Below are 57,671 nucleotides of genomic sequence, written 5' to 3'. Positions count from 1 at the left end.
GTCGAGCAGGTCGGAGAAGTCCAGGCGCAGGCGCCGGCCAATCGAGTTGAAGTTGAGCAGGCCGAACACCCGCAGGGCCTGGGCACCGCCTTCGACTTCGACGAACTGGCCTTTGCGCAAGGCGGCATCGAGGCTGCCGGAGAATCGCTTGAGGCCGACCCAGGCCGGCGAGCCGGGCCAGCGGCCATCGACATCCAGGCGAAAATCACGGCTGGTGACGGTCGGCGCGAAGTTGAAGGCCTTGAGGATGTCCGCCAGGTTCTTGCCTTCCAGGCGGCCCTTGTACCAACTGCTGCTCGCCCCTGGTGCCCCTTCCCAACCGCCGTTACCGTCGATCTGCAGGCCTTTGACATTGACATCGAGGTCATTGAGGGCGATGCCCTTGGCGGTCGGGCGGGCTTTTACCGCCCAACTGCCGAGCAGATCGTCACCGCGAAACAGCTTGTCGATCGACAGATCAACGGCCGGAATCTTGCGCGGATCGATACTGGCCATTGGGTCCGGGCCGTCATCGGAAGACGCTTCGGCGGGGTCGGCGGCCGGCAGGTGAATGGTCTGCAGATTGATCACCATCGGCGCGCCCTTGGCATCCGGGATCCGCGCGTTGCCGATGACTTCCTTGCTGTCCAGGCGCACGGCCCACAGGTTGCCGCCGCGGTCCACACGCACCACCGCCTGGGCCAGGTTCAGGCCAAAGCCCTTGAGCTGGCCGATACTCAGGTCGACGCCGCGCAGCATTTGCTTGGCATTGCCGCCCGGGTCATTGCCGGCAACCCGATCGAGCTGCTTCTGCCAGGGTTCCAGGTCGAGCTCGGCCAGGCGACCGCGCACACGCAGGCCCTGGCCAGGCGGCAACTGTGCGGTGCCGGCGCCGAACAGCAGTTCGCCACGGCCCTGGTCGAGCTTGTCCATAGGCGCGGCGTAGATGGCCTTGGCGATGTCAGCGTAAGTGACATTGAAGCGCCGCTCCGGCCCCTGCAGGCCCATGCTGAACTGGCTGTTGCGGGTCTCGTTTGCGGCCTTGCCGAACGGCGCGGGCAAATCCACCGCCAGGCCCTTGAGGCTGGAATCGACGGTCAAGGTGTTATCGCGGCTGCCCAGGCTGACCTGCAACTGGTAAGGCAGCTCTCCGGAAAGCGGCAGGGCCTGCTTGACCTGCAGCCAGTCGGTCAGCGATTTGAGCGGCATCTGCCCCTTGGCGTTGATGCGGGTCTGCATCTGGCCAGGTTTGCCTTCGGCAAAGATCTGCGCGGTGATCGGCTTGTCGAAAGCCCGCGCACTGATGTTCTCGCCGCTCAAGCCTTTGTCGAAGTCAAAGCGCAAATCACCCTTGAGCTGATGGAGCTCCAGGGCAGGTGAAGCGATCTTCAGCCGTGCATCGCGAACATTGAAGTCGACGACCACCTTGGGTTGCTGGCCTTTGGCCAGGGGAATATCCAGCTTGAGCTTGCCCTTAAGGTCGCCCTCGCCCTCCCAGCCGGCAAACATCGGCCCGGTGCCGATAGGCGCGTCCTGGAGGATCTTCAGGCCATCGACGAGCCCGCCGTCAAATTCGCCGTCCAGATACAGGTGATTGTGTTCACCGGCGGCAACATGGGGAATGTTGACCTCGACGTTACGCACCTGAGTATTGAGTAACTGTCCGCTTTGCGCCTTGATGCGCACACCATCGTCGTCGATAAACACGTCACCGGCGACTTTCTGCACCTGAGGCCAGCCGGGCTGAAAATCCAGGGCGGCGTCATGGACTTTGAAGAACAGGCTGATGCTGCGCGCTTGCTCCGGGGCGCCATGATTGAGCGAACCCTGGTACTGGAAATAACCTTCATCGACCGCGCCCTTGAGGATCGCCGTGCGCAGCCATTCATCCAGCGCCGGGCTTAGTACTTCGGGCAGGTACTTGGCGGTGTAGCGGCCATCGCCGTCGACCAGGCCGACGCGCAGGTCCATGTAGTCTTCGCGGGTTTCATCGAACAGCAGGCGAATGAGGAAGTCGCCGGCAATCTTGCCCTCCTCGCCCAGCACCTTCAGGTACGGCGCGATCAGGGTGAAGCCTTCCTGGTCCAGGCGCCAAGTCAGGCGTGCGTTGGCTTTCTGGTAATGCCAGGGTTTCTCGAAGATCGGGTACAGGTGCAGCATGAAGGCATCGGTATCCAGGCGCAGTTCGCCCTGGCCGAGGTCACCGCTGATACTGCCGCTGACATTACCGGCAGCCGGTGCACCGTGATAGGCGTCAAAGCCAACCCGCTCAAGGTTGGCAGCAAAACTCAGGCGCTGGTCGCCGGTGGCTTTAGGCCGCACATCCAGGCGCACGTTACGCAAGGCCCCGGTGACCTTGAGGCCATCGACCACGGCCATGAGTTTTTCCGGCAGCGGCGCCAGGGCGTCAATCAGCGGCGTAACCGGGGTCAGGTCGAGACGGTCGGCCTGAATTGCCCAGGTTTCCTCGCCGGATTCGGTCGCGGCGGTCTGCTTGAGCTGCACATGGGATTCCCAGCGGGTCTTGCCCAGGCTCATGGCCAACGAGTCAATCAGCACATCCAGGCCCTTGTCGCTGCGCTGGAACCAGGCATTGAGGGCCAGGTTGTCGACCTGCACAGGCTTGCGTTCGGCATAGTTGCCGCGCAGCTGCGGCGCATTGAGGCGCACCACAGCGCTTTGCACCTGGCCCTTGCCCCAGCTCAGCCACAACTCGCCACCAGCGCGCAGCTCGGCGGCCTGCCATTGGCCCAGCAGCCGCGGGGGCAGCCAACGCGCCCAGTCGCTTTGCGGCAGGCTCAGGTAGGCATCGACTTCACCGTCGCGCCACTGACTGGGGCGGATGCGGCTGCGCAGGCTCAATGCCAGCGGCTGGCCGTCGGGCAGGGTCACGCGCGCGTCCAGGCGCTGGCGCACACTGCCGGTCTGCAGGCCGAGGCTGACGTAGGTAAGGGTCATGGGTTCGCGCTGGAATGGCTCCAGGGTCACCTGGCTGTCGACCACGGAGACTTTCGACACCACCTGGATCTGCTTGAGCAGTTGCTCGGGGTCCAGCGGCTGGTCGTCTTTTTCCGGCAGGCCTTCCAGGGCCCAGGCGCCGTTCTGGTCTTCACGCAGGCTGAGCTGCAAGCCGCCGACTTCGAGGTTGGCAAGACGCAGCTGACGCTCGACCAGGCTGGCCCAGAGGTCTGGCACCAGCTTGACGCCGTCCAGGCGCAAGGCACTCGGACCCTCGCCGACCTGGATATCACGCACCCTCACGATCGGCGCCAGGCCACTCCAGTGCCCTTCCAGGGCGCCGATATGCACCGGCAGGCCCAGGGCCTGCTCGGCCTTGTCCTCAACTTCGGCACGGTACTCGGCCACCAGCGGAATGAACTGCCGGCCGAGGCTGACGTACAACGCCACCAGCACCGCCAGCAAGGCACTGATGCCCAGCCCCCAGCGGGTCAAGGCGCCGAGAACGCGCATCAGTCGTTCCATGCCAGTGGCCCTCCGGATCGTGCCTTAACTATGGCCGCAACCAGGCACTTTGCCAGCGCAGGCAGCACACATTGTTGCTCAGTACGAGTCAGAGGAGCACCACATCATATTGTTCCTGGGAATACATGGACTCGACCTGGAAGCGAATGGTTCGACCGATGAAGGCCTCAAGCTCGGCCACGTTGCCCGATTCTTCGTCCAGCAGGCGGTCGACCACTTTTTGATTGGCCAGTACCCGGTAGCCCTCGGCCTGATAGGCGCGGGCTTCGCGCAGGATCTCGCGGAAAATTTCGTAACAGACCGTCTCTGGGGTCTTCAGCTTGCCACGTCCCTGGCAGCAATAGCAGGGTTCGCACAGCACCTGCTCAAGGCTCTCGCGGGTGCGCTTGCGGGTCATCTGCACCAGGCCCAGCTCGGTAATGCCGATAATGTTGGTCTTGGCGTGGTCGCGCTCCAGTTGTTTTTCCAGGGTGCGCAGCACCTGGCGCTGGTGCTCTTCATCTTCCATGTCGATGAAGTCGATGATGATGATCCCGCCAATGTTGCGCAGGCGCAGTTGCCGGGCAATGGCGGTAGCCGCCTCGAGGTTGGTCTTGAAGATGGTCTCTTCGAGGTTGCGGTGGCCGACAAAGGCCCCGGTGTTGACGTCGATGGTGGTCATCGCCTCGGCCGGATCGACCACCAGGTAGCCGCCGGACTTGAGCGGCACCTTGCGGTCCAGGGCGCGCTGGATTTCGTCTTCGACGCCGTAGAGGTCGAAAATCGGTCGCTCGCCCGGGTAATGTTCCAGACGATCGGCGATTTCCGGCATCAGTTCAGCGACGAACTGTGTGGTTTTCTGGAAGGTTTCCCGCGAGTCGATGCGGATCTTCTCGATCTTCGGGTTGACCAGGTCGCGCAGGGTGCGCAGGGCCAGGCCAAGGTCTTCGTAGATTTCGGTTGGCGCGCCGACGGTCTTGATCTGCGCGCCGATCTGTTCCCAGAGCCTGCGCAGGTAGCGGATGTCCATGAGGATTTCATCGGCCCCGGCGCCTTCGGCGGCGGTACGCAGGATGAAGCCGCCAGCGTCCTGGATGTTTTCCTGGGCGATGCAGTCAGTCACCACCTGCTTGAGGCGTTCGCGTTCGGCCTCGTCTTCGATCTTCAGGGAAATGCCGACATGACTGGTACGCGGCATGTACACCAGGTAACGCGACGGGATCGACAGCTGGGTGGTCAGGCGCGCGCCCTTGGAGCCGATCGGGTCCTTGGTCACCTGCACCACCAGGCTCTGGCCTTCATGCACCAGGGCGCTGATGCTCTCGACCGAGGAGCCCTCGCGCAGGGAGATTTCCGAGGCGTGGATGAACGCCGCGCGGTCCAGGCCGATGTCGACGAAGGCCGCCTGCATGCCCGGCAGAACCCGCACCACCTTGCCTTTGTAGATGTTGCCGACGATGCCACGGCGCTGGGTGCGCTCGACATGCACCTCCTGCAGTACACCGTTCTCCACCACCGCCACGCGTGATTCCATCGGTGTGATGTTGATCAGAATCTCTTCACTCATGGCAAGCTCTCGTCAAAGGACTTCAGTAATCATGGATCGCTCGCGGGCGACTGGCTAGGGCAGTTCTGGCTAATCCTCGCTCAACGGGCCGGCAGGCGCTGCCAGCAGGGGATACCGAATTGACCGAGCAGCTCGGCGGTTTCGTTCAAGGGCAGGCCGACCACGGCCGAATAGCTGCCCTCCAGACGCTGTACGAACACTGCCCCCAGACCCTGTATGGCATAGCTGCCGGCCTTGTCGGCAGGTTCGCCGCTGGCCCAGTAGGCCTCGGCTTGCTCGGTGCTGATGGTACGAAATACTACGCGGCTGCTGACATTGACGCTCAGGCAACGTTGATGATCGGCAACGGCCACCGCAGTCATTACCAGATGCTCGCGCCCGGACAAGGCGGCCAGCATGGCCAGGGCATCTTCACGGTTTTGCGGCTTGCCGAGAATTCGACCTTCGAGCACCACGGCGGTATCGGCACCCAGCACCGCTACCGGGCTGTCGCTACTCGGGGGCAACGACGCAAGGCCGGCGCAGGCTTTCTCTCGCGCCAGACGCTCAACGTACGCCGCCGCAGCCTCGGCGGGCAGCGGCGTCTCGTTGATCGCGGCACTGAGCGAAGTAAAGGGAATACCAATCTGGGTCAGCAACTCACGGCGGCGTGGCGAGCCAGAGGCCAGGTACAGCAGGGTCATCTTGACGTCTCCCTGTCAGCGTTGAATGTGAGTGCTCAGTTGATGCTCAGGCGTCGGCGCAGACCACGCAGGCCATAGCTGATCCACGGCCAGAGCAAGGCGCTGATGACCGCCGACCAGATCAGCGCCAGGGTCGGCAGGCGGTTGCCGGTCAGGGCGCTGAGCCACAGCTGGATCAACTGGGCCAGGCCGAAGATCACCAGGATCACCAGGCTTTGCTGCCACATCGGGAACATCCGCAGGCGCTGTTGCAACGACAGCACCAGGAAGGTGATCAGGGTCAGCACCAGCGCGTTCTGACCCAGCAAGGTGCCATACAGCACATCCTCGGCCAGGCCCAGGACGAACGCGGTGGTCATGCCGACCCGGTGCGGCACGGCCAGGGTCCAGAAGGCCAGCAACAGGGCCAGCCACATCGGCCGGAACACTTCGGCGAACTGCGGCATCGGCGACACGCTGAGCAGCATGCCGATCAGAAAGCTCAGCCAGATGACCCAGCCGTTACGGCTGCGGGTGCTTACCATCAGTGTCTCTCCTGGGAAATGACTGGCGCGCCTGGAACGGCAGCAGGGGCTGCGGGCGCTGCCGTGGCGGGCGGATGGGCACTGGTTGCCGGTGCGGCGGGTGCGGCTGTTGCTGGCGTCACCGCAGCCGGGGCGCTGGCAGGCGCAGCAGGTGCCGCCGAAGCGGGCAGCCCCTGGCGATCAGCCTCTTCCTGGGCAATCGCGGCATCACTGGCACGTTGCTCGGGCGAACGGCTGTCGGTGAATACCAGCAGCAGGTAGCGGCTGCGGTTGAGTGCGGCGGTCGGAATCGCCCGGACGATGGCAAACGGCTGGCCGGAATCGTGGATCACTTCCTTGACCGTGGCCACCGGGTAACCGGCCGGGAAGCGCTGGCCGAGGCCGGAGCTCACCAGCAGGTCGCCTTCCTTGATGTCGGCGGTGTCGGCAACGTGGCGCAGTTCAAGGCGCTCGGGGTTGCCGGTACCGCTGGCAATCGCCCGCAAGCCGTTGCGGTTGACCTGCACCGGAATGCTGTGGGTGGTGTCGGTCAGCAGCAGTACCCGCGAAGTGTAGGGCATCAGTTCAACCACCTGGCCCATCAGGCCACGCGCGTCGAGCACCGGCTGACCGAGGACCACGCCATCGCGCTCGCCCTTGTTGATCAGGATCCGGTGAGTGAAAGGATTGGGATCGACGCCGATCAGCTCGGCGACTTCGACCTTCTCGTTGACCAGTGCCGAGGAGTTGAGCAACTCGCGCAGGCGCACGTTCTGCTCGGTCAGGGCCGCCAGCTTCTGCAGGCGACCTTGCAGGAGCAAGGCTTCGGTCTTGAGTTTTTCGTTTTCAGCGGCGAGTTCGGTACGGCTGCCAAACTGGCTGGCAACCCCCTGCCACACGCGCTGCGGCAGATCGGTAACCAGGTAGGACGGCATCAGCACCAGGCCCATCTGGCTACGCATCGGCTTGAGCAGGGTGAAGCGCGCGTCGACCACCATCAGGGTGATCGACAGCACAACCAGCACAAGCAGGCGTACGCCCAGCGAAGGGCCCTTGGCGAAAAGCGGTTTAATGGGCCGCTCCTCGTGGACGACGATTCAAGAGGTCATTCATACGGCAACGCACCGGCCTGCTTGCGGATTGACGGAAAACGACGCCCACACGGACGTCAGCCCAGCACATACAGGTAGCACTGTGGGCACTACCTGTAAACCGGGCGGCGTGAACTGCGGGCTCCGGCTTATTCGCTGGAGAGCAGGTCCATGGTGTGTTTGTCCATCATTTCCAGGGCACGACCACCACCGCGAGCCACGCAGGTCAGCGGGTCTTCGGCGACGATTACCGGCAGGCCGGTTTCCTGGGCCAGCAGCTTGTCGAGGTCACGCAGCAGGGCGCCACCACCGGTCAGCACCAGGCCACGCTCGGCGATGTCCGAAGCCAGCTCTGGCGGCGATTGCTCCAGGGCGCTCTTGACCGCCTGGACGATGGTCGCCAGGGACTCTTGCAGGGCTTCCAGCACTTCGTTGGAGTTCAGGGTGAAGGCACGTGGCACGCCCTCGGCCAGGTTGCGGCCGCGGACATCGACTTCACGAACTTCGCCACCCGGATAGGCGGTACCGATTTCCTGCTTGATGCGCTCGGCGGTGGACTCGCCGATCAGGCTGCCGTAGTTGCGGCGCACGTAGGTGACGATGGCCTCGTCGAAACGGTCGCCACCGACCCTCACGGATTCGGCGTAAACCACACCGTTCAGGGAGATCAGCGCGATTTCAGTGGTACCACCACCGATATCGACGACCATCGAACCGCGGGCTTCCTCGACCGGCAGGCCGGCACCGATGGCGGCGGCCATTGGCTCTTCAATCAGGAACACTTCACGGGCACCGGCGCCCAGCGCCGATTCACGAATGGCCCGGCGCTCGACCTGGGTCGATTTGCACGGCACGCAGATCAGTACCCGCGGGCTTGGCTGCAGGAAGCTGTTTTCGTGAACCTTGTTGATGAAGTACTGCAGCATTTTTTCGCAAACGCTGAAATCGGCGATCACGCCGTCTTTCATCGGACGAATGGCAGCAATGTTGCCAGGCGTACGGCCCAGCATGCGCTTTGCCTCGGTACCGACAGCGACGACACTTTTCTGGTTGCCGTGAGTACGAATGGCCACAACCGATGGCTCATTCAGGACGATACCGCGCTCACGCACGTAAATAAGGGTGTTGGCAGTGCCCAGGTCGATGGAAAGATCGCTGGAAAACATGCCACGCAGTTTCTTGAACATGGGAAAGTGACCCTAGGCAACGCGTGGGTAAAAAAGTGCGGCAAACTCTAACAACGGCGGGGATTTTGGGCAAGGCACCAATATGTTAAATTGGCGGTTTTTCCGAGCAAGCCTGCACATGATCGCGGCCTTATGACCGTAATACTGCCAGCATGTTCCTCATCGCGGAGCAAATCCGTTTCTGTTTTCCCAGGAGATCCCCATGGCGCTTGAACGCTGCGACGTGGAAAAGATCGCTCATCTGGCCCGACTGGGCCTGAATGAAGCCGATCTGCCACGCACTACCGATGCCCTGAACAGTATTCTGGGACTGGTCGACCAGATGCAAGCGGTCGACACCACTGGCATCGAGCCACTGGCCCACCCTCTGGAAGCCACCCAGCGCCTGCGCGCCGACGTGGTAACAGAAAGTAACCATCGCGACAGCTACCAGGCCATCGCCCCGGCGACGGAAAACGGCCTGTACCTGGTTCCGAAAGTCATCGAGTAAGGGAATAGAGCCTGCCATGCATCAACTGACCCTGGCCGAGATCGCCCGCGGACTCGCCGACAAGAAGTTTTCTTCCGAAGAGCTGACCCGCGCCCTGCTGGCGCGGATCAACCAGCTCGATCCGCAAATCAACAGTTTCATCAGCGTCACCGAAGACCTGGCCATCAGCCAGGCCCGGGCCGCCGACGCCCGCCGCGCCGCCGGCGAGAGCGGCGCCCTGCTCGGCGCGCCGATCGGCCACAAGGACCTGTTCTGCACCCAGGACATCCGTACCAGCTGCGGCTCGAAGATGCTCGACAACTTCAAGGCGCCGTATGACGCCACCGTGGTCAGCAAGCTGGCCGACGCTGGCGCCGTGACCCTGGGCAAGACCAACATGGACGAATTCGCCATGGGTTCGGCCAACGAGAGCAGCTACTACGGCGCGGTGAAAAACCCGTGGAACCTCGAGCACGTGCCGGGCGGTTCGTCCGGTGGTTCGGCGGCCGCGGTTGCCGCGCGCCTGCTGCCTGCCGCCACCGCCACCGACACCGGCGGCTCGATCCGACAGCCGGCAGCGCTGACCAGCCTGACCGGGCTGAAACCGACCTACGGTCGAGTTTCGCGCTGGGGCATGATCGCCTACGCCTCGAGCCTCGACCAGGCCGGCCCGCTGGCGCGCACCGCTGAAGACTGCGCCCTGCTGCTGCAAGGCATGGCCGGTTTCGATGCCAAGGACTCCACCAGCATCGATGAACCGGTGCCGGACTACAGCGCCAGCCTCAACGCCTCGCTTCAGGGCCTGCGCATCGGCCTGCCGAAGGAATACTTCGGTGCCGGCCTCGACCCGCGCATCGCCGACCTGGTCCAGGCCAGCGTCAAGGAGCTGGAAAAGCTCGGCGCGGTGATCAAGGAAATCAGCCTGCCGAACATGCAGCACGCCATTCCGGCCTACTACGTGATCGCCCCGGCGGAAGCCTCGTCCAACCTGTCGCGTTTCGACGGCGTGCGTTTCGGCTACCGCTGCGAGAGCCCGGTCGACCTCACCGACCTGTACAAGCGCTCCCGCGGCGAAGGCTTCGGCCCTGAAGTACAGCGCCGGATCATGGTCGGGGCCTACGCCCTGTCGGCCGGTTACTACGATGCCTACTACCTGCAGGCGCAGAAAATCCGCCGCCTGATCAAGAACGACTTCATGGCGGCCTTCAACGATGTCGACGTGATCCTCGGCCCGACCACGCCAAACCTGGCCTGGAAGATCGGCGCCAAGAACAACGACCCGGTCGCTGAGTACCTGGAAGACGTCTACACCATCACCGCCAACCTCGCCGGCCTGCCAGGCCTATCGATGCCGGCCGGTTTCGTCGATGGTCTGCCGGTTGGCGTGCAGCTGCTGGCACCGTATTTCCACGAAGGCCGCCTGCTCAACGTCGCGCACCGCTATCAGCAAGTGACTGACTGGCACACTCGCGCACCTAACGGCTTCTGAGGGATCACCACATGCAATGGGAAGTTGTCATCGGGCTGGAGATTCACACCCAGCTCGCCACCCAGTCGAAGATTTTCTCCGGCAGCGCCACCACGTTCGGTTCCGAGCCGAACACCCAGGCCAGCCTGATCGATCTGGGCATGCCCGGCGTACTGCCGGTGCTCAACCAGGAAGCGGTGCGCATGGCCTGCATGTTCGGCCTGGCCATCGATGCCGAGATCGGCCAGCACAACGTGTTTGCGCGCAAGAACTACTTCTACCCCGACCTGCCCAAGGGCTACCAGATCAGCCAGATGGAGCTGCCGATCGTCGGCAAGGGCCACCTGGACATCGCCCTCGAAGACGGCACGGTCAAGCGCGTCGGCATTACCCGTGCGCACCTTGAAGAAGACGCCGGCAAGAGCCTGCACGAAGACTTCAGCGGCTCCACCGGCATCGACCTGAACCGCGCCGGCACCCCGCTGCTGGAGATCGTCTCCGAGCCGGACATGCGCAATGCCAAGGAGGCCGTAGCCTACGTCAAGGCCATCCACGCCCTGGTGCGCTACCTGGGCATCTGCGACGGCAACATGGCCGAAGGCTCGCTGCGTTGCGACTGCAACGTCTCGGTACGCCCTAAAGGCCAGGCCGAGTTCGGTACCCGCTGCGAGATCAAGAACGTCAACTCGTTCCGCTTCATCGAGCGCGCAATCAACACCGAAGTGCAGCGCCAGATCGAGCTGATCGAAGACGGCGGACGGGTCATCCAGGAAACCCGCCTGTACGACCCGAACAAGGACGAGACCCGCTCCATGCGCAGCAAGGAGGAAGCCAACGACTACCGTTACTTCCCCGACCCGGACCTGCTGCCGGTGGTCATCGAAAGCGCCTTCCTTGAAGAGGTGCGCGCTACCTTGCCGGAACTGCCGCCGCAAAAGCGCGAGCGCTTCCAGAGCCAGTTCGGCCTCTCGGCCTATGACGCCAACGTGCTGGCGACCAGCCGCGAACAGGCCGACTACTTCGAACAGGTGGTCGGTGTGTGCGGCGACGCCAAGCTTGCCGCCAACTGGGTCATGGTCGAGCTGGGCAGCCTGCTGAACAAGCTGGGCCTGGAAATCGACCAGTCGCCGGTCACTGCCGAGCACCTGGGCGGCATGCTCAAGCGCATCCTCGACAACACCATCAGCGGCAAGATTGCCAAGGTGGTGTTCGAGAAGATGGCCGCCGGCGACGGCGATGCCGACCAGATCATCGAAGCCGAGGGCCTGAAACAGGTCACCGACAGCGGTGCGATCGAGAAGGTCCTGGACGAAGTGCTGGCCGCCAACGCCGAGCAGGTCGAGCAGTACCGCGCCGCGGATGAAGCCAAGCGCGGCAAGATGTTCGGCTTCTTCGTCGGCCAGGCCATGAAAGCCTCCAAGGGCAAGGCCAACCCGCAGCAAGTGAACCAATTGCTCAAGAGCAAGCTCGAAGGGTAGTTCGCATTACCCTGTGGGAGCCGGCGTTGCCGGCGATGCAAGGCGAAGCCTTGCCAGTTTCTGGGGCTGCCGAGCAGCCCATCGCCGGCAACGCCGGCTCCCACAGGTGATCACTTCACCTCGGAGCAACTGATTTGATGTGGCGTCCCCTCAGCGCACTCGCGCTCTTCAGCCTGCTGGCCGGTTGCGCCAGCCACGATATCGACCCCCGCGGTTACGACAAGACCGGCACCGCCTCCTATTACGGCTCCCGTCACCACGGCAAACGCACCGCCAGTGGCGAGCCCTTCAACCAGCACGGTATGACCGCCGCCCACCGCAGCCTGCCCTTCGGCACACGGGTGAAGGTCACCAACCTCAACAACGAACGCAGCGTCGTGGTCCGTATCAACGACCGCGGGCCGCATAGCCGTGGCCGACTGATCGACCTGTCGCGCGCCGCCGCGGAAAAACTCGGGATGATCCGTAGCGGAACCGCGCGCGTACGGGTACAAAGTCTCAGCGACTGACCTGACCCCGGAGCACGACCATTTTCGACCTGGCCGCATTACCTACTTTCAGCCTGCTGCAACTGAGCATCGGCCTGCTGTTGCTGATCGCCGGCGCCGAACTGCTGGTGCGCGCCGCCCTGCGCCTGGCTGCCAGCCTGCAAGTACGGCCACTGATCATCGGCCTGAGCCTGGTGGCATTCGGCAGCAGCGCACCGCAACTGACGGTCAGCCTGCAGGCGGCCTACACCGGCGCGCCGGATGTCGCCGTCGGCAGCGTGATCGGCAGCAACATCTTCAACATCCTCGTGACCCTGGGCCTGGCCGCGCTGATTATTCCGCTGCGGGTCTCGCGCCAGTTGGTGCGCCTGGACATCCCGTTGATGATCGCCGCGAGCCTGGCGGTGTACCTCCTTGCCTTCAATGAACTGCTGGGCCGCCTGGAGGGCGCCCTGCTGTTGTGCGGCCTGTTCGGCTACCTGGCGATTCTCTGGCACCAGTCCCGCCACCATGCCCGCACCTACCCTGCGCCCGGTCCGCGGCCACAGCGCGGCGGCCGCTTCTGGCTCGCTAGTGTGCTGTTGATGCTGGCCGGGCTTGGCCTGCTCAGCCTCGCCGGCCATCTGCTGCTGGAGGCAGCGGTAGAGGTGGCGCAGGACCTGGGCCTGTCGGAACGGGTCATCGGCCTGACTGTGGTCGCGGTCTGCACCTCGCTGCCGGAGTTGGCCACCTCGTTGATCGCCGCCCTGCGTGGCGAGCGGGAAATCGCCGTGGGCAACGTGATCGGCAGCAACTTGTTCAACCTGCTGGCGGTGCTCGGCCTGACCGCACTGGTCGCCCCCGAGCCGCTGTCGATCTCGCCCAATGCCCTGGCCTTCGACCTGCCGGTAATGCTCGGGGTCGCGGTGCTGGCAATGCCGGTGTTCTATTCCGGCTACCGGGTAACACGCGCCGAAGGGCTGGTGTTCCTTTGTCTGTACCTGGCTTATGGTCTGCATGTGGTGGCCTTCACCACCGGCATGCCGCTGGCCAGCCGACTTGAAAAATTGATGCTGTTCTACGCATTGCCAGCACTGGGGGCGTTGCTGCTGTACACCACCCTGCGTGCCTGGCGCCGCCAACACTAAGGAAAACAACATGGGCGACAACAACAAATCCGGCGAACAGGTTCGCCGCCAGGTCATGGGCGATGCCTTCGTCGATCGCGCTTTGAGCAATGCCACCGACTTCAGCCAGCCGCTGCAGGATTTCGTCAATGAACATGCCTGGGGCAGCGTCTGGAGCCGTGAAGGCCTGCCGCTGAAAACCCGCAGCCTGATCACCCTCGCCGCCCTTACCGCACTCAAGTGCCCGCAGGAGCTCAAGGGCCACGTGCGTGGCGCGCTGAACAACGGTTGTACGGTCGAGGAGATTCGCGAGGCGCTGCTGCACTGCGCGGTGTACGCCGGCGTGCCGGCAGCGGTCGATGCCTTCCGCGCCGCCCAGGAAGTGATCGACAGCTACCAGCAGGGCTGATCGATCACTTCGGGCAAGGCCGTCAGTTGCTGACGACGACGGCCTTCTGACCTTTCTTTTTCAACCAGAACGCTACACCCAGGGTGGCGATCCAGGCCGGGATCAGCATGACCGAAATGCGGATCGGCGGGGTCAGGTACATCACCACCAGAATCAGACCGATGAACGCCAGGCACAGGTAGTTGGTTACCGGGTGGCCCCAGCTCTTGTAGAAGGTCGATTCGCCCGACGCCTGCTTGGCGCGGCGGAATTTGAGGTGGGTGATGCTGATGCTGGCCCAGTTGATCACCAGCGCCGAAACCGCCAGGGCCATCAGCAGGCCAAAGGCCTCGCCCGGCATCAGGTAGTTGATCAGCACGCACAAGCCGGTGGCCAGGGCGGAAACACCGAGGGCCGTCAGCGGCACGCCACGGCGGTTGACCTTGAGCAGCGCACGCGGCGCGTCACCCTGGCTGGCCAGACCGAACAGCATGCGGCTGTTGCAGTACACGCAACTGTTGTACACCGACAGCGCGGCGGTCAGTACCACCACGTTGAGGATGGTCGCCACCAGGTTGCTGTCCAGGTTGTGGAAGATCATCACGAACGGGCTGCCGCCCTGCACCACCTTCTGCCACGGGTACAGCGACAGCAGCACCGCCAGGGCGCCGATGTAGAAGATCAGGATGCGATAGACCACCTGGTTGGTGGCGCGCGGAATGCTGTGGCGCGGGTTGTCGGCTTCGGCGGCGGTGATACCGACCAGTTCCAGGCCGCCGAAGGAGAACATGATCACCGCCATGGCCATCAGCAAGCCGCTGAAGCCATTGGGGAAGAAGCCGCCGTACTGCCAGAGGTTGGCGACGCTGGCGTCCGGCCCGCCATTACCGCTGGCCAGCAGCCAGGCGCCAAAGCCGATCATGCTGACGATGGCGATGACTTTGACCAGGGCGAACCAGAACTCCATCTCACCGTAGACCTTCACCTGGGTGAGGTTGATCAGGTTGATCACCACGAAGAAGATCGCCGCCGTCGCCCAGGTCGGAAAGTCCGGCCACCAGTACTGCACGTAGATACCCACGGCCGTCAGCTCGGCCATGCCGACCAGCACATAGACCACCCAGTAGTTCCAGCCGGAAACAAAACCGGCGAACTCGTTCCAGTAGCGGTGGGCAAAGTGGCTGAAGCTGCCGGCTACCGGCTCGTCGACCACCATCTCGCCCAGCTGGCGCATGATAAAGAACGCCATCAGGCCGGCAATCGCATACCCCAGCAGCACGGCCGGACCGGCCATCTGGATGGTCTGGGCAATGCCGAGAAACAGGCCGGTACCGATGGCGCCACCCAGGGCAATCAACTGGATATGGCGATTTTTCAACCCGCGCTGTAATCGCTCTGGGGGGTTCTGTTCTTGCATGAAGTGTCCTTGAAGGTGGAAGGCAGTGTTGGCTTTATTGTCGGCACAGAATCTAGATCCAGCCGCCCCACTGCAAGAGGAAAATGCCGATATTCGTGGTTATGGCGGCCATCAGCGTAGTAATTACGATGATCGAGGCGGCCAGTTCATGGTTACCGTTGGCCGCGCGGGCCATCACATAACTGGCCGCGGCGGTCGGGCTGCCGATGTACAGGAACAGGATACCCAGCTCCGCGCCGCGAAAGCCGCAAAGCCAGGCCGCCAGGGTGCCGATCACCGGCAACCAGATCATCTTCACCAGGCTGGCGCTGACCGCCAGGCCACCGCTTTCGCGCAGTGACGCCAGCGACAGGGTACCGCCGATACAGATCAACGCCAGCGGCAGGGTCATCTGCGCCAGGTAGTCACCGCTGGTCAGTAACCAGTTCGGCAGCGGCACCTGCCCGTAGGCCATGGGCGTAGCCAGCAGCACGCTGATGATCAGCGGGTTGCGCAGGATACTCTTGAAGATGCTCCAGGGGTCGGACTTCATGCTCGGGCTGTACACCGCCAGCACTACCGACGACAGCGAGTTGTACAGCAGGATCACCAGGCCGGCGAGGATCGCCCCCAGCGAGATGCCGTAATCGCCATACATGCTCGCCGCCAGCGCCAGGCCGATGACCCCGTTGTTGCCGCGAAAGCCGCCCTGGGTGTAGATGCCGCGATCCTCACGCGGGCAGCGCCACAAGGCGAGGCCCCAGGCCAGGGCAAAGCTGCCCAGTGTCGCAACCACAAAAAACACCAGCAGCCCGGGTTTGACCGCCGCCGTCAGGTCGGCGTGATAGATCCCCAGAAACAGCAGCGCCGGCATGCACACGTTGAACACCAGCGACGACGCGGTGTGGATGAAGCCGTCGTTGATGGCCTTGATGCGCTTGAGCAGCACGCCCATGAACAGCATGGCGAACACCGGCGCCGTGATGTTCAGCGTCTGGATAAAGAGGGCGAGCATGCAGGGTGGTCCCGATGGCTGTCGTTAGGGGGCTAATGATACGTCAGCCACCGGTTGATGAATCGTATTCCGGCGTAAGAAAAAAGAATTGTTGACGTAGGAAATGGTTTGGATATGATCAAAACAACTGTACATACATACAGTTATTTATCGAAATCCATGACATCTCAAAGGAGTTGAATATGTCAGATTTGCAAATTGGACTGCCCCCCCAGAAGGCGCTCACCACCACTGTGGTCGCCGACCTCGACGCCCTGTTCAGCGTCAACGGTATCAATATTCCCGGCCCCGACACCCGCCTGGTGCTGGTGCTCGACGGCCATCACACGATCAAGTACCACCGCCTCGGCCTGGCAACCAAACCGCCAGCCAGTGGCAAGCCGGTACTGCGCTTCGAAGGCGGTGAACACACCGCCATCGGCGACAACACCCTGCTGCGCTTCAGCCATGACAGCGCGCCGATCCCGGCGTGGAAAGTCGCCCTGCACCTGGCCAATGGCCTGACCCTCAGCTACGGCCAGATCGTCGCCCTGGGCGGCGACTTCTACGGTATCCCCGAGCGGCCGATTGCCGATGGCGCCACGGCTGAAGACCGCGTAGAGCGCTTTGCCGCCGCCTTTGATTCGCTGGCCGTGCTCCCCGCCTCCCGGGAAGAAGCCGGCAAGATCCTCGCGGTGATGCAGCGAGAAATCGCCGCCGCCAATCAGGCAATCAAAGACGGTCGCCAGCCTCATGAAGCCTACGACCAGCTGGGCGACACCCTCTCGGAAGAATGGAACAAGATCACCGGCGGCGGCAGCTTCGTTTCGCCGATGTTCCCCCTGGGCCGTTATCTCAAGCTGGCCGCCAGCAACTGGGACCATTTCGGTGAATGGGCGCTGCTGGCGTATGTCGCCGGCCACACCGCAGCCCTGCGCCAGGCCGTGAAAGCCCGCGCCAGTGGCGATGACGGGCAATTGGAACTGGCCTACGCGATGAACGCCTTCGCCGACCACTTCCTCACCGACCTGTTCTCGGCTGGACACGTGCGGGTACCGCGCAAGGCGATCAAGGACAACGTCACCCCCGCCGACCTCGGCTCGCTGATTTCGCGCTTCATGCACGATGAAGACAGCAAGTACGGGCTGGTGCTGCGCAACGCCCGGGGCGATACCTGGCGGGGCTATGGCGACAAGCGCTACTTCGACAGCATCGACGTGGCCAACCGCAAGCAGGTGGGCCTGGCGGTGCAAGCGTCTGCCGATGAGATCTTCCAGGCATTCGACACCGGCAATCTGCCGGCGCCGACAGCCTACGGCGCCCTGCGCATCGCTGCCGACCTGCAAGCTGCGGTAGAAGGCCAGGTCCCCGGCAACTTCGCGCCGTTGTTTGCCATGCGCAACGGCAAGCTGATGCGCCGCGCCGACGTCAACAATCTCAATGACCCGGCGCAGATCGACAACTGGTGGGGCTGGAGTACCTACCTGCTGCTCAAGGACTACACCCCGAACAAACCCAGCGGCTACCTCGAAGCCCCTGCCGGCGCCCCGAGCATTCGCGCCGACGGCTGGCAGACCCAGGTACCGAGCCAGCCTAACTGGCTGCCCGGCCATGCCGTGCGGTATGCAGTGAGTGTGGTCAACGGATTCAACGAGTCCTACATCGGCCCGTGGAGCGACTACGCCGAACTGACCGAGCGTTTCCAGCCGACCCTGACAGTGCCGGTGGACACCTCCGGCAAATCGGTTTCGCGCAACCTGTTCCGCCAGTTCCGCGGTGGCTCACCGGAACTGATCGCCTCGCTGGATGCGGGCACCACAACCTATATCGATCAACAGCCGTGATAAGGAAATCACTCATGAGCATTACCCTGAACATTGAGCTGGCGTCGGGCCAGTCCCTCAAGGATGTACCCCTGGAGCTGCTGCGCGATGGCGTGGTGGTGGGCCGGGCCAAGCTGGCTGAAACCGGTAAAGTGGTATTCGATGCCGCGCCCGGGGCCGGGCAACTGGCAGTGCGGGTGGATCGAACGATCCTCGGCGGCCAATAAATTGATCGCGGGGCAAGCCCGCTCCTACTGTAGGAGCGGGCTTGCCCCGCGATAGTCAGTCAGCGCCGAACCGGGCGCTTTTGCAGTTTGCGCTGCAAGGTCCGCCGGTGCATGCCCAGGGCGCGGGCGGTGGCGGAAATATTGCCTTCATGCTCGGTCAGCACACGCTGGATGTGCTCCCACTGCAGGCGGTCCACCGACATCGGGTTTTCCGGCACCAGGCTGTCGAGGTCGGCGTGCTCGGAAAGCAGCGCGGCCAGCACATCGTCGGCGTCGGCCGGCTTGCACAGGTAGTTGCAGGCACCGCGCTTGATCGCCTCGACCGCGGTGGCGATGCTCGAGTAACCGGTGAGGATCACTACGCGCATTTCCGGGTCCAACTCCAGCAGCTTGGGCAGCAGTACCAGGCCCGAATCGCCATCCATCTTAAGGTCCAGCGTGGCGTAGTCCGGCACGTCGTCCTGGGCGATTTTCAGGCCCTCTTCGGCAGAACCTGCGGTGCTCACGCGAAAGCCGCGGCGACTCATGGCCCGGGCCATCACCCGGGTAAAGGTAGCGTCGTCGTCAACCAGCAGCAGGTGCGGCAGCTCTTCGCCTTCAACCTGGATTTCATCACTCATCACACATCTCCTCGCGCGTCACGCGGCAGGCGCAGCTCGGTGAGCGTACCGCCTTCTTCATGACTATAGAGTTTTACCGAGCCGCCAGCACGGGTCACGCTGGCCTTGCTCAAGAACAGGCCAAGGCCAAAGCCTTTGCCCTTGGTGGTAAAGAAGGGTTTGCCGATCGATTCGGCAATCGCTGCCGGCACGCCCGGGCCGTGGTCACGGATGCTGATCACCATGTCCTGGGCGTCCCAGTCCAGGCGTACTTCCAGATCATCCGGGCAGGCATCGGCGGCATTGTTCAACAGGTTCAGCAGGGCCTGGGTCAGGTCCGGCGGTGGTGCCAGGCGCGGCACGGCGCCCTGGCCCAGGCGCTGGAAGCGGTAGCTGGCCTCGGGGCGCATCAGGTGCCAGCGGTTGAGCGCTTCGTCGAGCCAGAAGGTCACTTCCTGGTTCTCGACCGCCAGGCGCCGGTTGGCTTCGGCAGCACGCACCAGGTTCTGCAGGGTCTCCTTGCACAGCTTGACCTGGTCCTGCAGCACCGCCAGGTCTTCCTGCAGCAGCGGGTCGCTGTGGTCCTGGCGCATTTCCTTGATCAAGACACTCATGGTCGCCAGCGGCGTGCCAAGCTCGTGGGCTGCGCCGGCGGCCTGGGTGGCCACGGCCAGCAGTTGCTGGTCGCGCAGGCCCTCCTCACGACGTTCGGCGCGCAGTTGCTCCTGGCGGCGCAGCTCTTCGGCCATCTTCGCGGCGAAGAAGGTAATTACCGCAGCGGCCAGGGCGATACTCAGCCACATGCCATAGACCTGCATCTTCTCCCGGGCCATGGGGAAAGTCTCGAGCGGATAGAACTGCACCAGCAGCAAGCTGTAGGCAGCCAGGGCAATGCCGGAAAGGATCAGCGAATAAACCCAGGGCAAGGTCACCGCGGCGATGGCCAGCGGCACCAGGTAATAGGACACGAAGGGGTTGGTCGAACCGCCCGAGTAATACAGCAAGGCACTGTGGATCAGCAGGTCACAGGCCAGCTGGAAGGCATATTCCAGTTCGGTGACCGGCAGGGTCAGGCGCAGGCGCAGGGCCGTGAACGCGCACAGCAGCATCGACAGGCCGAGGGTAATGACCAGCGACAGCCACGGCAGAGGTAGCAGTTCGGTCCAGTAGGCGACACCGACCGAGCCGGCCTGGGCGGCAAGCACCAGGATGCGGATGAAGGTCAGGCGCCAGAGGTTCTGACGGGTTGCAGACAGCATTTGTACGGGGGCGAGCATGAGCTCTCCTGATGAGTGCTCCAGGCGAATCGTCGCGAGTATACCGAAGCTGTGGCCTGGTCTGCAGTGATGCGGCAAAGCGCCACACTTTTTTACATAACAATGATGGCCATTTTGAACCTCACTACACTGTTGCCAGTCCTATGGGCCAGCGTGCACTGCTTGTGTCCAGTGCCCGCGCCTCACTTTCAAGGAGTCATACATGTCTATCACCCGCAGCAGCGCCGCCCTGGTCATGGCCACCAGTTTGCTTGCCAGCCTTCCGGCCCTGGCCGAAGACGCCCCGCGCTACAACCAGATTTCGCTGCGTGCCGAAGTCAGCAAGGAAGTGGCCCGCGACCTGATGGTCGTGACCCTGTACAGCGAAGCGCAGAATACCGACCCGGGCAAGCTGGCCACTGAAATCACCGAAACCATGAACAAGGCGGTGAAACAGGCGCGCGAAGTCAAGGATGTGAAGATCAGCCAGGGCAGCCGCAACAGCTACCCGATCTACGACAACAAGGGCCAGAAGATCACCGGCTGGCGTGAACGCGCCGAACTGCGCCTGGAAAGCGCCAACTTCCCGGCCCTGTCGCAACTCACCGCGAACCTGCTGCAGGACCTGAAGATGGGCGGCATGGACTTCTCCATCGCCCCGGCCACGCGCAAGACCAGCGAAGACGCCCTGCTCAAGGACGCCGTCAACGCCTTCAAGGCCCGCGCGCAACTGGCCACCGAGGCCCTCGGCGGCAAAGGTTACAAGGTGGTCAACCTCAACCTCAACAGCAGCGGCTACCCGCATCCTTATGCCCGTAGCGCGCCGATGATGATGAAAGCTGCCGGTATGGCCGACGCTGCCCCCGCTCCGGAAATCGAAGCCGGTACCAGCGATGTGACCATGAGCGCAGACGGCATCATCGAAGTCCAGATGCCGTAAGCAACGTTACTTTTCTGCTGTTTCGCGGCAGCTTCGGCTGTCGCGAACCCTGTTACTTGTAGCACCTCGCGCCCCAGATTAGTGCAAAGACTGACTCGATCGTTAGACAACGTCTTCGAAACACCCTGAAACACCCCCTCGCAAACGATCAACTCCGTAAAAAATTATACGGATGCGACATTCCTGTACGTTCGTCCCACTGTTTTCCGTCACCCATCCCTTTGAGTGTTGCATTGGGTATGGGGCCTGCATAAGTATCCGCAGGTCGGCTCACAAGGCCCCCTCAAATCAAAAATGACAACAATGAGGCCACCATGCTCAAACACGCGGTCATTCCGTTTCTGGTCGGCGCAGGCTTGCTAGCCAGCGCACCTTCTGCCCTTGCGGCGACTAACCTGGTGTTTTGCTCCGAAGGCAGCCCCGCGGGCTTCGACCCGGGCCAGTACACCACCGGAACCGACTTCGATGCCTCAGCCGAGACCGTCTTCAACCGCCTGAGCCAGTTCGAGCGTGGCGGCACCGCCGTCATCCCGGGCCTGGCGACCAGCTGGGACATTTCCGACGATGGCCTGACCTATACTTTCCACCTGCGCGAAGGGGTCAAGTTCCATACCACCGACTTCTTCAAGCCGACTCGCCCATTCAACGCCGACGACGTGCTGTTCACCTTCAATCGGATGCTCGACAAGGACATGCCGTTTCGCAAGGCGTACCCGACCGAGTTCCCGTACTTCACCGACATGGGCATGGACAAGAACATCGCCAAGGTCGAAAAAATCGACGAGCACACGGTCAAGTTCACCCTCAATGGCGTCGATGCCGCATTCATCCAGAACCTGGCGATGAGTTTCGCCTCGATCCAGTCCGCCGAATACGCCGACCAGTTGCTCAAACAGGGCAAGCCTGCCGACATCAACCAGAAGCCGATCGGCACCGGCCCGTTCGTGTTCAGCAAATACCAGAAAGACGCGCAGATCCGCTTCAAGGGCAACAAGGACTACTGGAAACCCGAGGATGTGAAGATCGACAACCTGATCTTCGCCATCACCACCGATGCCTCGGTACGCATGCAGAAGCTGAAAAAGAACGAGTGCCAGGTCACCCTGTTCCCGCGCCCGGCCGACATCGAGCCGCTGAAGAAAGACCCGAACCTGAAGATGCCTGACCAGGCCGGTTTCAACCTCGGCTACATCGCCTACAACGTGATGGACAAGATCAAGGGCAGCAACGAACCCAACCCGATGGCCCAGCTCAAGGTTCGTGAAGCGCTGGACATGGCGGTGAACAAGCAACAGATCATCGACTCGGTGTACCAGGGCGCCGGCCAACTGGCCGTCAACGCCATGCCGCCGACCCAGTGGTCCTACGACACCACCATCAAGGACGCCAAGTACGATCCCGAGAAGGCCAAGCAACTGCTCAAGGAAGCCGGCATCAAGGAAGGCACCGAGATCAATCTGTGGGCCATGCCGGTGCAGCGTCCGTACAACCCCAACGCCAAGCTGATGGCCGAGATGCTGCAATCGGACTGGGCCAAGGTCGGCATCAAGGCCAAGATCGTCAGCTACGAGTGGGGCGAGTACATCAAGCGTTCCAAGGGCGGCGAAAACGGCGCCATGCTGATTGGCTGGAGCGGCGACAACGGTGACCCGGACAACTGGCTGGGCACCCTGTTCGGCTGCGACGCCCTGGAAGGCAACAACTTCTCCAAATGGTGCTACAAGCCGTACGACGATCTGGTCAAGCAAGCCAAGGCCACCTCCGACCAGGCCAAGCGCACCGAGCTGTACAAGCAAGCGCAACACATCCTCAAAGAACAGGTTCCGATGACACCCATCGCTCACTCGACGGTGTATCAACCTATGCGTTCAACCGTACAGGACTTCAAGATCAGCCCGTTTGGCTTGAACTCCTTCTATGGGGTCAGCGTGACCAAATAGCAGCCAACCGGCTCGGCCCCGCAGCGCCACACGGCACCCGGGGCCGCAGCCTGATGGCCTGGCAGGTCAGCCGCTAGCGCATCGACACGGAACCGTCGCACGCTCTATCGGACACCTCCTACACACCTCTGCGTAATCGCACCTATCTGCAGCGCTTTGATGGCTCTACCGTCAAGGGAGCAGCAGAGTCGGCGCGATTCGTATGGCTGTGCGCCATGGACCGCGAAAAAAACAACAAGAGAGAAGGGATCGTCATGCGCCACACTCCAATCTATGCAGCGCTGCTGGGCTTCGGCCTGCTCGCCCATGCCCCTGCGGGCCTGGCCAAGAACCTGGTGTTCTGCTCCGAAGGCAGCCCAGGAGGATTTGATACCGCCCAATACACCAGCGCCACCGACAACGACGCCGCCGAGCCAATCTACAACCGCCTGGTGGAATTCGAACGCGGCGCAACCGCCGTCAAACCGGCCCTGGCGAAAAGCTGGGAGGTTTCCGACGATGGCCTGACCTACACCTTCCACCTGCGTGAAGGGGTCAAGTTCCATAGCAAGAAGGATTTCACCCCCAGCCGCGACTTCAACGCCGACGACGTGCTGTTCACCTTCAATCGCATGCTCGACCGCGAACACCCGTTTCGCAAGGCCTACCCCACCGAGTTCCCCTACTTCGTCGGCATGAGCCTGGACAAGAACATCGCCCGCATCGAAAAGGCCGGGCCGATGACCGTGGTCTTCACTCTCAACAGCGTCGATGCCGCCTTCGTGCAGAACCTGGCGATGAGTTTTGCCGGCGTGCTCTCGGCCGAATATGCCGGGCAACTGATGACCTCCGGGCGCCCCAGCGACATAAACCAGAAACCGATCGGCACTGGCCCGTTCGTCTTCCAGCGCTACCAGAAGGACTCGCAGATCCGTTACCGAGGTAACAAGGACTACTGGGACCCGAGCCAGGTGAAGATCGAGCAGTTGATCTTCTCGATCAACACCGACCCGTCGGTGCGCATCCAGAAGCTGCGCAAGAACGAATGCCAGGTCACCCTGCATCCGCGTCCGGCCGACCTCGATGCACTCAAGAGCGACCCCAAGCTGCAGGTTATCGAAAAGCCCGGCTTCAACCTCGGCTACATCGCCTACAACGTCCAGCACAAACCCTTCGACCAACTTCAAGTGCGCCAGGCCATGGACATGGCGGTGAACAAGCCGGCCATCGTTAAGGCGGTGTACCAGGAGGCCGGGCAACTGGCGGTGGGCAGCATGCCGCCGACCCAGTGGTCCTACGACGACAGTATCAAGGATGCCGGCTACAACCCGCAAAAGGCCCGCGAGTTGCTCAAGGCCGCCGGGGTCAAGGAAGGCACTGAAATCACCCTCTGGGCCATGCCCGTGCAACGCCCGTACAACCCCAACGCCAAGCTGATGGCCGAAATGCTCCAGGCCGACTGGGGCAAGGTCGGCCTCAAGGTAAAAATCGTCAGCTATGAATGGGGCGAATATCTCAAGCGCACCAAGGACGGTGAACACGACGTCTCGCTGATCGGCTGGACCGGCGACAACGGTGACCCGGACAACTGGCTCGGCACCCTGTACAGCTGCGACGCAATTGGCAGCAACAACTACTCCATGTGGTGCGATCCGCAGTACGACGCCCTGGTCAAGAAAGCCAAGACCATCACCGACCGCGAACAACGCACCACGCTCTACCAACAGGCGCAGCAGCGCCTCAAGCAACAGTTGCCCATTACCCCGATCGCCCACTCGACGGTCAATCAGCCGCTCAGTGCCAAGGTCGTGGATTTCAAGGTAAGTCCTTTCGGGCGCAACAACTTCTCAGGCGTTAGTACCGAATAAAAAAACCGCTTTCTCCCCGTGGGTGCGCAGCGCCCCTGCGGGTGAATTCAGCCTGAATATGCCCGATTGCCTTGCAGCAAACGTTTGCAAACCCTTGTTCCAACCGGCAAGACGCCCAGCTCACAAGGCCAGGCGGTAACTAAAAAAAGAAAAGAAAAGGGAGCTTTACCTTGAGACGAACCAAAACCGCAGTACTGGCACTGTCCTTCAGTGGTCTGTCAGCCATGGCCCAGGCCGAACCCGCCAGCCAGGACTATGTTCCGGTCAGCGTCAAAGCCACCAGCGCCCAGAGTGAAGCCAAGGGCTTCATCGAAGGCCAAAGCCTGTCCGGCTCGACCCGCAACTGGTATGGCCGCGAACGCGCCACCCGCGCGCCGTTGTTCAAGTACTACAAAAGCGACGGCAGCCAGCACGACTCCCACAGCCGTGACAACTGGGTGCAAGGCACCATCCTCAACTACACCTCAGGCTTTACCGAAGGCACCTTCGGCTTCAGCACCGAGACCGCCGTTTACAACGCCATCGCCCTGGAGCGCGGCCGCGCTGCGGTAGCCGGGCCGAACAACCGCACCCTGACCCACAGCGACGGCGATGTCATCGGCCAGTGGAGCAAGATGGGCCTGGCCAACGTCAAGGCGCGGGTTTCCAACACCACCCTGACCGCCGGCCGCCAATCGATGGACACCCCGGTACTCGCCTACATCGGCAACCGTGCCTTGCCGTCGAGCTTCGAGGGTGTGAGCCTGCGCAGCGAAGAGTTCGATAACCTGTCGTTTGACATCGGTACCTTCGACCGGCTCTCGACCCGGACCGAACAGGGCACCAGCAAATTCGTTGCCGAGTATGGTGATCGCGCCTTCGAAGCCGACCACGTCAACATTGCCGGTGTGAACTACCAGCCGCTGAAAAGCCTGAAAACCAGCTTCTATGTGTCCAACGTCGAAGACCTGTGGAACCAGTACTACTTCGGTGCCAGCCATGAACTGGGCGACAGTGCGGTGCTGAGCCTGACTACTGGCCTGAACTACTACAAGACCAAGGATGAAGGCAAAAGCAAGCTTGGCGATATCGACAACGACACCTACAGTCTGTCGTTCGGCCTGACCCACCAGGCCCACAACCTGACTTTCTCCTACCAGCAGGTCAACGGCAACGAGTACTTCGACTACCTGCACGACACCAACGCGATCTTCCTGGCCAACTCCCTGCTCTCGGACTTCAACGGCCCGAACGAAAAATCGATGCAGATCGCCTACGTGCTGAACATGGCCCAGTACGGCGTGCCGGGCCTCAAGTTCAACCTGTACAACGCTCGCGGCTGGGGCATCGACGGCACCCACTACACCGGCAGCGGCTACGACGTTCGCGGCCTGGACGGCGAGAACCACTACGAGTGGGGTATCGGCACCACCTACGCAGTGCAGAGCGGCACGCTCAAGGACACCACCGTCCGCGCCACCTACACCGCGCACCGGGCCAGCAAGGCCCAGCTCGACGGTAGCCTGGACGAACTGCGGATTGTCACCACCATTCCTTTCAACTTCCTCTAGAACGCGGTTTCCCGGTCGGTTCGCCGAATCGACCGGGGCGACTACTCTGGATATTCGATTGCAGGAGGTTTCATGAAACTGCTACCGCTACAGGCTGCCCTGGCAGCCGTCCTGTTGAGTGCTGCGGCGGGCCTTTCGGCCAAGCCGCTGGTGGTGTGTACCGAGGCCAGCCCGGAAGGCTTCGATATCGTCCAGTACACCACCGCCGTAACCGCCGACGCCTCGGCCGAAACCATTTTCAACCGTTTGGTCGACTTCCGCCCGGGCACCACCGATATCCAGCCGGCCCTGGCCGAGCGCTGGGATATCAGTGATGACGGCCTGACCTACACCTTCCACTTGCGCGAAGGGGTCAAGTTCCACACCACCGACTATTTCACCCCCACTCGTCAGATGAATGCCGACGACGTGCTGTGGAGTTTCCGACGTCAGCTGGACCCGAACCACCCGTGGCATAACAAGACCAGCATTGGTTTCCCGTATTTCGAAAGCATGGGCTTCAAGGATTTGCTCAAAAGCGTCGAGAAGACCGACGAGCACACGGTGGTTTTCACCCTGACCCGGCCCGAAGCGCCTTTTTTGCGTGACCTGGCCATGGCCTTCACCTCGATCTACTCAGCCGAGTACGGCGACCAGTTGCTCAAGGCCAACAAGACCGGCGACCTCAACAACAAGCCGATCGGCACCGGCCCGTTCATCTTCCAGCGCTACAACAAGGACGCCCAGGTGCGCTACAAGGCCAACCCGGACTACTTCCGTGGCAAGCCACCGGCCGATGCGCTGATCTTCGCCATCGCCAGCGACAACAACGTGCGCCTGCAAAAGCTCAAGGCCAACGAGTGCCAGGTGGCGCTGTACCCCAAGCCCGATGACATCCCCAGCATCAAGGCCGACCCCAAATTGAAAGTGGCCGAGATGGAAGCGCTGACCACCGGCTACATCTCGCTCAACACCGAACACAAGTACCTGAGCGATGTGCGCGTGCGCAAAGCCATCAACATCGCCTTCGACCGCCAGACCCACGTCGACCAGCTGTTCGGCAAGGGCAACGCGCTGGTCGCGGTCAATCCGTATCCGCCCAGCATGATCGGCTACAACACCGACAACCAGAACCCGCCCCGCGACCTCGACAAGGCCCGTGCTCTGCTCAAGGAAGCCGGCGTACCCGAAGGCACGGTGCTGACCCTGTTCACCCGCAACGGCGGCGGCCCGACCAACCCCAACCCGCGCCTGAGCGCCGAAATGCTCCAGGCAGACCTGGCCAGGATCGGCCTGACTGTCGATATCCGCGTGATGGAATGGGCCGAGATGCTGCGCCGGGCCAAGAAGGGCGAGGCCGACATGGTGTCGACCGGCTGGGCCAGCGACAACGGCGATCCGGACAACTTCCTCAGCCCGCTGCTTAGTTGCGACGCGGTGAAAAGTGGCGAGAACTATGCCCGCTGGTGCAATCAAACCTTCCAGCAGTTGATCACCAAGGCCCGCGAGGTTACCGACAACAATGAGCGCGCAGCGCTCTATGTGAAGGCCCTGGCGGTGTACGATGAAGATCAACCGTGGATCAGCATGGCCCATCCGCAGATGTTTACCGCCATGCGCGACAACGTTGAGGGGTACCACATCAACCCCCTCACCAATAACAACTTCGCCACTACCCAGGTGAAGTAGAACAAGAACGACCGCCAGCGCCCCACCCGGGTGCCGGCGGGCATGCCTGACCGGCTGATGAGGTACTCCAGAAGATGTTTAGTTTTATTGCCCGGCGACTGGGATTGCTGATCCCGACCTTCTTCGGCATCACCTTGCTGACGTTTGCGCTCATACGGCTGATACCCGGCGATCCGGTTGAAGTCATGATGGGTGAACGGCGGGTCGACCCGGAAATGCACGCCCAGGCCATGGAGCGACTGGGCCTGAACAAACCGCTGCCCGAACAGTACCTGGACTACGTCAGCAAGCTCGCCCAGGGTGACCTCGGCGAATCGCTGCGTACCCGTGAAAGCGTCTGGACCGAGTTCCTCGCGCTGTTCCCGGCGACCCTGGAACTGGCCATGGCGGCGTTGCTTTTCGCCGGGGTGATCGGCCTGCTGGCCGGGGTGATTGCCGCGCTCAAGCGTGGCTCGCTGTTTGATCACGGGGTCATGGGCATATCCCTTGCCGGCTATTCGATGCCGATCTTCTGGTGGGGCCTGATCCTGATCATGTTTTTCTCCGTGAGCCTGGGCTGGACCCCGGTGTCCGGGCGCATCGACCTGCTCTATGACATCGAGCCGAAAACCGGTTTCATGCTCATCGACACCCTGCTCAGCGACGAAGAAGGCGCTTTCAAGGACGCAGTGATGCACCTGATCCTGCCGGCCATTGTTCTGGGCACCATTCCGCTGGCGGTGATCGCGCGGATGACTCGCTCCTCGATGCTCGAAGTGCTGCGCGAGGACTACATCCGCACCGCCCGCGCCAAAGGTCTGTCGCCGGCCCGCGTGGTATTCGTGCACGGCCTGCGCAATGCGCTGATCCCGGTGCTGACCGTGTTCGGCCTGCAGGTCGGCACCTTGCTCGCCGGTGCGGTACTGACTGAAACCATCTTTTCCTGGCCGGGCATCGGCAAGTGGCTGATCGAAGCCATCGGCGCCCGTGACTACCCCGTGGTACAGAACGGCATCCTGTTGATTGCCTGCCTGGTGATCCTGGTCAACTTCGTCGTGGACATCCTCTACGGCCTGGCCAACCCACGCATCCGTCATCAGCGCTGAGGGCCTCGTCATGACTACCCCACTTCCAAAATCTGTCACCACCCCGGCCACCGCCGTCGACCAGAGCCTGCTCTACCCTTCGCCGTACAAGGAGTTCTGGCAAGCCTTTTCACGCAACAAGGGCGCGGTCGCCGGGCTGATGTTCATGAGCCTGATCGTATTCTGCGCACTGTTCGCGCCCTGGGTCGCGCCGCACAGCCCCAGCGAGCAATACCGTGATTTTCTGCTGACCCCGCCGGTGTGGCTGGAAGGCGGCAACTGGCAGTTCATCCTCGGTACCGACGAGCTTGGCCGCGACCTGCTCTCGCGACTGATCCAGGGCTCGCGCCTGTCGCTGCTGATCGGCCTGTCGTCGGTGGTGATCTCGCTGATCCCGGGGATCTTCCTCGGTTTGCTGGCCGGGTTCTTCCCGCGCATCCTCGGCCCGTCGATCATGCGCCTGATGGACGTGATGCTGGCCCTGCCCTCGCTGCTGCTGGCCGTGGCGATTGTCGCCATCCTCGGCCCTGGCCTGATCAATACCGTAATCGCCATCGCCATCGTCTCGCTGCCGTCCTATGTGCGCCTGACCCGCGCCGCGGTAATGGGCGAACTGAACCGCGACTACGTCACCGCCGCACGCCTGGCCGGTGCCAGCCTGCCACGGCTGATGTTCGTCACCGTGCTGCCCAACTGCATGGCACCGCTGATCGTGCAGGCCACCCTGAGCTTCTCCTCGGCAATCCTCGACGCCGCCGCCCTGGGCTTCCTCGGCCTCGGCGTACAGCCGCCAACCCCCGAGTGGGGCACCATGCTGGCCTCGGCCCGCGACTACATCGAACGCGCCTGGTGGGTAGTAAGCCTGCCTGGCCTGACCATTTTGCTCAGCGTGCTGGCAATCAACCTGATGGGTGACGGACTGCGTGATGCGCTGGACCCGAAACTCAAGAATGCCGCCTGAGGAGATCGCCATGTCACTTCTGCAAATCAACAATCTGAATGTGCGCTTTGGCGACGCCAATGCGGTACCGGTGGTCGATGGCCTGGACCTGACGGTCAATGAAGGTGAGGTCCTGGCCATTGTCGGCGAATCGGGCTCGGGCAAATCGGTGACCATGATGGCGCTGATGGGCCTGATCGACGCCCCCGGGCGGATCACCGCCGACGCCCTGACCTTCGATGGCACCAACATGCTCAAGCTCAGCGGCCGGCAACGGCGCAAGGTGGTCGGCAAGGATATGGCCATGGTCTTCCAGGACCCGATGACCGCCCTCAACCCCAGTTACACCGTGGGCTTCCAGATCGAGGAAGTGCTGCGCCAGCACCTCGGCCTGCGCGGCAAGGCGGCCCGCCAGCGTGCCCTGGAGCTGCTCAAGAAGGTTGAAATCCCGGGTGCCGAAAGCCGCCTGGACGCCTACCCGCACCAGCTTTCCGGTGGCATGAGCCAGCGTGTGGCGATCGCCATGGCGATTGCCGGCGAACCCAAGCTGCTGATCGCCGACGAGCCGACCACCGCCCTCGACGTGACCATCCAGGCGCAGATCATGGAGCTGCTGCTGAACCTGCAGAAAGAGCAGAACATGGCGCTGATCCTGATCACCCACGACCTCGCCGTGGTCGCCGAAACCGCCAAGCGGGTGTGCGTGATGTACGCAGGCCAAGCGGTGGAAGTCGGCCAGGTGCCGGAACTGTTCGACGTGCCCGCCCACCCCTACAGCGAAGCGCTGCTGGCGGCGATTCCCGAGCACAGCGAAGGCGCCGAGCGCCTGGCGACCCTGCCGGGCATCGTCCCCGGCCGCTATGACCGCCCCGAAGGTTGCCTGCTGTCACCGCGCTGCCCCTATGTGCAGGAAAACTGCCGTCGGCAACGCCCGACCCTCGATCCCCAGGCCCATAGCCAGGTGCGTTGTTTCTACCCGCTGAACCAGGAGGTGGCGTAATGACCGTCGTCCTTACCGCCCGTGAACTGACCCGTCACTACGAAGTTTCCCGTGGCCTGTTAAAGGGCCACGCCCTGGTGCGCGCGCTCAACGGTGTGTCGTTTGAACTGGAAGCCGGCAAGACCCTGGCGGTGGTCGGCGAGTCCGGCTGTGGCAAGTCGACCCTGGCCCGGGCCCTGACCCTGATCGAAGAGCCGTCCTCCGGCTCGTTGAAGATTGCCGGCCAGGAAGTCGCCGGGGCCAACAAGGCCGAGCGCAAGCAATTGCGCAAGGACGTGCAGATGGTCTTCCAGAGCCCTTACGCCTCGCTCAACCCACGGCAGAAGATCGGCGACCAGCTGGGCGAGCCGCTGCTGATCAACACCAACCTGTCCAGGGCCGAACGGCGCGAGAAGGTCCAGGCGATGATGCAGCAGGTCGGCCTGCGCCCTGAGCACTATCAGCGCTACCCGCACATGTTCTCCGGTGGCCAGCGCCAGCGCATCGCCCTGGCACGGGCGATGATGCTGCAACCGAAAGTGCTGGTGGCCGATGAGCCGACCTCGGCCCTGGACGTGTCGATCCAGGCCCAGGTGCTGAACCTGTTCATGGACCTGCAGAAGGAGTTCAACACCGCCTACGTGTTCATCTCCCACAACCTCGCAGTGGTGCGCCACGTGGCGGACCAGGTGCTGGTGATGTACCTGGGCCGACCGGCGGAGATGGGCCCAAAGGAAGATATCTACAGCAAGCCGCTGCACCCCTATACCCAGGCCTTGCTGTCGGCCACGCCGACCATTCATCCGGATCCGCTCAAGCCGAAGATCAAGATTTCCGGCGAGCTGCCCAACCCGCTGAACCCGCCGCCTGGCTGTGCCTTCCACAAACGCTGCCCGTATGCCACCGAGCGCTGTGCTGCCGAGGAACCGGCGTTCAGGCAAGTGGGGACGCGGCAGGTGGCGTGCCATTACGCCGAGCAGTTCCTCTAAGGGCTGCTTTGCAGCCCATCGCTGGCAACGCCAGCTCCCACAGGTTCCCTGTGTCCCGGACCCTGTGGGAGCCGGCCTTGCCGGCGATTGGGGTGCGCAGCGCCCCAACGGCAGTTGAGCCTTGATCAGCCTTGGGGCACTATCAGTCAATGACCCCATCCCCGATCCCCGACGGCCCGGAACAAACCCCGGAAACCGCCGCCACCGTCCTGCGCTACCACCTGTGCTGGAAGCATCGCGACCTCGACGGGGTCATGGCCTTGTATCACCCCGATATCCAGTACAACGACTACTTCCAGAACCGCGTCCTGCACCTCGATGAGCTGCGCGAATACGTGCGCGTGAGCATGCCTCGCGAAGCCGATGAAGACATCGTCCACAGCGACCGCATCCGCGTCGATGGCTGCACCGCCTTCATCCAGTACCAGGTCACCCTGCACGGTGGCGACGGCCTGGTGGCGTTCCAGTCCAGTGAAGCGATCACCGTGCGCGACGGGCTGATCTGGCGGGTCAACGAGTACGCCTCGCTGGTCCGCGCGCCCAGCCAGGACACTGGCCACAATGACCTGCGCCCGGCCGCCAGCCGCCTGGGCCTGTCACCACGCCAGCTGAGCTTCATGGCCCAGGACCTGGAGCAGTATTTCCAGCGCCAGCAACCCTACCTCGACCCGGAACTGGACCTGCAACGGGTCGCCCGCGAAAGCGGTTACAGCCGCAACCAGATCTCCTACCTGCTCAACCAGGTACTCGGCCAGAGCTTCTATCGCTACGTCAACCAGGCACGCCTGCAGCACCTGCTGACCATCCTGGGCAGCACCTCCACGGTTGCGCGCATCGACGAGCTGGCCTTTGCCGCCGGCTTCAACTCGCTGTCGGCGTTCTACAAGTGTTTTCGCCAGCACACCGGCCTCTCGCCCAAGGCCTACGTGAAACAGAATTCTCTGCGTGCACGCACGTAAGACACAGCCCCCCGCAAGCTTCTAGGATCGCCACAGACCGTTACCGATGTGGAGCCGAACAATGCTGGCATGGCGCAGTATCAGCCTGTGGATGGACCAACTCGATGAGCCGTTGAGCGCACGCCCCGCGCTGCAACAGGATCTGGACGTCGACGTCTGCATCATCGGTGCTGGCTACACCGGGCTGTGGACCGCCTATTACCTCAAGCGCCTGGCACCGCAACTGAACATTGCCATCGTCGAAGCGCAGATTGCAGGCTTTGGCGCCTCCGGGCGCAATGGCGGCTGGCTGATGGGCAACCTGCTCGGTGAAGACCGCCTGCTCGCCGGCTGCACGCCCGAGCAGCGGCGCGCCGCCTATGACCTGCTGCACGGCATCCCCGATGAAGTCGCCCAGGTGCTCGAACGCGAAGGCATCGACTGCGACTACCGCAAAGGCGGCGTGCTGTACTGCGCCGCGCGCTACCCCGAGCAGGAAACCAGCCTGCGCGCCTACCTGAACAAACTCTATAAACAGGGCCTGAACGAAGCCGACTACCGCTGGCTGAGCCCTAATGAGCTGGAATCGCAGCTGCGTATCAGCCGCCCCTATGGCGCGATCTTCAACCCCAACGTCGCCACTATCCAGCCAGCCAAACTGGTACGCGGCCTGGCCCGCACGGTAGAGGCCATGGGCGTGAAGCTGTATGAGAACAGCCCCGTGACCCAGTGGCGCTCCGGTGAAGCACGCACCTTGCAGGCACGGATCAAATGCCAATGGCTGGTGCCAGCAGTCGAAGGCTACTCGGTCAACCTGCCGCCGCTGGGCCGCTACCAGATGCCGGTGCAAAGCCTGCTGGTGGCCACCGAGCCGCTGTCCGAACAGATCTGGGAGCAGATCGGCCTCAACCATGGCCAGGCCTTCAGCGAGAACAGCCGCCAGGTCACCTACGGCCAGCGCAGCCTGGATAACCGCCTGGTGTTCGGCGCCCGCGGCGGCTACCGCTTCGCCGGCCGCCTGCGTGACAACTTCGACCTCACCGAGAGTGAAATCGAACTGCGCCGCTACTTGTTCGGCGAACTGTTCCCGCAACTGAAGAACGTCAACATCACCCACGCCTGGGGCGGCAACCTGGGCATGGCCCGGCGCTTCCAGCCGCACATGTTCTGTGATCGCAAACAGGGCATCGCCCTGGCCGGCGGCTATGGCGGCGAAGGCGTTGGCGCCAGCAACCTGGGCGGGCGGACCCTGGCCGAGCTGATCCTCGAACGGCGCAGCCCGCTCACCGAGCAGCCCTGGGCCAGCCACGACCGCGCCCTGCACAGTCTGCCCGGCTGGGAGCCGGAACCCTGCCGCTGGCTGGGCTACAACGCGATCATCAAGAGTTTCGTCCATGAGGACCAGACCCTCGCCAACCCGGCCAGCGCCCCCTGGCGCCGACGCCTGGCCAGCGGCGTGGCGGACTTCATGGAAGGTTTCATGCGCTGACTTTTCGATCCCCCTGCACAGGATTCACCGCTATGAGCATTACCCAGTTCAAGAACACCGGCACTGTCACCCTGGCCGAATCCAACCCGGTGGCCGTACCGCTCGGCGAGCCGGTCTCGATCGCCTCGGTCACCAGCGTCGAGCGCAGCGACGGCGTCGAAACCGGCATCTGGGAATGCACCCCGGGGCGCTGGCGCCGGCAGATCGTCCAGCAGGAGTTCTGCCACTTCATCAAGGGCCGCTGCACTTTCACCCCTGATGGCGGCGAGCCGCTGACCATCGAAGCCGGTGACGCGATCATGCTGCCGGCCAACAGCACCGGCACCTGGGACATCCAGGAGACCGTGCGCAAGACCTACGTGCTGATTTTCTGATCATTTGATCGCCTGCCTCCTTCGATAAAAAACAGACCAAGCAAGGAATCCAGACATGCGCCCATTGCTCTTTGCACCATTGTTGCTGGCCGCCTCGGTCGTCCAGGCGGCTGACTCGGTGAAAATCTACAACTGGTCCAGCTACATCGCCCCCGACACCCTGAAGAACTTCCAGCAGGCCAGCGGCATCGTGCCGACCTACGACGTGTTCGACAGCAACGAAACCCTCGACGGCAAGCTGATGACCGGCAACTCCGGCTATGACGTGGTGTTCCCGTCCAACCACTTCATGGCCCGGCAGATCCAGGGCAAGGCGCTCAAGCAACTGGACAAGAGCCAGCTGCCCAACTGGAAGAACCTCAATCCGGTGTTGCTCAAAGCCCTGGAGGTCAACGACCCAGGCAACCAGTACGGCTTCCCGTACCTGTGGGGCAGTACCGGGATCGGCTACAACATCGACAAGGTCAAGGCAGTGCTGGGCGACAACGCCCCGCTGGATTCCTGGGACCTGATCTTCAAACCCGAGTACATCAGCAAGCTGAAAAGCTGCGGCGTGGCGGTGCTCGACAACGGCCCGGAGCTGTTGCCGATCGCCCTCAATTACCTGGGCCTGCCGCACCACAGCCAGAAGCCCGAGGATTACGACAAGGCCAAGCAACTGCTGATGAAGGTGCGCCCGTACATCAGCTACTTCCACTCATCCAAGTACACCGGCGACCTGGCCAACGGCGACATCTGCGTGGTGGTGGGCTTCTCCGGCGACGTACTGCAAGCCAGGAACCGCGCCGAAGAAGCCAACAACGGCGTGAAGGTCGGCTACTCGATTCCCAAAGAAGGCGCGCCGATGTGGTTCGACATGGTCGCCATGCCGGCTGATGCACCGGACGAAAAAGCCGGTTACGCCTACATGAACTACCTGCTGCAGCCCGAGGTGATGGCCAACATCAGCAACCATGTGCAGTACGCCAACGGCAACCTCAAAGCCGACACCCTGGTCGACCCGGCGCTCAAGGCCAACACCATGATCTACCCGAGCGACGAGATGCTCGGCAAGCTCTTCGCCCTGGAGGCGATGCCAGCGAAAATCGACCGCATCCGCACGCGGATCTGGACCAGCATCAAGGCCGGCAATTGATATAAATAACGCCTCCTGCCTGCCTGCCCCCGGCAATCTCCGGCGATTGCCGCGGGGATCGGCCCCCGGTTGCGATCTACCGCCGGGAGCCTTTCATGACGTCTACCAAGCTGCCCTACTTCCACCCGGATGCCCTGCGCGCAGGCTTCAGGCTTCTGCTCGAACAACTTGATGCCCGGCAACCGCTGAGCGATGCGCAACGCCAATCCTTGCAACGCCTCGGTCATGATCCGGCACTGCGCGTCGACCGCCTGGATACACTGACCGACGATGGCCAGGCCATCGCGCTGGACACCACCTTCCTGCTCAGCCGCGCCGACTGGCCTGAAGTGTTCATCTACAACCCCGACATCGGCCTGCAGCGTTTCGCCAACCGGCGTCAGGTCAAACAGGCGTTGCTGAGTCTGCAGGATCATCCCACGCTGATCGGTAAGATCCTGCGGTACGCACCGGCGGCGCATCGCCAGCACTTGCAGCGCCACCCCGCCGTGGACTTTCAGGTCAACCTGGTAAACACACCGCTGTTTGACAGCCTGATGCTGACGATCAATGACCGGCTAGCCGAACAGGCCACCCCGCGATACGCACAGCAAGCACCACCTTCAACGGCCACCTTGCAACGGATTGCCAGCTTCCTCGGCGATGGCAACCCGGATGCGGCCTCGACAGAAGCTCAGTTGGAACTGCTGGTGGCGGAGTATCACCGCGTGCTCATCCAGCGCCCGAGCCTCAACTCGATCACCCGGGCACTGATGAAACGCGAGCTGTCCAGCTTTCTGGAAAATGGCCCTCCCTTGCACGCCATTACCGTGCAACCGGAACACCGCAGTGCACCGGTCCTGTCCCTGATCGAATTGGTCTGGCACCCCGCCGACAACACGCTATGGCACTCCAGCGCCGCGACCGCGGCTGAGCTGCCGACCACCTTGCCATTGCTGCCCCCGGCGTTGATCAGCCACTGTGCCCAACGCGTGCGCCAGAGCCTTCGCCAGCAACTGCAAGCGGTGTTGATGCAAGACGATCAACAGCTACGTGACTACCAGCAGCATTTGCTTACCCTGATCGCCAAGCTGGCCGAACGCCTCGACGTCGCGTTTGCGCCCACTTCGCTGCCCTCGCGCCAGACACAGGTTCTGGCGCTGTACGACCGGGCCATCGCAGCGAGGCTGCCGGGCAATACAGTCAAGGCATTCAACCGTCATATCAGCGACGCCGATGCCATCGGCACAACTCTGCGCAACCTGCAGGATCGCGCCAGGGCGCAGGCCATTGCAGCCCATGCTCCCGAGTGGCTGCGCAAGGCATCAACGAACGATCAACACGCCTACTTGCGGGTGCTGGCAAAAAACCTGCTGGGCGCCACCGAGGATTATCTGTTCGATATCCCCGCGATCGACACCTATGCCCGGGAACACTTGCAACAGCGTCTGGACCAGGATTTCGGCCCCGGCCACTACCGCCCTGAAGCTATCCAGGTCACCACCAACCGCTGGATCACTGCGCCGCCTTTACCTGGGGAAATCCCCTTGTCGCTGCCAGCCAGTTACGTGCGCCATCGCCAGTCCCTGGTTGACTATGCACTCGATCATTACCGTGACTGGGACAACGCAATCATCCTGGTGACCGACCAGAAGGGTGAGCTGCTGCCACCCACCTTGCGCAGCCAGTACGTTCGCATGGTGGCCAAGGCGCTGGATATTGGCGGCCACTACCAGCGCCTGCTGCAGCAGAAATTCGCCGAACACGACCCCGACTATGCCCGGCGCCTGGCAACCTTCTGCCGGCAGCTGCCCGGGCAAATGCTCGAAGCGGCCTGGCGTGCCCGCCTCAAGGGCGAGCTCGATGGCGCAGCGCTACAGACGGTTACCCAGGTACTGGAACTGCCAGAAGACCGCACACAGCACATGACACCACTGCTGTTGGTGGCCGATAGCGGGCTTGAACCGGACCCGGTGCCTGGCCTGTACCTGATCGGTAATCAGCAGGCGGGCCCGCTGGTGCTGTACAGCCCTTACGACAGCCGCCAGGCCTATCGGCAATTTGCCGATAGCCGCGACCTGCTGAAAAAGATCAGGACCACACCAGCGTTTCAGGCCCTGCTACTCGGGCGTATGCCAGCGCAGATGCGCAAGCGCTATGCACGCGGCGGCTTTGAAGAGCCGCACCTGCCATTCAGTGTGGAATCGGATTTCGACCTGCCGTTTTCCCGCCCCGGCCCTATCACCCTGGCCTGGCGTCCGCTCGCAGGCAACCTGTTCAAACAATTGTTCCTGGATAACGCCCAGTTGCTCCAGGACATGGCGCACGCCCAGTTGATAACCCTCGAAGAAGCCCGCTGGCAAACACTGAAGAACCTGCTCGGCCAGCTCGGGTTGCAAGTGGGCATGTTCCTGCCCGGCAGGCTGGGCACGCTGCTGGGTATATTCCAGACAGAAACCAGCGTGCTGCAAACCCTGGATAAACTTGATCGCAACACCTGGAGCCAGTCACTGGCCGAGCTCTGTGCGGCGCTGGTGCAGGGGCTGCTGGTCGGCCAAGGCGAGGGTAAGGTGCGGTCGGTCGAGGCATTCTGGAAAAACCTGGATACAGCAACAACAGGTCAAAGGCCAGGTCTGGCCGAGTCTGGCGGGGTACTGAGCGACCTCAGTGGCCGCTTTACCCGTCGGGTGGTCTCCCGGGAACAGATAGCGATACTCGCGGTGGGTATGGCGCAGATCCAGCGAGTAAACCCTTATCGCGGCAACCTCATCCGAGAAGCACACGATACAGCGGTGAGCTACCTGGTGAATTGCCACTACAACATCAGTCGCACCACGGCAGGCCAGTTGCCACAGCAAACGGCCAAGGTTCTGAGGGACTTTTTCAATGTGGCGGATGTGTCCGATGCGCTGCTGATGCACGTAAGCAAACCGATAGAAAAATTGCTGAGGATGCTGCTGTCACGCAACTACTCGCCCGCCTATTCCATGCGTTACGTCATGGGCAGCAGGGTTGGCGCGCCTATCGATGCCAGCGCCTTCGTCAACCCGGCCGACCGCAGCCGGCAGATCTTTCTGCTCGACGCCTTCTTCGACAATCCGACCATCAACCAGCTCCCCCTGCAAGGCCGCTACGCCCAGCCTCAAGCAGCCAACCTCACCCGCGCCTTTACCCTGCTGCACGAGCTGTCCCACCTGGCTTGCCAGACCCGAGACATCACCTACACCCTGGGTGTTGCCCCTTACGCCGACTGGCTGATCAGCAGCCCCGAGCGCGACTGGCTGGAGCGAGCCCACGACAGCGGCTTCAGTGCCATGACCCCGATAAACAAGCTGTTCAAGGTATTCGATGAAGACACAGGCAGGTTGCGCGACTTGCGCCGCAGCGATCGCAAAGGCAAGAAACTGATCCTGAAGATCACCGGCGCGCAGGATCTGCAGCAGGCTCGTCAGGTGTTTCTGAATGACAGCGAAAAACGCGCGCAGATCATGCTGTTCAACGCCGATAGCCTGGCATTGCTGATCTACCGGTTGGGCGCAGAACCGCACCCTTGAAGGGAAGCGACCCCGCCGCAGTGAAGCGGCGGGGTCTGGCGATCAATGATGCTCGCGGGTGGCACGGAACTTCACATCCGGCCAGCGCTCTTCCATCAGCGCCAGGTTGACCCGGGTCGGCGCCAGGTAGGTCAGGTGACCACCGCCGTCGATGGCCAGGTTTTCCACGGCCTTGTTCTTGAATTCCTCAAGCTTCTTCTTGTCGTCGCAGCTGATCCAGCGCGCCGACCAGACGGTGATCGGCTCGTAGGCACATTCGACCTTGTACTCTTCCTTCAGGCGGCTGGCGACCACATCGAACTGCAGCACACCGACGGCGCCGAGGATGATGTCGTTGCTGCGCTCGGGGAAGAACACCTGGGTCGCGCCTTCCTCGGCCAGCTGCTGCAGGCCCTGGCGCAGTTGCTTGGACTTGAGCGGGTCTTTCAGGCGCACGCGGCGGAACAGTTCCGGAGCGAAGTGCGGGATACCGGTGAAGCCCAGGGCCTCGCCTTCGGTGAAGGTATCGCCGATCTGGATGGTGCCGTGGTTGTGCAGGCCGATGATGTCGCCGGCCCAGGCCTCTTCCAGTTGCTCACGCTCGGAGGAGAAGAAGGTCAGCGCGTCGCCGATGCGCAGGTCCTTGCCGGTGCGCACATGACGCATCTTCATGCCTTTTTCGTAACGGCCGGAGCAGATGCGCATGAAGGCGATACGGTCGCGGTGCTTGGGGTCCATGTTCGCCTGGATCTTGAAGACGAAACCGCTGAACTTCTCTTCGGTCGGCTCGACGGCGCGCTCGTTGGCCTCGCGCGGCAGCGGGCGTGGCGCCCAGTCGACGACGGCATCGAGCACATGGTCGACACCGAAGTTGCCCAGGGCGGTACCAAAGAACACCGGGGTCAGCTCGCCGCGCATGAACTCGTCCTGGTCGAACTCGTGGCAAGCGCCCTGTACCAGCTCCAGCTGCTCGAGGAAGCGCTCGTACTCGTCGCCCAAGTGGGCGCGGGCTTCATCGGAGTCGAGCTTCTCGATGATCTTCACCTCGGTCCGCTCGTGGCCGTGGCCCGGGGTGTAAACGATGATGTAGTCGCCGGCCAGGTGATACACGCCCTTGAAGTCGCGGTAGCAACCAATCGGCCAGGTGATCGGCGCCGCCTTGATCTTCAATACCGCTTCGATTTCGTCGAGCAGTTCGATCGGGTCGCGGATGTCACGGTCGAGTTTGTTGATGAAGCTGACGATCGGCGTGTCGCGCAGGCGGCAGACGTCCATCAGGGCGATGGTCCGCGGCTCGACGCCCTTACCGCCGTCGAGCACCATCAGCGCCGAGTCGACGGCGGTGAGGGTGCGATAGGTATCTTCCGAGAAGTCTTCGTGGCCCGGGGTGTCGAGCAGGTTGATCATGTGCTCGCGATAGGGGAACTGCATCACCGAGGTGGTGATGGAAATACCACGCTGCTTCTCCATTTCCATCCAGTCGGAGGTGGCATGGCGGTCGGACTTTCGCGATTTCACCGTACCGGCAACGGCAATCGCCTTGCCCATCAGCAACAGCTTCTCGGTGATGGTGGTCTTACCCGCATCGGGGTGGGAAATAATGGCGAAGGTGCGGCGTTTCGCGACTTCGGCGGCCTGGTTGGTCATGGGAAATCGCCTGGCAGGTGATTCAAAAAGGGCCAGTATCATACCCGAAGTCGAACGGGGACCAAAGCCTGAGGCCTCCGCCCGTCGCGCGAAGCGACGAGTACGCTATTTATGTCTAGCCATACTGTCAGTGAAGCCTTCAAGGGTCACAGGCCCGCGATCAGGCATATGTGCAACAAGCTCGAGTTTTCCGCCCATTGCCTCGACATAGTTGCGCAGGGTCGAAATCAGCATATCGCTGCGCTTTTCAATCTTGGAAATATTCGCCTGACGAATCTCCAGACGTCCGGCCATACCTTCCTGGGTCAACTCCAACTGTTTGCGCAACGCCTGCAGGGTCATTTCCTCGCGAATCAACTCACGTCCGCGTTGTTCGACACGCGCCCTTCGTTCGGGGGAAAGACTGTAGATGACTTCATCAAGTGTTCTAGACATGTTCTTCACCTCCTGACAGATACCTGTCGAAGCGCTCATCGGCGCGCCGAATCAAATTTCGATAAAACCGTTGCTGGCTGACTCCGGCCTTGTCACCCGCAACCAGGATAACGGCGCGACGCTTGGGATCGAACGCAAAAGCCACCCGCCAGACACCGTTCATAACGTCAAACCGCAGCTCCTTCATGTTGTGGTGTCAAGATCCATTCAATGTATCCACTCGCGGCCGCCCAAGGGCAGGCCCGCGACTCTCAAGCAACCTCAATTGTGCGAGCAGTTCGTCCTGAACCCTTTCATGAAAACCCTCGAAGTCAGCAAGAAACTCGGCACAAAAGCTGATTGACCATGACAACAAAATACCTCCAGAGGAATATTCCCTCAAGCGACTATCATGAATTTTCCGCTGCAATGCTGAGCTTCATGACGGACGGCCTGATAGCAGGCGCTTCAATAACACCAGGAAGGAAATGCCCGGTTTTTTCGTGCGAAGTTCCTCGTGTTTCAGGGATTAACGCTGGCCAAATGCCGCTTCAGATGGGAACCTTTACGGCTGTGGAGGCGTCCACTGCCCTGATACGCAATCGGTCATGACCGTTCGTCAGGGTTGGTTTCACCGGCACTACGAGCCTGACGAGGCTTCGCTTATGGCGTGTTCCGTTCCGTTTCCGGACAACGCGCTGCTTATCGCGATCACACTGCCTGCCGCCTGGAATGGTGGCCGCCACGGGAGTGTGTTCGCCGACAACAAAAGGAGTCCGCCTGTGGCTAAAAGCTATGGCAAGGGGCTGATGGGATGTGCCTTCGTGCTCGTCATCCTGGCCCTGCTGATCCACTGGATCGGCATCGATACGATCGCGCACTACCGCGCCGATCTGTGGTTCTACCTGCAAGCGCACCTGATGCTGGTGTTGCTGTCGATGGTGGCGGCGTTAGCCGTGGGCATACCCGCTGGGATTGCCTTGAGTCGACCGCACCGGGTCGACCGCGCCGAACGCTTCATGCAGTTTTTCAACATTGGCAACACCATCCCCCCTCTGGCCGTTCTGGCCATTGCCCTGAGTTTCCTGGGCATTGGCGCCGGTCCCGCGATCTTCGCGCTGTTCCTCGCTTCCCTCCTGCCGATCGTGCGCAACACCTACGAAGGCCTGAAAAACGTTCCCGCCTCGCTCAAGGAAGCCGCCACCGGCATCGGCATGACCCCGCGCCAGACCCTCTGGCGGGTCGAGCTACCCAACGCCGTGCCAATCATCGTCGGTGGCGTGCGGGTGGCCCTGGCGATCAACGTCGGTACCGCACCGCTGTCGTTCCTGATCGGCGCCAACAGTCTGGGCAGCCTGATTTTCCCCGGTATTGCCTTGAACAATCAGCCGCAACTGCTGCTCGGCGCTGCCTGTACCGCCCTGCTCGCCCTGCTGCTCGACGCCCTGGTGGCGCAGTCCAGCCGCCGTTGGCTTGAACGCGGCCTGGCCCACTAAGCGAAGGAACTGTCATGAAAAGAATCGCCTTGTTGTTGGGCGCGGCCCTGCTGTTCGCAGGATTTGCCCAGGCCGCGAGCAAACCTGTGATCCGCCTCGGTGCGCGGGTCTTCACCGAACAAACGGTGCTGGCCGAAATCACCGCCCAGTACCTCAACCAGCATGGTTTTGACGTGCGCATCACCGGCGGCCTGGGCAGTAACCTGGCCCGAAGCGCCCACGAAACCGGCCAGCTGGACATGGTCTGGGAATACACCGGTGTCTCGCTGGTGTCCTATAACCACATCGAAGAACGCATGCCCAGCGCAGCGGCCACCTACGCCAGGGTCAAGGAGCTGGATGCGCAAAAAGACCTGATCTGGCTGACACCGTCGAAGTTCAGCAACACCTACGCCCTGGCCCTGCCGCGCAAGGTTGCCGACCAGTACCCGCAGGTCAACAGCATCAGCGAGCTGAACCAGGTGCTGCGCGACGAGAAGGACCGCACCCACGTGGTGGCCCTGGACACCGAGTTCGCCAACCGCCCCGACGGCCTGGTGGGCCTGACCGAAACCTACGACCTGCAACTGACTCGCCGCGACATCCGCCAGATGGACGCCGGCCTGGTCTACACCGCGCTACGCAACGGCCAGGTGTTCAGTGGCCTGGTGTACACCACCGACGGGCGCCTGAGCGCCTTCGACCTCAAGCTGCTGGAAGACGACAAGCACTACTTCCCCGACTACACCGCAGCCCCGGTGGTGCACAAGGCCGTGCTCGACGCCAACCCGCAACTGGCCAGCCTGCTCAAGCCGCTGGCCGAGCAGCTCGACGACGAGACCATGCGCCAACTCAACGCCAAGGTCGATGTCGAACACCAGAGCCCGGGCAAAGTCGCCGCTGAGTACCTGCGCCAGCACCCACCTGCACAGGAGCAGCCATAACATGCTCGATACCTTTACCCACCTTGACTGGGCCCAGGTACTGCACCTGACCTGGCAGCACATCACCCTGGTCGGCATCGCCGTCAGCCTGGCGATCCTCTTCGGAGTGCCGTTGGGCATCCTCATGACCCGCTTCCCGGCCCTCGCCGGCCCCCTGCAGGCCAGCGCCACGGTGCTGCTGACCATCCCCTCGATCGCCCTGTTCGGCCTGCTGCTGCCGTTCTATTCCAAATTCGGCCAGGGCCTGGGCCCACTGCCGGCGATCACCGCGGTGTTCCTCTATTCGCTGTTGCCGATCCTGCGCAACACCTACCTGGCTCTGACCAACGTCGAGCCGGGCATACGTGAAGCCGCTCGCGGCATCGGCATGACCTTCGGCCAGCGCCTGCGCATGGTTGAGCTGCCCATCGCCGTGCCAGTGATCCTCGCCGGCGTGCGCACCGCCGTGGTGATGAACATCGGCGTCATGACCATCGCCGCGACCATCGGCGCCGGTGGCCTGGGCGTGCTCATTCTCACCTCCATCAGCCGCAGCGACATGTCGATGCTGCTGGTCGGCGCCGTGCTGGTGAGCCTCCTGGCCATCTTCGCCGACCTGCTGCTGCAAGCCCTGCAACGCTCTCTGACTCCAAAAGGACTGCGCCCATGATCGAACTTCAGAACCTCAGCAAGACCTTTCACGCCAACGGTAAAGACGTCAAAGCCGTCGACTCCGTCAGCCTGACCGTCAATGAAGGCGAGATCTGCGTGTTCCTCGGCCCCTCCGGTTGCGGCAAGAGCACCACGCTGAAAATGATCAACCGCCTGATCGCGCCGACCTCGGGCAAGGTGCTGATCAACGGCGAAGACACCACCGGCCTTGATGAAGTGACCCTGCGCCGACGCATCGGCTACGTGATCCAGCAGATCGGCCTGTTCCCCAACATGACCATCGAAGAGAACATCACCGTGGTCCCGCGCCTGCTCGGCTGGGACAAGCAGAAATGCCATGAGCGCGCCCGCGAGCTGATGAGCATGATCAAGCTCGAGCCCAAGCAGTACCTGCAGCGCTACCCGCGCGAATTGTCGGGGGGCCAACAACAGCGCATCGGCGTTATCCGCGCCCTGGCTGCCGAAGCCCCCTTGCTGCTGATGGACGAACCGTTCGGTGCGGTCGACCCGATCAACCGCGAGATGATCCAGAACGAGTTCTTCGAGATGCAGCGGGCCCTGAACAAGACCGTGATCATGGTCAGCCACGACATCGACGAGGCGATCAAGCTGGGCGACAAGATCGCGATCTTCCGCGCCGGCAAGCTGATCCAGATCGACCACCCGGACACCCTGCTGGCGCACCCTGCCGACGACTTCGTCAGCAACTTCGTTGGCCAGGACAGCACCCTCAAGCGCCTGTTGCTGGTGCGTGCCGAAGACGCCGCCGACAACGCGCCATCAGTAAGCCCGGAAACGCCAGTGGCCGATGCCCTGGAGCTGATGGACGAACATGACCGCCGCTACGTGGTGGTTACCGACGGGCAGAACAAGGCCATGGGTTACGTGCGCCGTCGCGACCTGCACCGCCAGCAAGGCAGCTGCGCTGATTTTCTGCGCACCTTCAACGCCACCGCCTCGCACGATGAGCACCTGCGCATCCTGTTGTCGCGGATGTATGAGTTCAATCGCTCGTGGCTGCCGGTGCTGGATGCCGAGCAGGTGTTCCTCGGCGAGGTGACCCAGGAATCGATCGCCGCTTACCTGAGCTCGGGGCGTTCGCGGGGGGGCAAGACCAGCATTGTGTCGCCGGCAGAAGCGGTCGCGTAACGCTGAAAAGCATCGCGGGGCAAGTCGGGGGGGGGGGGCCCCCCCCCCCCCCCCGGGGGGGGGGGGGGGGGGGCGCCCCCCCCCCCCCCCAACTTGTGGGGGGGGGGGGGGGCCCCCGACCCGACTTACCCCGCGATCAGGCCTCAGAAGCCGACACTGGCCTGCACATAGAAGGTGCGCGGCTCACCCAGGTAGATCCCCGAGTTGTTGTCGCTGGAGCGGGTGTAGTACTGCTTGTCGAAGATGTTCTTCACCCCGGCGGCCAGCTTGAGGTTCGCCAGTTCCTTGCCGAAGTCATAGCCACCGCGCGCCGCCCAGGTCACGTAGCCCGGAATGTCGCCGTACTGGCCATCGGCACTCGGCTCGGTGATGTAATTGCCGTTGAAGCTGCCGTCAGCATTCATGCCGGTACCCGGTGCGCGCTGTTTCGACTGAGCGTAGGCATCGAGGTTCCAGGTCCAGCGATTGATCTCATAACGCAGCCCGGCGTTGACGATCTGCCGCGAGTAAAACGGCAGGTCGCGGCCCTTGAAACCAGGAATCTCGCCTTCATAAGTGGCACGGGTGTAGGTGAACCCGGCATTGGCACTCAGGCCCTGCAAACGCGGGTCGAGCCCCGACAGGTCGTAGTGCATGGAGGCTTCAATACCCTGATGCTTGGTGGCGCCGAGGTTGGTCCAGCCAATGTCGTTGCTGATGTACTGCAGCTCATCATCGAAATCGATGTAGAACGCGGTCAGCTCACCGCCCCAGGTACCGTTGTTGTAGCGGGTGCCCACTTCATAGGTCTTGGCTTTCTCGGCCTGCAGACCGTTGGCGGTCTGGTCGCCGCTGCCGCCCTGGCCAAGCTGGAAGTACTGCAGGCTGCCGAACGAGGTCTCGTAGTTGGCGAACAGCTTCCATTCATCCGACAGGTGATACATCACGCTCAGCGCCGGTAGTGGCTCGTTGCTGGTCACACTGCGGTTCTTTTCCTGCACCGGCACGCCGTTGGTGCCACGCACCGGGCGCTCATGCCAGTCGGTGTTGATGTGCTCGAAACGGATACCCGGGGTGATGGTCCAGTTGCCAACATCAATCTTGTCATCGATGTAGTAAGCGCTGGCCTCGGTGCCGCCGGTGCGGTCCTGGAATACATGGCCGTCGGAGCTCGGGGTCACGGTCGGCACGTTATTGATCAGTGCCAGGCGGGTTGACTGCTCGTGCATCGCTTCTTTCAGGTAGCGGTAGCCGACGCTGACTTCCTGGGTGGTGGGGCCTGCGAAGAAGATCCGCGATAGCCGCGGCTCGATGGCGAAGGTGTGGTAGCTGCGCGGGTATGACGACAGGGTCTTCTGGTCGCGGGCAGCAATGCTGCTGCCGCGGAAGCTGTCGGTATAGTAAGTCTGCACTTCGAACTGGGTGACGTCGTCGATCTGGCGCAGGTACTTGAAGGACACATCCTTGCGTCGGCCGCTGAAGGTGTCGTAGTCGCGGTCGGACTGGTACGGGTCGTCGTCGAACTGGGCCTGGGTCAGACCGCCGGGCATGTCGGCCTTGGCGTCGTAGTAATGAAAGTTGAGCCAGAATTCGTCACTGTCGGTCACCGCCCAATGGGTCTTGAGCAACACGTCATCGATATCGTTGTCGTTGTCGCTGCTGCGATAGCCGTTGCCGTTGACCCCGGAGTACAGCAAGGCTGCACCCAGGCCATTGTCGGCAGTGCCGCCGAGGAAGGCCGACTCGATGTGCTTCCAGCCGCCATGGCGGGAGGTTTCCATCGTGGTCGACAGCTCACCGGTGGCTTTCTCGGGAATGGCGCGGGTGACGAAGTTGATCACCCCGCCGACGTTCTGCGGGCCATAGCGCACAGACCCGGCACCGCGTACCACGTCGATGCTGTCGAGGTTGCCGGAAGAGATCGGCGCCATCGACAGTTGCGGCTGGCCGTAAGGCGCGAACGCCGCCGGGATGCCATCGATCAATACCGTGGAGCGTGGCGACAGCCGCGAGGTCAGGCCACGCACACCGACGTTCAGGGCGATATCGCTGCCGCCGGTGCCGTTGGAATCCTGCACCTGGACACCCGGTACCCCGCGCAGCACGTCGCGTACGTTCAATGCGCCCTGCTCGATCATCGCTTCGCGGCGCACCACGGTACGCGCTCCGGGATGGTTGTGAACCACCGCTTCTTCGGCGCTGCCCAGCCAGTCACCAACAACCTTGACGTCGGTGGGCGCAAGCTCAAGGCTGCCGGTGCTAAGGGTTCCGGCAGTCTGCGCAGGGTGCAGGACGACGGTGCCCTGGGAAATTTCATAAGTCAGGCCGCTGCCCTCAAGCAACGCCCGCAGCGCCTCTTCCGGTTGCAGGTTGCCGGAGACTGCTGGCGCCTGCTTGCCGGCCACCAACTCGGGGCTGAAGAACAGCTGCAGCGAGGTCTGCTGGCCCAGTTGGCTCAACGCCGAAGCCAGCGGCTGGGCCTGGATCTGAATGCTGTCCGGTGCTGGGGCGGCAGAAGTGCTGGCGATACCGCCGCTGACAGCCAGGGCCAGGGCCAAGGGCAACCAGCGGGAAGAACGCGGGGAAAACTTGTTGTTGTTCACGTCGTCGAGAGGTCCTGAGGGTCCATATAGATGTCAATGCCATGCAAATGGAAATGCTTGACAGTTGCAGTTGGCCAGGAAGACGAACAACTGAAAAAAAACCTGAATTTATTTTGCGATTATTTCGCTGGAGCCGTCGGCATGGGCTTTGATCGCCACCGGCAGGATGCTTGGCAGCGCCCGCAGCAAGGCGTCGGTATCGTCGGCGTTGAAGGTGCTGCTCAGGCGCAGCGCGGCAATCTTGCCGGGGGCTACACGCAACGGCTGCTCACGGTAGCGCGAGACTTCCTTGACCACCTCGCTAAGCGGCGCATCGTCGAACACCAGCTTGCCCTTGCGCCAGGCTGTCACCGCTGCGGCATCTACCGCGTAGGGTGCCGCGACCTGGCCGCGGGCATCGATATGCGACCCAAGGCCTGCGGTCAGCAAGGCTTTGGAAGCATCGCGGCCGTCAATCCGCACCGAGCCGTTCTCGACCGCCACGCGGGTTTGCTCCGGGTCCTGGCGCACATCAAAACGCGTGCCGGTCACCGTCACCGTGCCATTGCCGGTGCTGACCACGAAGGGCCGCTGGCTGTCGTGGGCGACGCTGAACATCACCTCGCCCTCGCGCAATTGGACATGCCGCTGACCGGCACTAAATTGCACGACCAGTTGCGTACGACCGTTGACCTCCAGTTGTGAGCCATCCGGCAGGTCGAGCAGTCGCCGCTCGCCCAGGGCGGTTTGCACCTGGTCCTGGAAATTGAGTTGATGCTGCTGCCAGCCAAACCAGCCCAGCCCCAACGCCAGGGTCGCGACGCCGGCCGCCAGCGCCTGGCGAACAAAACGCCGACGCGGCAACTGGCTGACCGGATCGGCCTGGCACAGGGTCTGGAGACGTGCGCGCGGCACCTGCCCGGCAGCGCCCCAGAGCATGCCAAGCAGATCGAATTCAGCTTGATGCTGCGGGTGCTCGGCCAGCCAGCGCTGCAACTCGCCCTGTTGCTCCGGTGCCAGGACGCCATCGCAGCTGCGGGCAAACCACTGGGCTGCCTGCTCGCGCACGGTCTCGTTGCCGCACGGGCACGCCTGCTGATTCATGAAAACATTCGCCTGACTCATCTCGTCGACACATCCAGGTGCTCACGCAGATGCCGGAGCGTGCGGATCATATACTTTTCGACCATGTTCTTGGTCAAGCCCATGCGCTCGGCGATCTCGGCCTGGGTCAGGCCTTCGAGCTTCTGCCAGATGAACACCCGCCGGCAGTTGAGCGGCAGTTCGGCCAAGGCTCGTTCGACGCTGTCGGCCAGCTCCACGGCATTCATGTAGGCCTCGGGATCGCCGCTGGCGTCGATGCCCGGCTCGAAGGCGTCCTGCTCCAGGGCCTGGCGTCGGTCTTCACGGCGGTAGCCGTCCACGGCAATGTTGCGCGCGGTCTGATGCAAATAGGCGCGCGGTTGTTCGACCCCCGCCTGGTCATTTTCCAGTACCCGCACAAACGCATCATGCGCCAGGTCCTCGGCCTGCTGACGACTGCGCAGTTTGCGCGTCCAGGTGCCGATCAGCTCATGGTAGTGGTCGAGAAAGCCTTTGTGTCGCGACACGATGCACAGCTCTTCGCAGGCGATGAGGAATGGCGCGAATAGTAATGTTTCTTATTAAGGCCGGCAATCGAAGATCACCACTGCCGACGAAGCGTGCGAGCGGAAAAAAAATCACGAAAAAATGTGTAGATGACCGGTTGCCAGAGCGGAAAAAAATATGAACGGCCAGCCTTCGATTCAAGGTCACGCCGCAAGCCCATTGCACCCCAAAATTACCGCCTTTTCCTGCACTTTCGCCGCCAACTTCGACCATTGCATTCATTTGCGTGTTCTACGAAAGATACCGGCGTATACCGGTATTTTTAACGCTTTTGTCATCAAATTGAACATCTACTGTTTACCTAGGTCGGTTAAAAAGTGGCTGACCAACCCAGGGCGACGGACGTGTGCAAAAACGCGACATTTTTTGTTGATCTCGAGCCCCTCAGGTCCTAAAGTTCGCGCCGAACGTCCATGCTGGAAACGATCCATCCGGCTCAAGTACTGACGACGAGACAGCAAGGTCACCCGTAGCTCGCTTCATCATGCACGGTTGACCTTTTTGCTTTCGGCGACATGCCTTGGGAAGTAGGCGAACCAAAGTGGGGATACGGAGGACGTTCAGTTGCAGCCACTTATTTTTTCAGTTTGCCCATGGAGTCCCTAAGCATGTCGATTCAGGTCGAAGACTACTTCGCGCGCGATACCTTCCAGAAAATGAAGGCCTTCGCCGACAAGCAAGAAACCCCGTTCGTGCTCATCGACACGCAGATGATCAGCCAGGCCTACGACGACCTGCGCGCCGGTTTCGAATTCGCCAAGGTCTATTACGCGGTCAAGGCCAACCCTGCCGTGGAGATCATCGACCTGCTCAAGGAAAAGGGTTCGAGCTTCGATATCGCTTCGATCTACGAGCTGGACAAAGTGATGGGCCGCGGTGTCAGCGCCGATCGCATCAGCTATGGCAACACCATCAAAAAATCCAAGGACATCCGCTACTTCTACGAGAAGGGCGTGCGCCTGTACGCCACCGACTCCGAAGCTGACCTGCGCAACATCGCCAAGGCCGCCCCGGGCTCGAAAGTCTACGTGCGCATCCTCACCGAAGGCTCGACCACCGCCGACTGGCCGCTGTCGCGCAAGTTCGGCTGCCAGACCGACATGGCCATGGACCTGCTGATCCTCGCCCGCGACCTGGGCCTGGTGCCTTACGGCGTGTCGTTTCACGTGGGTTCGCAACAGCGCGACATCAGCGTCTGGGATGCGGCAATCGCCAAAGTGAAGGTGATCTTCGAGCGCCTGAAAGAAGAAGACGGCATCGAGCTCAAGCTGATCAACATGGGCGGCGGCTTCCCGGCCAACTACATCACCCGTACCAACAGCCTGGAAACCTACGCCGAGGAAATCATTCGCTTCCTCAAGGAAGACTTCGGCGACGACCTGCCGGAAATCATCCTCGAGCCAGGCCGTTCGCTGATCGCCAACGCCGGTATCCTGGTCAGTGAAGTGGTGCTGGTGGCGCGCAAGTCGCGTACCGCCGTCGAGCGTTGGGTGTACACCGATGTGGGCAAGTTCTCCGGCCTGATCGAAACCATGGACGAGTCGATCAAGTTCCCGATCTGGACCGAGAAGAAAGGCGAGATGGAAGAAGTGGTGATCGCAGGCCCGACCTGTGACAGTGCCGACATCATGTACGAGCACTACAAGTACGGCCTGCCGCTGAACCTGGCGATCGGTGACCGTCTGTACTGGCTGTCGACCGGCGCCTACACCACCAGCTACAGCGCGGTGGAATTCAACGGCTTCCCGCCGCTGAAAGCCTACTACCTGTAACACAAAAAACCGGGGGCATCATTGCCCCCGGGCTCCCTTGGTCATCATCTGCGTGATCAGGGCTATCAATGCGTGAGCAAGGTCTACAGGACTTCCTTAATCCTGACCGCGAAGCTCAATGGCGCACCTTCATATGCATTCAAATACCTGTCGCCATCCCGATTCCTGTCGTAGCTCTTTATCTCGTGACCCTCATAGTCACGCAGGATGAAGTGGCGTTCATGCTGACCGTACCACTCAGCGCGCGGCTGAACTTTCCAGAAGAAGGTAATTTCGTTTTTACCGTACAAGCCGAGATAGCCGCCACTACTTCTGCCCAGCTTCTTCCCCAGGTAACCATCGACCTTGGATGCGCAGGTAATGTCGTAATGAATCCGGTCACCTTGATCTTCAACGAACTGAAAACGAAAATCGATCGGCCGTACTCGCAGCCCATGCCCCACTATCTGTAGCCAGCCACTTTCTGCAAAATCAAATTCGGTACGTTGTGCACTGATGCCAACCTGTCCTGAACGGCCGGCTTTGGTTGAATACAGGGTAGCGATAAACGATTTATCAACAGGATCCACCATTCTCAAGTCCTTTAAAATATCGGGCAGGCACTTGAGCTTGGGCGTTTCGTCATGAGCAGGGCAGGCTGCATTGATTCCCTGCAAACTCGTCGAAGGCTTTGCTAAGGGTGAAGTTGCATAAACGTCAGCCGTTGCTCATAGGCTCGCAGGACAGGCAGCAAGCGCTCATCCTGAACCTGCCGCAGGGTGCAGACGCTACTGCGCAGGAAATTCAGATTGCCGCCTCGCAGCGCGACGTCGAACCAGGCTAATGCTGCATCAAGCTGATTGCTCTCGACCAACACCGTGGCGTAGCTGAACTGCCCGCGAAAATCACCCGCCTCGGCCGAGCGGCGATACCAGTCTTGCGCCTGGCCGACGTCCCGCTCACAGGCCAGCCCCTGCTCCAGATAACGCCCATAGAGGTTCATCGACTTGGCATGGCCCATGTGTGCAGCCTGTCGATAGCAGAGCAATGCCAAAGGATGGTTCTGAACCACCCCACGGCCAGTGCCCAGCAGGTTGGCGTAGTTGTACAGGCCCCAGTCCAGCCCCATTTCAGCAGCCTGGCGATATGCAGTGGCCGCAGCCGACACATCAGCCCCTCCTCCCCAGCCATGTTCCAGGCAGCGCCCGAGCATGTTGTGCGCCATGGCGCTGCCACGGCTGGCGGCGATGGCAAACCAGCGCCGGGCCAGGGCCGGGTCCTTCTCGATACCGCGTCCGTCGAGGAGTATCTGCCCAAGCAACAATTGCGCCTCGACGATGTCCTGCCCGGCGGCGGCCAGCAATGCCTGGGCCGCTTTGGCCGGGCTGTGTTCGAGCATCTGGGCGAACTGTTCGCTGTCCAGCTCCTGGCGATTGCGCAAGGCGAATGTCATGGCTCAGACCTCGACCCAGCGGCGCAACAGGTTGTGGTAAGTGCCGGTCAACTGGATCAGCGCCGGGTGATCCGGCACGTCGGCGCCCAGTTGCTGGATGGCCTGGTCCATTTCGTACAGCAGCGCGCGCTGGCTGTCTTCGCGCACCAGGCTCTGGGTCCAGAAGAACGCCGCATAACGCGCGCCGCGGGTCACCGGGTTGACCTTATGCAGGCTGGTGCCCGGATACAGCACCAGGTCCCCTGCCGCCAGCTTCACCTGCTGCACACCGAAGGTGTCCTGGATCACCAGCTCACCGCCGTCGTAGTCCTCGGGGTTGCTCAGAAACAACGTCGAGGACAGATCGGTGCGCACCCGCTCGTGGCTGCCACGAGGTTGGCGCAAGGCGTTGTCGATATGAAAATCGAAACTGCCGCCCTCCCGGTAGCAGTTGATCAGCGGTGGAAACACCTTGTGCGGTAACGCCGCCGACATGAACTGCGGGTGCTGCCACAGGCGTTCGATCAGCGCCGCACCGACTTCCTTGGCCAGCGGGTGACCTTCAGGTAACTGCAGGTTGTGCTTGGCCTTGGCCGATTGGTAGCCCGCGGTGATCTTGCCATCGGCCCATTCGGTCTGCTCCAGCGCCTGGCGAATACGCAGGACCTCCTCGGTGGAAAACAGGCCGGAAATATGTAGCAGCATGGCGCGTGCACCTGAAGGTGAAAAGACGTCAATGGTATTGATTCCCATTGACTCTCTACAAGCCCTTTCGGCGGGTGGGACGTTTCAGCACGAAAAAACCGCCAGTCACAAAATGTAAAGATTGTAAATTCCGCACAAATAGCAATTCTTCTCAATTGTTACTCATATTTGTTTACATTATATTTCGCGGCCTAAAAACCTGGGGAAGGGGACCACCATGCCGCGTCACAACGTGCCTACCGCTGTCAGTTCACCACGCTTGCTCACCTGCGCCATTGGTGTAGCGCTCACCGCTACCTCCGCTGGGCACATGGCGTTTGCCGCCGATGCCGAGCCAGCCAAGGACGGTGCCATCGCCTTGGATGCCACCAGCGTCACCGGCCAGGCGGAAGCGGCCAGCACTGACTACAAGGTCGAACGTGCGTCTTCGCAGAAGTACACCGCGCCACTGGTGGATATTCCGCGCACCGTGACAGTGGTCCCCCAGCAAGTCATCAAGGACACCAACGCCCTTAACCTGCAGGACGCCCTGCGCACAGTGCCAGGCATCACCATGGGTGCCGGCGAAGGTGGCAACCCGTCCGGCGACCGTCCGTTCATTCGCGGTTTCGACTCGCAGAGCTCGATGTACCTGGATGGCGTTCGTGACACCGGCTCGCAAACCCGGGAAATCTTCGCCATCGAATCGGTCGAAGTGGCCAAGGGCCCGAACTCGGCCATTGGTGGCCGCGGCGCGGCAGGCGGCACCATCAACCTGGTGAGCAAGCGCGCGCACCTGGGCAACTCTACCGATGGTGCCTTCACCTGGGGTTCGGACCAGACCAAACGCTACACCTTCGATGGCAACTACCAGTTCCTCGACACCGCCGCGTTCCGCCTCAACCTGATGAGCCACGAAAGCAACGTCGCCGGCCGCGACGAGGTCAACTATGACCGCTGGGGCGTGGCGCCGTCGCTGGTCTTCGGCCTGGGTACCGAGACCCGCCTGAGCCTGGATTACTACCACATGGAGAGCGATGACCTGCCTGACTCGGGCATCCCCTACAGCCTGAAATCCGGCAGCTCCGCCAACCGCACTTCGGCCAACCCGGACAAACCGACCGATGGCGGCGACAGCGACAACTTCTATGGCCTGGTCGGCCGTGACTTCTACAAGAGCCGCGCCGACATCACCACCATCGCCCTCGAGCACGACCTGAGCGATGCGCTGACGATCAAGAACACCCTGCGTCACGGCAACACCCTGCAGGACTACATCTTCAGCCAGCCTGACGACAGCAAGGGCAACATCCTCAACGGTGAAGTCTGGCGCCGTCCGAACAACCGCGTGGCCAACACCCGCACCACCACCAACCAGACCGACCTGTTCGGCGAGGTTTACATTGGCGGCTTCAAGAACAGCTTCTCGACCGGTATCGAGCTGAGCCGCGAAGCCTCGGTCAAGACCGGCTACAACGTCACCGGCTTTGCCTCCGGCAATTGCAGCAGCGCCACCGGACAGATCTCCGGAGTCTGCACCTCGTTCACCGATCCGAACCCGAACGCAGCCTGGGATGGCACCGTCAGCCGCACCTTGGCTGGCGCCGACACCACCAGCAACACCCGCGCTATCTACCTGACCGACACCCTGGAACTGGACCCGGCCTGGTTGCTGACCATGGGCCTGCGCTACGACCACTTCGACACCAAGGCCAAGACCAAAATCGCCAGCGGCGCGACCAGCTTCAAGACCGAAGACACCAGCGAGTTCGTCACCGGCCAGCTGGGCCTGACCTGGAAGCCAGCCGAGAACGGCAGCGTGTACATTTCCTACGCGACTTCGGCGACCCCGGCCGGTGCTTCGCTCGGTGAAGGCAGCGACGGCAATCCATTGCTGACCGCCACTACCACCAGCGACCTTAAGCCGGAAGAAACCACCAACTACGAAATCGGCACCAAATGGAACCTGTTGGACGAGCGCCTGGCCCTCACCGCAGCAATCTTCCGTACCGAAAAAGAGAACGCTCGTGTTCTGGTCAGCACCAACACTTACGAGAACGTCGGCAAGAGCCGGGTTGACGGCCTGGAACTGACCGCCACCGGCAAGCTGACCAACGACTGGCAGGTCTTCGCCGGCTACACCTACATGGATGCCAAGCTGATCGATGGGGGCAAGCAGAACGTCGGCGGCGTATTCGTCGACAGCCCGAACAACGGCAACCAGATGCCCAACACGCCGAACAACAGCCTGACCTTGTGGACTACCTACAATGTCACGCCGAAACTGACCGTCGGCGGCGGTGCCTTCTACGTCGATGACGTGTTCGGCAACGTCAACAACACCGTGATGGTCGATTCCTACTGGCGCTACGACGCTATGGCCAGCTACAAGCTGACCAAGAACGTCGACCTGCAGTTGAACGTACAAAACCTCACCAACGAGGTGTACTACGACAAAGCCTACGCTGCCCACTATGCCAACCAGGCCGCCGGGCGCACTGCCCTGCTGACCACCAGCTTCCACTTCTGACGGACGCTGACTGGCAAGCCCCGTTCATTTAGGTGAACGGGGCTTTTGTGTATCAAGGCATAATGTGCGTCGCATTCGCGTTTGCGACACGACAAGGTGATTGCTGTGGTGAAGAAATCCCTGTTTCAACTGCACTGGTTCTTCGGCATTACCGCAGGCCTGGTGCTGGCACTGATGGGCATTACCGGTGCCATCTGGTCGTTCCAGGATGAGCTGCTGGAGCTGTTCAACCCTGATGTGCTCACCGTCGAAGTACGCCAGGAAGGCGTGCTGCCAATGCCTGAGCTGGTGCGCAGGATTGAGGCCGAACAGGGCGACAAGGTCGCCATGCTCTGGGTCCAGGCCGACAACGATAAGGTGGCGCGGGTCTTCTTCACCCCTCCTCCGGGCGAACGCCGGGGCCTGATGCGCTATGCCGACCCTTACACCGGCAAGTTGCAGGGCGACGTCGCCGGCCAGGGCTTTTTCGACCTGATGCTGCAACTGCACCGTTTTCTGGCCATGGGCGATACCGGCCGGCAGATCACTGGTGCCTGTACCTTGATGCTGATTTTCTTCTGCCTGTCCGGCCTGTACCTGCGCTGGCCGCGCAAGGCGTTGAACTGGCGGACCTGGCTGACCCTGGACTGGGCCAAGAAGGGCCGCGCCTTCAACTGGGACCTGCACGCCGTGGCCGGTACCTGGTGCCTGCTGTTCTACTTGCTGTTTGCCCTGACCGGTTTGTTCTGGAGCTACGAGTGGTACCGCGAAGGCCTGAACAAGCTGCTCGCCGACAGCCCGGCCGCTGGCCAGCAACACAAGCGTGGCGAAGGCCGCGGCGGACGCCCCGGTGGAGCGACGAGTAAAGACGCCAAGCCGCTGGTGGTCGACTACGACGCCGTGTGGGCCAGCCTGCAAGCCGCCGCCGGCCCCGGTATGACCAGCTACAACCTGCGCCTGCCGCCAGCTGGCGGGCAACCAGCGATGATCTTCTACCTGCTTGAAGGCGCCGAACATGAACGTGCGCTCAACACCCTGAACCTCGACCCGGCCACAGGCAAGGTGAAGAGCAACGAGCGCTACGCCGACAAGTCGTTCAAGGCGCAATTGCTGGCCAGCGTCTATGCCCTGCACGTCGGCAGTTACTTCGGCCTGACCGGGCGCATTGTGGTGACCATCGCCAGTTTGACCATGCCGCTGTTCTTCATCACCGGCTGGCTGCTGTATCTCGACCGTCGACGTAAAAAGCGTCAGGTGCGTGCCGCGCGGGGCAGC

The 57,671-nt window shown here is 62.2% G+C and carries 49 protein-coding genes (2 of these 49 only partly in view); 29 read left to right on the top strand and 20 right to left on the bottom strand.

The features are described from left to right. The 6 genes from ABIE20_RS03615 to mreB form a co-directional block, all read right to left on the bottom strand. On the bottom strand, positions 1 to 3,462 hold the 5' portion of the coding sequence (locus tag ABIE20_RS03615) for a YhdP family protein (RefSeq protein ID WP_429502849.1). Its footprint begins 354 nt before the window's first position; 3,462 of the gene's 3,816 nt are visible here — the first part of the coding sequence; it begins with the start codon at positions 3,460 to 3,462; the stop codon falls past the left edge of the window. Positions 3,463 to 3,550: 88 nt separating this feature from the next. Further along, on the bottom strand, positions 3,551 to 5,008 hold the full coding sequence (rng, locus tag ABIE20_RS03610) for a ribonuclease G (protein ID WP_045196314.1): 1,458 nt from the start codon (positions 5,006 to 5,008) through the stop codon (positions 3,551 to 3,553). Between the two features lie 80 nt (positions 5,009 to 5,088). After that, positions 5,089 to 5,691, bottom strand: a complete 603-nt coding sequence (locus ABIE20_RS03605; protein WP_429502847.1) for a Maf family protein — start codon at positions 5,689 to 5,691, stop codon at positions 5,089 to 5,091. Between the two features lie 35 nt (positions 5,692 to 5,726). Then, complete coding sequence (mreD, locus tag ABIE20_RS03600) at positions 5,727 to 6,215, bottom strand: rod shape-determining protein MreD (RefSeq protein WP_045196310.1); 489 nt, start codon at positions 6,213 to 6,215, stop codon at positions 5,727 to 5,729. Then, entirely contained in the window at positions 6,215 to 7,267 is a 1,053-nt protein-coding gene (gene mreC / locus ABIE20_RS03595; RefSeq protein ID WP_429503018.1) for a rod shape-determining protein MreC, read from the bottom strand. Before mreC ends, mreD begins: the two co-directional genes overlap by 1 nt. Before the next feature lie 167 nt (positions 7,268 to 7,434). Continuing rightward, a complete protein-coding gene (gene mreB, locus ABIE20_RS03590; RefSeq protein ID WP_008371426.1) occupies positions 7,435 to 8,472 on the bottom strand; it encodes a rod shape-determining protein MreB in 1,038 nt (345 codons plus the stop codon). A 202-nt stretch (positions 8,473 to 8,674) separates the two neighbouring features. Between mreB and gatC the strand changes: the two genes are divergently transcribed. From gatC to ABIE20_RS03560, 6 genes are all read left to right on the top strand, one after another. Next, entirely contained in the window at positions 8,675 to 8,962 is a 288-nt protein-coding gene (gatC, locus tag ABIE20_RS03585) for an Asp-tRNA(Asn)/Glu-tRNA(Gln) amidotransferase subunit GatC (protein ID WP_045196305.1), read from the top strand. Between the two features lie 16 nt (positions 8,963 to 8,978). Further along, on the top strand, positions 8,979 to 10,430 hold the full coding sequence (gene gatA, locus ABIE20_RS03580; RefSeq protein WP_429502844.1) for an Asp-tRNA(Asn)/Glu-tRNA(Gln) amidotransferase subunit GatA: 1,452 nt from the start codon (positions 8,979 to 8,981) through the stop codon (positions 10,428 to 10,430). Between the two features lie 11 nt (positions 10,431 to 10,441). Next, positions 10,442 to 11,887, top strand: a complete 1,446-nt coding sequence (gene gatB, locus ABIE20_RS03575; RefSeq protein ID WP_045196301.1) for an Asp-tRNA(Asn)/Glu-tRNA(Gln) amidotransferase subunit GatB — start codon at positions 10,442 to 10,444, stop codon at positions 11,885 to 11,887. Positions 11,888 to 12,024: 137 nt separating this feature from the next. Further along, complete coding sequence (locus ABIE20_RS03570; protein WP_429502842.1) at positions 12,025 to 12,396, top strand: septal ring lytic transglycosylase RlpA family protein; 372 nt, start codon at positions 12,025 to 12,027, stop codon at positions 12,394 to 12,396. Between the two features lie 62 nt (positions 12,397 to 12,458). Then, positions 12,459 to 13,502, top strand: coding sequence for a calcium/sodium antiporter (locus tag ABIE20_RS03565; protein WP_429503016.1), 1,044 nt, complete (start codon positions 12,459 to 12,461; stop codon positions 13,500 to 13,502). 10 nt (positions 13,503 to 13,512) lie between these two features. After that, positions 13,513 to 13,890, top strand: a complete 378-nt coding sequence (locus ABIE20_RS03560; RefSeq protein WP_429502840.1) for a carboxymuconolactone decarboxylase family protein — start codon at positions 13,513 to 13,515, stop codon at positions 13,888 to 13,890. Positions 13,891 to 13,912: 22 nt separating this feature from the next. Here the strand turns inward: ABIE20_RS03560 and ABIE20_RS03555 are convergent, their stop codons facing one another. Continuing rightward, positions 13,913 to 15,286, bottom strand: a complete 1,374-nt coding sequence (locus tag ABIE20_RS03555) for an amino acid permease (RefSeq protein WP_429502838.1) — start codon at positions 15,284 to 15,286, stop codon at positions 13,913 to 13,915. 52 nt (positions 15,287 to 15,338) lie between these two features. After that, positions 15,339 to 16,280 (bottom strand): AEC family transporter, encoded by a 942-nt coding sequence (locus tag ABIE20_RS03550; RefSeq protein WP_429502836.1) that lies wholly within the window; start codon positions 16,278 to 16,280, stop codon positions 15,339 to 15,341. Between the two features lie 182 nt (positions 16,281 to 16,462). Between ABIE20_RS03550 and ABIE20_RS03545 the strand changes: the two genes are divergently transcribed. Together ABIE20_RS03545 and ABIE20_RS03540 are read left to right on the top strand one after the other, a co-directional pair. Next, positions 16,463 to 18,103, top strand: coding sequence for a phospholipase (locus tag ABIE20_RS03545; protein WP_429502834.1), 1,641 nt, complete (start codon positions 16,463 to 16,465; stop codon positions 18,101 to 18,103). Positions 18,104 to 18,117: 14 nt separating this feature from the next. Further along, a complete protein-coding gene (locus tag ABIE20_RS03540) occupies positions 18,118 to 18,309 on the top strand; it encodes a hypothetical protein (RefSeq protein WP_429502832.1) in 192 nt (63 codons plus the stop codon). Between the two features lie 59 nt (positions 18,310 to 18,368). On the opposite strand, the gene ABIE20_RS03535 is transcribed toward ABIE20_RS03540, so the two are convergent. Both ABIE20_RS03535 and ABIE20_RS03530 read right to left on the bottom strand, forming a co-directional pair. Continuing rightward, entirely contained in the window at positions 18,369 to 18,929 is a 561-nt protein-coding gene (locus ABIE20_RS03535) for a response regulator transcription factor (protein WP_010223415.1), read from the bottom strand. Next, positions 18,929 to 20,185, bottom strand: a complete 1,257-nt coding sequence (locus ABIE20_RS03530) for an ATP-binding protein (RefSeq protein ID WP_429502829.1) — start codon at positions 20,183 to 20,185, stop codon at positions 18,929 to 18,931. The genes ABIE20_RS03535 and ABIE20_RS03530 overlap by 1 nt, the downstream gene beginning before the upstream one ends. A 202-nt stretch (positions 20,186 to 20,387) precedes the next feature. Here ABIE20_RS03530 and ABIE20_RS03525 point away from each other — a divergent pair, with 202 nt between their 5' ends. The 14 genes from ABIE20_RS03525 (at position 20,388) to ABIE20_RS03460 (ending at position 39,550) form a co-directional block, all read left to right on the top strand. Next, positions 20,388 to 21,104: an SIMPL domain-containing protein gene (locus ABIE20_RS03525; protein ID WP_429502827.1), complete on the top strand. Its 717-nt coding sequence runs from the start codon at positions 20,388 to 20,390 to the stop codon at positions 21,102 to 21,104. Between the two features lie 314 nt (positions 21,105 to 21,418). Beyond that, positions 21,419 to 23,044 (top strand): ABC transporter substrate-binding protein, encoded by a 1,626-nt coding sequence (locus ABIE20_RS03520; RefSeq protein ID WP_429502825.1) that lies wholly within the window; start codon positions 21,419 to 21,421, stop codon positions 23,042 to 23,044. A gap of 254 nt (positions 23,045 to 23,298) precedes the next feature. Then, on the top strand, positions 23,299 to 24,891 hold the full coding sequence (locus ABIE20_RS03515) for an ABC transporter substrate-binding protein (RefSeq protein WP_429502823.1): 1,593 nt from the start codon (positions 23,299 to 23,301) through the stop codon (positions 24,889 to 24,891). A gap of 224 nt (positions 24,892 to 25,115) precedes the next feature. After that, the gene (locus tag ABIE20_RS03510; protein ID WP_429503014.1) at positions 25,116 to 26,441 is read left to right on the top strand and encodes an OprD family porin; all 1,326 of its coding nucleotides are present in this window, start codon (positions 25,116 to 25,118) and stop codon (positions 26,439 to 26,441) included. Positions 26,442 to 26,513: 72 nt separating this feature from the next. Continuing rightward, a complete protein-coding gene (locus ABIE20_RS03505; protein WP_429502821.1) occupies positions 26,514 to 28,109 on the top strand; it encodes an ABC transporter substrate-binding protein in 1,596 nt (531 codons plus the stop codon). Between the two features lie 74 nt (positions 28,110 to 28,183). After that, positions 28,184 to 29,194: an ABC transporter permease subunit gene (locus tag ABIE20_RS03500; RefSeq protein ID WP_429502819.1), complete on the top strand. Its 1,011-nt coding sequence runs from the start codon at positions 28,184 to 28,186 to the stop codon at positions 29,192 to 29,194. A gap of 10 nt (positions 29,195 to 29,204) precedes the next feature. Continuing rightward, positions 29,205 to 30,134, top strand: coding sequence for an ABC transporter permease subunit (locus ABIE20_RS03495; RefSeq protein WP_429502818.1), 930 nt, complete (start codon positions 29,205 to 29,207; stop codon positions 30,132 to 30,134). Between the two features lie 10 nt (positions 30,135 to 30,144). Continuing rightward, positions 30,145 to 31,113, top strand: a complete 969-nt coding sequence (locus tag ABIE20_RS03490; RefSeq protein ID WP_429502816.1) for an ABC transporter ATP-binding protein — start codon at positions 30,145 to 30,147, stop codon at positions 31,111 to 31,113. Then, positions 31,113 to 32,081: a peptide ABC transporter ATP-binding protein gene (locus ABIE20_RS03485; protein WP_429502814.1), complete on the top strand. Its 969-nt coding sequence runs from the start codon at positions 31,113 to 31,115 to the stop codon at positions 32,079 to 32,081. Before ABIE20_RS03490 ends, ABIE20_RS03485 begins: the two co-directional genes overlap by 1 nt. Positions 32,082 to 32,230: 149 nt before the next feature. Then, on the top strand, positions 32,231 to 33,040 hold the full coding sequence (locus ABIE20_RS03480; protein WP_429502812.1) for a helix-turn-helix domain-containing protein: 810 nt from the start codon (positions 32,231 to 32,233) through the stop codon (positions 33,038 to 33,040). Positions 33,041 to 33,101: 61 nt separating this feature from the next. Continuing rightward, entirely contained in the window at positions 33,102 to 34,508 is a 1,407-nt protein-coding gene (locus tag ABIE20_RS03475; RefSeq protein ID WP_429502810.1) for an NAD(P)/FAD-dependent oxidoreductase, read from the top strand. A 32-nt stretch (positions 34,509 to 34,540) separates the two neighbouring features. After that, complete coding sequence (locus ABIE20_RS03470) at positions 34,541 to 34,882, top strand: cupin domain-containing protein (RefSeq protein ID WP_429502808.1); 342 nt, start codon at positions 34,541 to 34,543, stop codon at positions 34,880 to 34,882. Between the two features lie 55 nt (positions 34,883 to 34,937). Further along, positions 34,938 to 36,017 (top strand): polyamine ABC transporter substrate-binding protein, encoded by a 1,080-nt coding sequence (locus ABIE20_RS03465; RefSeq protein ID WP_429502806.1) that lies wholly within the window; start codon positions 34,938 to 34,940, stop codon positions 36,015 to 36,017. Between the two features lie 95 nt (positions 36,018 to 36,112). Beyond that, positions 36,113 to 39,550 carry a dermonecrotic toxin domain-containing protein gene (locus ABIE20_RS03460; RefSeq protein WP_429502804.1) on the top strand — a complete coding sequence of 1,146 codons (3,438 nt, stop codon included), beginning with the start codon at positions 36,113 to 36,115 and terminating at the stop codon, positions 39,548 to 39,550. Between the two features lie 42 nt (positions 39,551 to 39,592). Here the strand turns inward: ABIE20_RS03460 and ABIE20_RS03455 are convergent, their stop codons facing one another. The 3 genes from ABIE20_RS03455 to ABIE20_RS03445 form a co-directional block, all read right to left on the bottom strand. After that, on the bottom strand, positions 39,593 to 41,176 hold the full coding sequence (locus ABIE20_RS03455; protein WP_429502803.1) for a peptide chain release factor 3: 1,584 nt from the start codon (positions 41,174 to 41,176) through the stop codon (positions 39,593 to 39,595). Positions 41,177 to 41,281: 105 nt separating this feature from the next. Beyond that, on the bottom strand, positions 41,282 to 41,611 hold the full coding sequence (locus ABIE20_RS03450) for an XRE family transcriptional regulator (RefSeq protein ID WP_401289652.1): 330 nt from the start codon (positions 41,609 to 41,611) through the stop codon (positions 41,282 to 41,284). Beyond that, positions 41,604 to 41,798 (bottom strand): type II toxin-antitoxin system RelE/ParE family toxin, encoded by a 195-nt coding sequence (locus ABIE20_RS03445; RefSeq protein WP_429502800.1) that lies wholly within the window; start codon positions 41,796 to 41,798, stop codon positions 41,604 to 41,606. Before ABIE20_RS03445 ends, ABIE20_RS03450 begins: the two co-directional genes overlap by 8 nt. 574 nt (positions 41,799 to 42,372) lie before the next feature. On the opposite strand from ABIE20_RS03445, the gene ABIE20_RS03440 reads away from it, so the two are divergent. From ABIE20_RS03440 to ABIE20_RS03425, 4 genes are read left to right on the top strand one after another with little or no spacing between them, the layout of a single operon-like run. After that, positions 42,373 to 43,086 (top strand): ABC transporter permease, encoded by a 714-nt coding sequence (locus tag ABIE20_RS03440; protein ID WP_115088621.1) that lies wholly within the window; start codon positions 42,373 to 42,375, stop codon positions 43,084 to 43,086. Positions 43,087 to 43,100: 14 nt separating this feature from the next. Next, positions 43,101 to 44,009, top strand: coding sequence for a glycine betaine ABC transporter substrate-binding protein (locus ABIE20_RS03435; protein WP_429502798.1), 909 nt, complete (start codon positions 43,101 to 43,103; stop codon positions 44,007 to 44,009). Between the two features lies 1 nt (position 44,010). Beyond that, positions 44,011 to 44,658, top strand: a complete 648-nt coding sequence (locus ABIE20_RS03430) for an ABC transporter permease (RefSeq protein WP_038996994.1) — start codon at positions 44,011 to 44,013, stop codon at positions 44,656 to 44,658. Beyond that, positions 44,655 to 45,809 carry a betaine/proline/choline family ABC transporter ATP-binding protein gene (locus ABIE20_RS03425; protein ID WP_429502795.1) on the top strand — a complete coding sequence of 385 codons (1,155 nt, stop codon included), beginning with the start codon at positions 44,655 to 44,657 and terminating at the stop codon, positions 45,807 to 45,809. Before ABIE20_RS03430 ends, ABIE20_RS03425 begins: the two co-directional genes overlap by 4 nt. 143 nt (positions 45,810 to 45,952) lie before the next feature. On the opposite strand, the gene ABIE20_RS03420 is transcribed toward ABIE20_RS03425, so the two are convergent. The 4 genes from ABIE20_RS03420 to ABIE20_RS03405 all read right to left on the bottom strand — a co-directional run bounded on the left by ABIE20_RS03420 (position 45,953) and on the right by ABIE20_RS03405 (position 50,242). Next, on the bottom strand, positions 45,953 to 48,391 hold the full coding sequence (locus ABIE20_RS03420) for a TonB-dependent siderophore receptor (protein ID WP_429502794.1): 2,439 nt from the start codon (positions 48,389 to 48,391) through the stop codon (positions 45,953 to 45,955). 108 nt (positions 48,392 to 48,499) lie between these two features. Then, positions 48,500 to 49,474, bottom strand: coding sequence for a FecR family protein (locus ABIE20_RS03415; RefSeq protein WP_429502792.1), 975 nt, complete (start codon positions 49,472 to 49,474; stop codon positions 48,500 to 48,502). A 17-nt stretch (positions 49,475 to 49,491) separates the two neighbouring features. Further along, on the bottom strand, positions 49,492 to 49,980 hold the full coding sequence (locus ABIE20_RS03410) for an RNA polymerase sigma factor (RefSeq protein ID WP_045196243.1): 489 nt from the start codon (positions 49,978 to 49,980) through the stop codon (positions 49,492 to 49,494). Next, positions 49,943 to 50,242 carry a hypothetical protein gene (locus ABIE20_RS03405; RefSeq protein WP_429502790.1) on the bottom strand — a complete coding sequence of 100 codons (300 nt, stop codon included), beginning with the start codon at positions 50,240 to 50,242 and terminating at the stop codon, positions 49,943 to 49,945. The genes ABIE20_RS03410 and ABIE20_RS03405 overlap by 38 nt, the downstream gene beginning before the upstream one ends. Before the next feature lie 386 nt (positions 50,243 to 50,628). On the opposite strand from ABIE20_RS03405, the gene ABIE20_RS03400 reads away from it, so the two are divergent. Continuing rightward, a complete protein-coding gene (locus tag ABIE20_RS03400; protein ID WP_036993923.1) occupies positions 50,629 to 51,792 on the top strand; it encodes a type III PLP-dependent enzyme in 1,164 nt (387 codons plus the stop codon). Positions 51,793 to 51,875: 83 nt separating this feature from the next. Here ABIE20_RS03400 and ABIE20_RS03395 read toward each other — a convergent pair whose 3' ends face one another. From ABIE20_RS03395 to ABIE20_RS03385, 3 genes are all read right to left on the bottom strand, one after another. Then, positions 51,876 to 52,364: a hypothetical protein gene (locus ABIE20_RS03395; RefSeq protein ID WP_429502788.1), complete on the bottom strand. Its 489-nt coding sequence runs from the start codon at positions 52,362 to 52,364 to the stop codon at positions 51,876 to 51,878. 101 nt (positions 52,365 to 52,465) lie between these two features. Next, the gene (locus ABIE20_RS03390) at positions 52,466 to 53,224 is read right to left on the bottom strand and encodes a tetratricopeptide repeat protein (protein WP_429502786.1); all 759 of its coding nucleotides are present in this window, start codon (positions 53,222 to 53,224) and stop codon (positions 52,466 to 52,468) included. 3 nt (positions 53,225 to 53,227) lie between these two features. After that, a complete protein-coding gene (locus ABIE20_RS03385) occupies positions 53,228 to 53,908 on the bottom strand; it encodes a Fe2+-dependent dioxygenase (protein WP_429502784.1) in 681 nt (226 codons plus the stop codon). A gap of 217 nt (positions 53,909 to 54,125) precedes the next feature. Here ABIE20_RS03385 and ABIE20_RS03380 point away from each other — a divergent pair, with 217 nt between their 5' ends. Both ABIE20_RS03380 and ABIE20_RS03375 read left to right on the top strand, forming a co-directional pair. Then, a complete protein-coding gene (locus tag ABIE20_RS03380; protein ID WP_429502782.1) occupies positions 54,126 to 56,417 on the top strand; it encodes a TonB-dependent receptor in 2,292 nt (763 codons plus the stop codon). Positions 56,418 to 56,522: 105 nt separating this feature from the next. Then, positions 56,523 to 57,671 carry the beginning of a PepSY domain-containing protein gene (locus ABIE20_RS03375; RefSeq protein ID WP_429502780.1) on the top strand. 1,407 nt of this gene lie beyond the right edge of the window, so 1,149 of the gene's 2,556 nt are visible here — the first part of the coding sequence; the start codon lies at positions 56,523 to 56,525; its stop codon lies beyond the right edge, outside the window.

The sequence above is a fragment of the Pseudomonas sp. 2835 genome (assembly GCF_050435905.1).
Classification (GTDB): Bacteria; Pseudomonadota; Gammaproteobacteria; order Pseudomonadales; family Pseudomonadaceae; genus Aquipseudomonas.
This window is presented reverse-complemented; position numbering and strand designations above follow the sequence as displayed.

Excerpts from the sequence above, each read along its gene's own strand:
- ABIE20_RS03495 (WP_429502818.1), top strand. The coding sequence starts at position 29,205 with ATGACTACCCCACTTCCAAAATCTGTCACCACCCCGGCCACCGCCGTC.
- ABIE20_RS03385 (WP_429502784.1), bottom strand. The coding sequence starts at position 53,908 with ATGCTGCTACATATTTCCGGCCTGTTTTCCACCGAGGAGGTCCTGCGT.
- ABIE20_RS03490 (WP_429502816.1), top strand. The coding sequence starts at position 30,145 with ATGTCACTTCTGCAAATCAACAATCTGAATGTGCGCTTTGGCGACGCC.
- gatC (WP_045196305.1), top strand. The coding sequence starts at position 8,675 with ATGGCGCTTGAACGCTGCGACGTGGAAAAGATCGCTCATCTGGCCCGA.
- ABIE20_RS03405 (WP_429502790.1), bottom strand. The coding sequence starts at position 50,242 with ATGAATGCAATGGTCGAAGTTGGCGGCGAAAGTGCAGGAAAAGGCGGT.
- ABIE20_RS03520 (WP_429502825.1), top strand. The coding sequence starts at position 21,419 with ATGCTCAAACACGCGGTCATTCCGTTTCTGGTCGGCGCAGGCTTGCTA.
- ABIE20_RS03450 (WP_401289652.1), bottom strand. The coding sequence starts at position 41,611 with ATGTCTAGAACACTTGATGAAGTCATCTACAGTCTTTCCCCCGAACGA.
- ABIE20_RS03570 (WP_429502842.1), top strand. The coding sequence starts at position 12,025 with ATGTGGCGTCCCCTCAGCGCACTCGCGCTCTTCAGCCTGCTGGCCGGT.
- ABIE20_RS03415 (WP_429502792.1), bottom strand. The coding sequence starts at position 49,474 with ATGAATCAGCAGGCGTGCCCGTGCGGCAACGAGACCGTGCGCGAGCAG.
- ABIE20_RS03550 (WP_429502836.1), bottom strand. The coding sequence starts at position 16,280 with ATGCTCGCCCTCTTTATCCAGACGCTGAACATCACGGCGCCGGTGTTC.
- ABIE20_RS03485 (WP_429502814.1), top strand. The coding sequence starts at position 31,113 with ATGACCGTCGTCCTTACCGCCCGTGAACTGACCCGTCACTACGAAGTT.
- ABIE20_RS03460 (WP_429502804.1), top strand. The coding sequence starts at position 36,113 with ATGACGTCTACCAAGCTGCCCTACTTCCACCCGGATGCCCTGCGCGCA.
- ABIE20_RS03475 (WP_429502810.1), top strand. The coding sequence starts at position 33,102 with ATGCTGGCATGGCGCAGTATCAGCCTGTGGATGGACCAACTCGATGAG.
- ABIE20_RS03535 (WP_010223415.1), bottom strand. The coding sequence starts at position 18,929 with ATGAGTGATGAAATCCAGGTTGAAGGCGAAGAGCTGCCGCACCTGCTG.
- ABIE20_RS03400 (WP_036993923.1), top strand. The coding sequence starts at position 50,629 with ATGTCGATTCAGGTCGAAGACTACTTCGCGCGCGATACCTTCCAGAAA.
- ABIE20_RS03500 (WP_429502819.1), top strand. The coding sequence starts at position 28,184 with ATGTTTAGTTTTATTGCCCGGCGACTGGGATTGCTGATCCCGACCTTC.
- ABIE20_RS03435 (WP_429502798.1), top strand. The coding sequence starts at position 43,101 with ATGAAAAGAATCGCCTTGTTGTTGGGCGCGGCCCTGCTGTTCGCAGGA.
- ABIE20_RS03390 (WP_429502786.1), bottom strand. The coding sequence starts at position 53,224 with ATGACATTCGCCTTGCGCAATCGCCAGGAGCTGGACAGCGAACAGTTC.
- ABIE20_RS03470 (WP_429502808.1), top strand. The coding sequence starts at position 34,541 with ATGAGCATTACCCAGTTCAAGAACACCGGCACTGTCACCCTGGCCGAA.
- rng (WP_045196314.1), bottom strand. The coding sequence starts at position 5,008 with ATGAGTGAAGAGATTCTGATCAACATCACACCGATGGAATCACGCGTG.
- ABIE20_RS03540 (WP_429502832.1), top strand. The coding sequence starts at position 18,118 with ATGAGCATTACCCTGAACATTGAGCTGGCGTCGGGCCAGTCCCTCAAG.
- ABIE20_RS03555 (WP_429502838.1), bottom strand. The coding sequence starts at position 15,286 with ATGCAAGAACAGAACCCCCCAGAGCGATTACAGCGCGGGTTGAAAAAT.
- ABIE20_RS03510 (WP_429503014.1), top strand. The coding sequence starts at position 25,116 with ATGGCCCAGGCCGAACCCGCCAGCCAGGACTATGTTCCGGTCAGCGTC.
- ABIE20_RS03465 (WP_429502806.1), top strand. The coding sequence starts at position 34,938 with ATGCGCCCATTGCTCTTTGCACCATTGTTGCTGGCCGCCTCGGTCGTC.
- ABIE20_RS03480 (WP_429502812.1), top strand. The coding sequence starts at position 32,231 with ATGACCCCATCCCCGATCCCCGACGGCCCGGAACAAACCCCGGAAACC.
- ABIE20_RS03605 (WP_429502847.1), bottom strand. The coding sequence starts at position 5,691 with ATGACCCTGCTGTACCTGGCCTCTGGCTCGCCACGCCGCCGTGAGTTG.
- ABIE20_RS03455 (WP_429502803.1), bottom strand. The coding sequence starts at position 41,176 with ATGACCAACCAGGCCGCCGAAGTCGCGAAACGCCGCACCTTCGCCATT.
- gatB (WP_045196301.1), top strand. The coding sequence starts at position 10,442 with ATGCAATGGGAAGTTGTCATCGGGCTGGAGATTCACACCCAGCTCGCC.
- mreD (WP_045196310.1), bottom strand. The coding sequence starts at position 6,215 with ATGGTAAGCACCCGCAGCCGTAACGGCTGGGTCATCTGGCTGAGCTTT.
- ABIE20_RS03425 (WP_429502795.1), top strand. The coding sequence starts at position 44,655 with ATGATCGAACTTCAGAACCTCAGCAAGACCTTTCACGCCAACGGTAAA.
- ABIE20_RS03505 (WP_429502821.1), top strand. The coding sequence starts at position 26,514 with ATGAAACTGCTACCGCTACAGGCTGCCCTGGCAGCCGTCCTGTTGAGT.
- ABIE20_RS03545 (WP_429502834.1), top strand. The coding sequence starts at position 16,463 with ATGTCAGATTTGCAAATTGGACTGCCCCCCCAGAAGGCGCTCACCACC.
- ABIE20_RS03445 (WP_429502800.1), bottom strand. The coding sequence starts at position 41,798 with ATGAAGGAGCTGCGGTTTGACGTTATGAACGGTGTCTGGCGGGTGGCT.
- ABIE20_RS03515 (WP_429502823.1), top strand. The coding sequence starts at position 23,299 with ATGCGCCACACTCCAATCTATGCAGCGCTGCTGGGCTTCGGCCTGCTC.
- ABIE20_RS03380 (WP_429502782.1), top strand. The coding sequence starts at position 54,126 with ATGCCGCGTCACAACGTGCCTACCGCTGTCAGTTCACCACGCTTGCTC.
- ABIE20_RS03530 (WP_429502829.1), bottom strand. The coding sequence starts at position 20,185 with ATGCTCGCCCCCGTACAAATGCTGTCTGCAACCCGTCAGAACCTCTGG.
- ABIE20_RS03525 (WP_429502827.1), top strand. The coding sequence starts at position 20,388 with ATGTCTATCACCCGCAGCAGCGCCGCCCTGGTCATGGCCACCAGTTTG.
- ABIE20_RS03395 (WP_429502788.1), bottom strand. The coding sequence starts at position 52,364 with ATGGTGGATCCTGTTGATAAATCGTTTATCGCTACCCTGTATTCAACC.
- ABIE20_RS03430 (WP_038996994.1), top strand. The coding sequence starts at position 44,011 with ATGCTCGATACCTTTACCCACCTTGACTGGGCCCAGGTACTGCACCTG.
- ABIE20_RS03560 (WP_429502840.1), top strand. The coding sequence starts at position 13,513 with ATGGGCGACAACAACAAATCCGGCGAACAGGTTCGCCGCCAGGTCATG.
- mreB (WP_008371426.1), bottom strand. The coding sequence starts at position 8,472 with ATGTTCAAGAAACTGCGTGGCATGTTTTCCAGCGATCTTTCCATCGAC.
- gatA (WP_429502844.1), top strand. The coding sequence starts at position 8,979 with ATGCATCAACTGACCCTGGCCGAGATCGCCCGCGGACTCGCCGACAAG.